The following is a 57,671-nucleotide window of genomic DNA, read 5'->3' as shown; positions in this document are numbered from 1 at the left end:
CATACTTAATCTCGCTTATGAGCAGAAAAGACTGTTTCTCAAGGACGTATTTACTGATGCTGATGATTTCTTCGCCACGCTGAAGCGGTACTACCGCCGCTCATTTCTCTTTGCCCAAGAGTATCCTCTTTACCATAAGATTATCAACCACTATTGGGATTACTGCGCAGAGTTTGAGGAGGAAGTGAGGGCGAGCCGTGAGCTGAGGGCTAACGATTTTCTCAGTATGATGAAGCAGGCAATTGATCAGGGTCAGGTCGACCCGAACATTGATCAGGAAGCCGCGTTTTTTGTTTATCACTCTGTCGGCAAGGAGCTGATCGATAATTTTTTGGCACTGTCCGAAGCGGATAAAACAGAGCATTTAAACTTCATTGATTCAGTCCTGGATGTTTTGGCTTTAGGTTTGCAGAAAAGAAAGGAGCAGCCGCGATGAAATTAGCTAGATTGATTGCAGCAGGATTGCTGCTGTTTGTTGTTATAGGTGTTAGTGTACCGGCGTTTGCTGCCGATGAAGTACTAAATATTGCGGTGCCGACGGATCCGGACAATTTTGATCCGACTCGTTCCGTTGCCGCTGCTACCGCAGAAATTGCTTTTAATATTTACGAGGGACTGGTCAAAAGCACTCCGGACGGGCAGATTACCGGAGCTTTGGCCAGCGAGTGGGAAATTGACTCTACTCAAACGGTCTATACCTTTTATTTAAGAGAGGCTTATTTCCACAATGGCCAGAAAGTGACTGCTGCCGATGTGGTTAACGCCCTTAACCGGGCTCGGGATCCGGAAATCAGTCAGAGAGCCAGTAATTACACGGCTATCAGCGCGGTTTACGCTGATGGCGAGGATCGTGTGATTGTTGAACTGTCAGAGCCATACTCGCCGCTGATCTATGAACTTACCGAGCTCGCTGCCGCTGTTTATCCTAAGGATGCAGAAGGCCTGGATAATAAGCCAATCGGCACTGGCCCGTATCAGTTAGTGGAATGGCGGCCGAATCAGTACATCAAGCTGTCTCGCTTTGATCAGCACTGGTCAGGCCAAACTCCATACTTCAGCGAAGTGTATTTTCGGGTTATTCCCGATTATAACAGCGCTGTAGCGAGCCTGCGAACCGGTAATGTGGATCTGATCCCCCGTCTTGAAGCGGCTTTCCTCCACCTAGTAGATGGCATTCCGGGGATTAAGGTTCACGCTGACCCGATGAATCTGGTACAGCTGCTGGCGGTCAATAATGATCATCCCGTGTTGGGTGATGTGCGGGTGCGACAGGCGATTGCCATGGCCATCAATCGTGACGAAATTGTGATTGGCGCAGCTTGGGGTCAGGCAGAGCCGATTTACACCGGCCTCAGTCCGGCAATGCCCGCATTTTACAACTTTGATTCAAATAAGATTCTGCCCTATGATCCTGATCGGGCGGTGGCCCTGCTTAAGGACGCGGGTTACAGCAAGCTGCAGTTAACGATGACGCTGCCGTCGGCGTATCCGCTCCATGTGCAGACCGGAGAGATTATTGCCGATCAGCTCCGCAGGGTGGGTATCGATGTTAAAATCGAGATTATTGAGTGGGGCACCTGGCTGGAGCAGGTGTACACCCAGCGGGACTATGAGCTCTCGATTGTGGGCTTAACCGGGAAGCTGGATCCCCACAGTATCTTAAATCGCTATGTAAGCGGCAACTCCAGAAACTTCACCAACTTTAACAGCCCTGAGTTTGATCAGCTGATTAACCAGGGCGTCAGCGCAGCGGCAGAAACACGCAGTGAGATTTACCAGCAAGCTCAAGCGATTATGACTGAGCAGGTTGCCGGAGTGTTTATTATGGATCCGCATCAGCTTAATGTCATGGATGCAGATATTAAAGGATGGCACAGCTATCCGGTTTATGTGGTAGATCTGGCAGCGCTGTACAGATAAAGACTACAGGGAGGACTTTAAGTGAAGTATGTGATGCAGAAATTAATCAGTTTAGTAATTACTCTAGTGCTGATCAGTGTGATCACTTTCTTCACCGTCAATGTCCTCCCCAGCGATCCGGCGGTGCTGATTCTCGGCACTGAAGGCGATCCGGCCCGGCTCGAATCTCTAAGAGAGGAGCTGGGCCTTAATCAGCCGGTGGCAGTGCGCTACATAAATTGGTTAAAAGGTGTCTTTACCGGAGATCTGGGCAAGTCGATCCGCTACAGCGTTGATATTGCCGGTTTAATTAGGGATGCGCTCCCAATCTCCATAACTCTGGCACTGCTGGCGGTAAGTATTTCGCTGGTAATCAGCATTCCATTAGGAATTGGCTGTGCGGTGCGGCAGGGAACGGTGTTAGAAATCATCAGCTTGATCTTAACTCAGCTGGGCATGGCTCTGCCCGCTTTCTGGCTGGGAATTATGCTGATCAACATCTTTGCTGTAAGGCTGAACTGGCTGCCGCCGGCTGGCTACACGTCGATCAGCAGTCTTGTTCTGCCGGCGTTGGCCTTGGCAATTCCCCGGGCAGCGATCTTGACGCGGGTGGTGCGAACCAGCATGATTAACGCTATGCGCCAGGACTATATCCGCACTGCCCATGGAAAAGGTCTATCTCAGCGAGTCGTTCTCTACAAACACGCGTTAAAAAACGCGGCTATCAGCATCTTCTCCGTTGCGGGAGTGCATTTGACCCAGCTTCTAGGGGGAACGCTGGTGATTGAGCAGGTTTTCGGCCTTCCCGGACTTGGTCAGCTGCTGCTTAATGCGGCGCTGCAGCGAGACCTGCCCTTAGTTCAGGGTTTGGTTTTAGTCTCCGCGGCTCTGATTCTCATCGTTAACTTCAGTTTTGACCTGCTGCTTTTGGTTTTGGATCCCCGCCTGCGGTTTGACTAGGAGGATATCTATGCGGAAAGTCAATCTACCATTGGTCATCGGTAGTTTTTTTATTGTGATCGTACTTATTCCAACTATTATCAGTTTCTTTTATACTCCCTATGATCCGACTGAAATTAAGATTATCAATCGCTTTCAGCCGCCCTCACGAGCTAACTGGCTGGGAGCTGATCAGTTCGGCAGGGATGTCCTAAGCCGAGTGATGACTGGGGGGCAGACATCCTTGGTTATCGGGTTGCTTTCGGTGGGACTCGGGATGGTGATCGGTGTGATTTTGGGAGCGGCTGCTGGGTTTTATGGCCGCTGGTTTGATGAGCTGATGATGCGGTTAGCGGAAGTGTTTTATGCTTTCCCCAGCATTCTCTTGGCTCTGCTTGCAGTAGCAGTTTTTGGTCCGGGAGAGAATACGGTTTTAGCGGCAATTGCCGTTGCCAATATTCCTGTATTTATGAAAATCACCAGGGCTGCCTTTTTGCAGCAGAGCAAATTCGAGTATGTCCAGGCGGCTCGCGCTGTAGGCGCATCTGATTTTCGGATTATGTTTCGGCACATTCTGCCCAACTGCTCGCGGCTGATTCTAGTGCAGGCTACCGCCAGTTTTGCTGGAGCTCTGCTTTCAGAAGCATCATTAAGTTACTTAGGGGTCGGCGTGCAGCCGCCGCTTCCCAGCTGGGGCCGGATGCTGAAGGAGGCTCAGTCCTTCGGCTCATTAGCGCCGTGGACTGTCGTATTTCCAGGTTTAGCAATCGCTCTGATCGTGCTGGGGTTAAACCTCTTAGCAGATGGCTTAAAAACAAAGGGAAATTGATAATCGAGGTTGAATTGTGTGAACGGGAGGGGATTTGCATGGCTTTTCTGGATCAATATCCGCTGCTTAAGGACCTGCTGCTGATCTGTCTTACGCTGATTGTCAGCACAATCCTGTATCGATTCACCAAACGCTATATGATGCGCTTCGTTAAGTTCCTGTCAAAGCAGACACCTTTTAATTGGGATGATCGCTTGTTTGAGCATGGAGTATTTGATGATCTGCCGCTTTTGGTACCGGCGGTGATTCTGTATCAGGGTATTACCTACATCCCGGCGATTACTGAAGTGGGTCAGCGGTTTATTACGATTTGGGTTATCTTTATTTTAGTCAAGTTTGTTGACAAGCTGTTATCCGGTGCACTTATTATCTATAATTCGTATGAAATATCCCGCCGCCGACCGATTACTACTTATGTTCAGGTTTTCAAGCTCTTTATTTTCCTGGCAGCCGGTGTTTTAGCCATCAGTATTTTAATCGGCCAGTCACCGTGGATTTTTCTATCTGGTCTTGGGGCAATCACTGCAGTATTGATGCTGATTTTCCAGGATACCATCCTTGGTTTTGTTGCCAGTTTAAGGATTAACAGCAATGATCTGCTGAGGATCGGGGATTGGCTTGATGCTCCCGACTTTGACGCCGATGGATTTGTAATCGAAATTGGTCTGCACCATGTTAAAGTCCAGAACTGGGATAAAACCATCACGACAATTCCCACCCATAAGCTTGTTGCCAGCTCGTTCGTTAACTGGCGGGGCATGTATGAATCGGGCGGGCGCCGCATTAAGCGTTCAATCTTAATCGACCAGACCAGCGTCAGGTTTTTAACGGATGAGATGATCGAGAAGTTTAAGAAGATTCAGGTGCTGCGGGATTATATTGAGCAGAAGCAGCAAGAGATCGCTGAGTACAATAAAGAGCACAATATTGATGACAGTGTGGTGGTAAACGGCCGCCGCATGACTAATTTAGGTACATTTCGCGCTTATGTGTCAGCATATCTGCGCAATCATCCCGGAATCCATCAGGAATTGACGTTCTTGGTGCGGCAGCTGCAGCCCACAAGAGACGGCATCCCTCTCGAAATCTACGTGTTTACGAATAACACGGCCTGGGCAGTTTATGAAGGTATTCAGGCTGACGTTTTTGATCATGTGCTGGCAGTGCTTCCGGAGTTTGGCCTAAGAGTAGCTCAAGATCCTACCGGATATGATCTGCAGCAGCTGATGACCAGATTCGATGAGAGTAAAGGAGCTGAAGTCCACCTTGAACAGTGATTTCTCAACTTTAATCGAGCGGCGCGGTACAAACTGCGAAAAATGGGACGGTTTAGCTCAAGTTTACGGCAGGGATGATCTGCTGCCCCTCTGGGTTGCCGACATGGATCTGCCTTCTCCGCCTGAAGTTACGGCAGCAGTGAGGGAGCGAGCTGAACATCCGGTTTACGGCTATACATTTAGGCCAGATCAATACTACCAAGCGTTTATTGATTGGCTCAATAACCGCCACAGCTGGAAGATTGAGCGGGAATGGGTCTGCGACACACCAGGAGTGGTTCCGGCTTTGGCTCTGTGTGTCACCACATTTACAGACCCAGGCGATCAGGTTCTAATTCAAACCCCGGTGTATCGGCCGTTTTTTCAGGTGGTAACCAGAAATGGTCGGAACCTTATTGAAAGCTCGCTGGTTGAAGAAGATGGTTATTACCGTATGGATTATGAGGATTTAGAGGAGAAGTTTGCGCGAGGTGTGAAGCTGATGATCCTGTGCAGTCCCCATAATCCTGTTGGCCGAGTGTGGACTGAGCCTGAATTGACCAGGCTGGGGGATCTCTGTCGGGAATACGGTGTAACCCTTGTCAGCGATGAGATTTGGGGCGATTTGGTGCTGCCTCCTCATCGGTTTGTTTCCATGGCTGCTCTGCCCGCATACGCTGAGCAGACGGTGGCACTTTTGGCACCGAGCAAAACTTTTAACATTGCCGGACTGCACAATGCCGCCGCGGTTATCCCCAATCCTCAGCTGAAGCGAGAATTTGATCAAGCCCTCAAACGGTGTTTTTTAACCTCAGGAAATATCTTTGCTCTGACCGCGTTTACTGCAGCTTATCAGTATGGCGGTCCGTGGCTGGATGAGGTGTTGGAATTGCTGCAGTCTAACTTTGATTTGGCAGTTGCAGCTCTCAACGGATTTCACGGGATCAGGGTCAGGCAGCCGGAAGGCACTTACCTGTTATGGTTGGATTTCCGCAGTTTAAACATAGAACACCACAAGATTTTGCAGACACTGGTTGATCACGGCCGGATTGCTCTTTCAAGCGGACTCAGTTTCGGGAAAGAGGGAAGCGGCTTTTTCCGGATGAACATCGGCTGTCCCCAGTCGGTTGTGTTAAATGCTGTTAAGCGCATTCAAAGTTCGGTAGAAAATCTGGTGACCTATCGCTGAGCGCGGAAAACCCGAACGCTTGGAACAAAAACTGCTCCGAACGAACAAGTTTATGCGAACGATATTTCAAGTGAACAGATAAACGACCGGAAAAATATTGACTGCCCCTTTCAACTCTGCTATACTAAAGCCAGCTGAATATGGACTTTTATTAGCAGAGATAGAAAGAGGATCTAGGGCGCAAGTGATGTCCAAGCGATCCTGATATGCCGGTGCCGGCATATTACACCGAAGGGATAAAAGCCCAGGCGGGTAGGTTTCTCAAAAGCCTACCCCCTGGGCATAATTTTTTAAAGGAGGGTTCAGCTTGAGTGAAGTATTGGTCAGTGTAATTATGGGAAGTACTTCCGATTGGGAAGTTATGCGTTTATGCTGTGAAGTTCTGCAGGCATTGGATATTCCGTTTGAAAAAACGGCTTTGTCAGCGCACCGCACTCCGGACCAGGTGGCAGATTTTGCCAAAACAGCCCAGGAGCGGGGAGTGGAGGTTATTATTGCGGCAGCAGGCGGCGCGGCTCATCTGCCAGGAGTGATCGCTGCCCACACGCTGGTCCCAGTAATTGGAGTGCCGATGCAGACTGCAGCTTTCGGCGGCTTAGATTCGCTCTTGTCAATTGTGCAGATGCCGCGGGAAGTTCCGGTTGCGACTGTGGCTGTAGGTAAAGCAGGGGCTGTCAACGCAGCCATCCTGGCAGCCCAGATACTGGGTTTGAAGTATCCGGAGTTCCGTCAAAAGTTGGCTGCCCGCCGATTGGATGTGAGAACGAAAGTGCTGGAAGCAGCGGATCTTGAAGGACTTAATTGAGGAGGTTATCACCAGTGGAGCGGTATCGTGAACCAACACCGGTTGAGATTAAAGAACAAAGGCTTTATCTAGAACTTGGTTTAACGGAATCGGAATATGAGCGAGCAGTAGAGCTGTTGGGAAGGCTGCCCAACTATACTGAAACAGGGATGTTTGGTGCCCTGTGGTCCGAGCACTGCAGCTACAAGAACTCGAAGCAGGTGCTGAAGCGCTTCCCCACAACCGGGGAGCAGGTGCTGATGGGACCAGGTGAGGGGGCAGGTGTTGTTGATATCGGCGGTGGTTTAGGGATAGCCTTTAAAATGGAATCCCACAACAGCCCGTCCGCTGTAGAACCGTTTATGGGAGCGGCAACCGGTGTTGGCGGCATCCTCCGCGATGTATATTCCATGGGAGCCCGGCCGATTGCGATCCTAAACTCCTTAAGATTTGGGGAGCTTGCTGATCCCAGAGTCAGGCACCTGTTTAAAGAGGCTGTCAGGGGCATGGCCTGGTATGGCAACGAAACCGGAGTTCCCGGTGTAGGCGGTGAAGTATATTTCGATGAGCGCTATCGGACCAATCCGCTGGTCAACGCCATGTGCATTGGGCTGGTGGCTCATGATCGAGTCTGCCGGGGTACAGCTAAAGGGGCAGGCAATCCGGTGCTTTATGTTGGCGCGGACACGGGCCGGGATGGAATTGCCGGAGCAACATTTTCCTCCGCAGAGTTAAGGGAAGATGAAACTCCGGAACACGCTGTAGCTATCGGTGATGCTGCGGCCGGTAAAGCGCTGATGGAAGCCTGCTTAGAAATGATCGAACTTCCGGGTCTAATCGGGATCCAGGATATGGGGGCCGCTGGCTTAACATCTTCGAGCGCTGAGATGGCGGAAAAGGGCGGCAGTGGGATTGAACTGAACTTAGATCTTGTTCCCCAGCGGGAAGCGGGTATGACTCCTTTTGAAATGATGCTGTCTGAGTCCCAGGAGCGGATGCTTTTGGTGGTGGAAAAGGAACAGGAAGATCAGTTTGCGGCGATCTGTGAGAAGTACGGCTTAAAGTGCGCTGTGATCGGCCGAGTAACAGATGATCATATGCTTCGCCTCCTGTTTAATGGCGAAACAGCAGCCGAGGTGCCGGTTGCCGCGCTGACTGGGAAAGCTCCGGTTTACCAGCGGAAAGGCAGAGAACCGGAAACTTACCGCGCCAACCAGACTGTGGAAGTTAAAGATATCCCAGTTACCGATGTCACAGACACCCTCAAACGGTTGTTGGCTTCTCCATCGATTGCCAGCAAAGAGTGGATCTATTCCCAGTTTGATTACAATGCAGGCGGCACTGCTGTAGCAGCGCCGGGTTCCGACGCGGCTGTGGTAGGGATCCCGGGGACGAGCAAAGCTGTTGCGGCAGCCTGCGACTGTAACGCCCGCTATGTTGAGCTGGATCCGCAGGTGGGCGGCGCTATTGCTGTTGCGGAAGCTGCCCGCAACCTGGTCTGTGTTGGGGCTAAACCTTTAGCAGTAACCGATAATCTCAACTTTGGCTCACCGGAAAACCCGGAGGTGTTCTGGCAGTTAGAGCAGGCTGTGGAAGGGATCAGCGCGGCCTGCCGGGAGCTGAACACCCCAGTTGTCTCCGGCAATGTGAGCTTGTACAACGAAACTAACGGCAGACCGATCTATCCGACGCCGGTTATCGGTATGGTTGGATTGCTTGAAGATATTGAACAGATTTTGGCAAATAAATTTCAAAAAGCTGATGATGTGATTGTACTCTTGGGCCGTTCCCAGGCAGAGCTTGGCGGCAGCCAGCTCCAAAAACTCGTGGAGGGTACTTTGGCCGGCCGGCCTCCTGCGCTGGATCTGGACTATGAGAAGCGGCTGCAGCAGGCTGTGCTTATGGCTAATCAGAAAAAACTGCTCAGCTCTGCCCATGATGTCTCTGACGGCGGCTTAGCGGTAGCGGTATTAGAGTCTGCCTTTGGGACAGGCTTGGGCATTGATCTGGACTTCACCCAGGAGCTGTCGGTAAGCGCTGCGCTGTTTGGTGAATCCCAGTCCCGGATTGTGGTCAGCGTTGATCCAGAAAAGCTCAGCGAGCTCGCTGCTTTAGTTTCTGAGTTTAAGCTTGACTATACGGTGCTTGGGAAAGTTACTGGACAGAATCAAGCGCGGATCGTCTATAACCAAGCTGAGCTCGTCAACTGCTCGCTGAAGGAACTCGAAGCAGTATGGAAGGATGGGATTGCATGCTTAATGACCGACTGACAGGAGGTCTGCATGAAGCCTGTGGGGTGTTCGGAATCTACGGGCACCCCAATGCCTGTGAATTAGTGTATTACGGACTGCATGCCCTCCAACACCGCGGCCAGGAGAGCGCCGGCATTGTGGCGGTGGATCGGGGGAAATTTAACGTCCACAAAGGCATGGGCTTGGTTACCCATGTGTTCGAAAACGGTGAAGAGTTTGATCTAACCGGTGAGGTGGCGGCAGGTCACGTGATGTACGGCTTCGGCAATCCAACGATCACCGAAGCCCAGCCCTTGGTTTTTAAGTACCGTGCCGGCACGATTGCGCTTGCCCATAACGGCATGCTGGTTAACGCCGGCCAGGTCCGCGCTTCTTTAGAAGACCAGGGTTCAATCTTCCAAACAAACAGCGACGTGGAAGTAATTGCCCACCTAATTGCCCGTTCGCTGCACAATGATTTAGTCTCTGCGCTGAGAGAAGCGCTGAATGTAGTGCAGGGCGCCTACGCGCTCTTGGTGGTATCTGAGGATCAGCTGATAGCCTGCCTCGATCCCCATGGACTGAGGCCAATGGCCATGGGTAAAGTGGGCGAAAGCATCTGCTTTGCCTCGGAAACCTGCGCTTTCGATCTGGTGGAAGCGGAGTATATCCGCCATGTGGAGCCGGGCGAGATGGTGGTGGTGGATCGAAATGGAGTGCAGTCAATAAGAATTGCGGAGCCGCAGCCATCGTTCTGCGCCTTTGAGTATATCTATTTTGCTAGACCTGATTCCAATCTTACCAGCGGGATCAGTGTGCACCAGGTGCGTACCAAACTCGGCAGAGAGCTGGCGAAAGAGAGTCCGGTTGATGCGGATCTGGTTGTAGCAGTTCCAGATTCCAGTTTTTCTGCAGCCATCGGCTATGCCGATACTCTGCAGCTTCCGTTTGAGATGGGTTTGGTCAAGAACCGCTATGTGGGACGGACATTCATTAAGGGCAGGCAGGAGTCGCGCACCAGGGATGTGAAACTGAAGTTAAGTGTGGTGCGGAAAGTGGTGGAAGGCAAATCTGTGATCATGGTGGACGATTCCCTCATACGCGGAACAACCAGCCGCCGGATTGTGAGACTTTTGCGGGATGCGGGAGCAAAAGAGGTGCATGTGCGGATCAGCTCACCGCCTGTAGCTCACCCCTGCTTTTACGGGATTGATATTTCCACCCATGATGAGCTGATCATAACCCATAAAAGTGTGGAAGAAATCTGCAGCCATATCGGAGCGGACTCCCTTGAGTTTCTCAGCATCGAGGGTTTAACTCGCGCTATCAGCGGGAGCGCCGAAAGCCATGGATTATGTCTGGCGTGTTTTAATGGGAATTATCCCACTCAGGTTTATTTTCACAGTGAGGAGGAGCGGCATGAGTGAGGCTTATAAGCAGGCAGGAGTGGATCTGTCTGCAGGTTATGCAGCTGTAAAGGGCATTAAAAAGCACGCTGCCCGCACTTTTCGACCCGAGGTGTTAAGCACTGTGGGCGGTTTTGGCGGCTTGTTCGCCCTGCCCCTGGATAAATACAAGGATCCGGTGCTGGTCTCAGGAACGGATGGTGTCGGTACGAAGCTGAAGCTGGCCTTTGCCCTCAACAAGCATGATACGGTGGGCATCGATTTAGTAGCGATGTGCGTTAACGATGTGGTGGCTTTGGGTGCAGAACCCCTGTTTTTCCTGGATTACTTCGCTTGTGGCAGGGTAGATCCCCAGCAGGTAGAAGCAGTGGTCAAAGGCATTGCCGATGGCTGCGAGGACGCGGGATGCTCCCTCATCGGAGGGGAGACAGCGGAAATGCCCGGTTTTTACCCGGAGGGGGAGTATGATCTAGCTGGTTTCTGCGTGGGAATTGTGGATCGGAACCAGATCATTACTGGAGAGAAAATCACTCCGGGAGATGTTTTGATTGGTTTGCCATCAAGCGGTGTCCACAGCAACGGCTTTTCGTTAGTGCGGAAAATCCTGGCTGAACATGGGCTGGATGTAACCGAAATCGGTCCGCGTCTGCTTAAGCCTACCCGCATTTATGTGAAACCAATTCTTAATTTGCTGCAACAGTTTGAGCTTAAGGGGATCGCCCACATCACCGGCGGCGGATTTATCGAGAATATCCCCAGGATTCTGCCTGAAGGATGCAGCGCCGAAGTAGAGCTTGGCAGCTGGCCGATCCTGCCCATCTTTACCGAGTTCCAGAGCTATGCTCAGATACCTGATACCGAGATGTTCAATGTCTTTAACATGGGGATCGGCATGGTGATCGCTGTTGACCCTGAGGATGCAGAGCGAGTCATTGATTCTCTCCACAGTGAGGGAGAGCAGGCCTACCGGATCGGCAGAGTAACTGCCGGTGATGGTCAGGTGGTGTTTAGGGAGGGAGTCTAGTGGTTAAGATCGCCGTCTTTGCTTCCGGTTCCGGTTCGAACTATGAGGCAATTATGCGGTTCTTTGCAGAAAACCCTGATACTAGGGTGGAAGTGGCCTTGGTGGTATGCGACCAGCCGGGAGCAGGCGTGATCCAGCGGGCGCAGAGCTGGGGAACGCCGATTGTGATTGTTGAGCGGAGAAAATTTGCAGGCAAAAGGCAGTTTGAAGAATACATACTAGCTCAGCTGCAAGAGCATCGGATTGATTTTATTGCTCTTGCCGGCTATATGCGTCTGTTAGGGCCTACGCTTTTGGATCAGTATCCGGGCAGGATTATTAATCTTCATCCATCGCTGCTGCCGTCCTTTCCCGGAATTGATGCGGTGGGACAGGCGCTGCAGGCGGGTGTGCGGGTTACCGGTGTAACAGTGCACTTTGTGGATCGCGGCATGGATACCGGACCAATTATTGCCCAGGAAGCAGTAAAGGTTGCCCTTGGTGATACCCATGCCAGCTTATCGGCGAGGATTCATGAGGTTGAACATCGGCTTTATCCGCAAATTGTGCATGCCTGCGCTGTGGGCAAGATCTATTTAGATGGCAGGCGGGTGTGCTGGAAGGCTGAGGAAGGGTTTAAGGAGTGATGTGGATGCAAGTACTTGTAGTGGGGAGCGGCGGCAGAGAGCATGCCATCTGCTGGAAGCTAAAACAGGATCGCCCTGATTTAAAGCTGTACTGCGCTCCCGGTAACGGCGGCATTGCTGAGCTGGCGGAGTTGATGCCGATTGAGGTTGCCGAGATTGAGCAACTGCTGGATTTTGCCATCAGCAGGAAGATTGATGTGACGATTGTTGGTCCGGAACTGCCTTTAAGTTTAGGTATTGTGGATAGGTTTCAAGCTGCGGGGCTGAAAATCTTTGGACCGACACGAGCTGCCGCCGAGATTGAAGCGAGCAAAGCTTTTGCTAAGGATTTGATGGAGCGGTACGGGATTCCCACTGCAGCTTACCAAGCGTTCAGCAGTGAAGCAGCCGCTCTTGAATATATCGAAACCCAAGCTCTGCCCTTGGTAGTGAAAGCGGATGGGCTGGCTGCCGGCAAAGGAGTGGTCATCTGCGCCGACAAGGACCAAGCTAAAGCGGCAGTGCGGGAAAGCTTTAAAACCCATCCCCGGGTTGTTATTGAAGAGTTTTTGATTGGCGAAGAGCTGTCGCTGATGGCATTTGTTGATGGCACTACCGTTCTGCCCATGGCAGCTGCCCAGGACCATAAGCAGGTGTTTGAAGGTGATCAGGGACCAAATACCGGAGGGATGGGAGCCTATTCGCCGGTACCCCATCTCGGTGAAAAAGTAACTGCCGAAGCGGTGGAGCGCGTCTTAATTCCCGCTGCGGAAGCGCTGGTTAAGGAAGGGCGAAGTTTTACAGGTGTTTTATATGCGGGGCTGATGCTGACGGAGCAGGGTTTGAAGGTAATTGAGTTTAATGCCCGCTTTGGCGATCCGGAAACCCAGGTGGTTCTCCCCAGGCTAGAGGCAGATCTTCTGGAGATAATCCTGGCCTGCGCTGAGCACCGTTTGGATGGGATTGATGCGATTTCCTGGAGTAATGAAGCAGCAGTTGCTGTAGTAATGGCAAGCAGGGGCTACCCAGGTGTTTATGAGAAGGGTAAGCTGATTAGCGGAATCGATAGGGTGGAAGCCCGCCAGCACACCGCGGTGTTTCACGCGGGAACAAGCCGCGGTCAAGACGGGCTGGTGACCGCGGGAGGACGAGTTGTTGCCGTGGTTGGCCAGGGAGATACATTGGAACTTGCCAAAAAACGGGCTTATGAAGGTGTTTCTGAAATCAGATTTGAGGGAATGCATTACCGGCGGGATATAGCCGATAAAGCGCTGATAAGATCTTAGCCTGCTGTATCTTTAGTGGCAGCAGGTTTTTCTTTGTGGTATAGTAGAGATGTTCGGATCTTTAGCATTATATGGAGGTGTTAGGGTTGACTTTGGACCAGCTGCGGACGCAGTTTTACGAACCAGCTGATGAATTCAGTCCACTACCGTTTTGGTTTTGGAACGATCATCTAACCGAGTCAGAAATAACCAGGCAGATTCATGACTTTAAAGATAAAGGGGTCATGGGCTTTATTATTCATCCCCGAATTGGGATACCACATGAAATTGAATACTTATCGGATCGCTTTATGGAATTAGTGCGCTGCGCTGTGGAGACAGCAGCAGAGCTTGGCATGAAAGTTATTTTATACGATGAAGCAATGTATCCATCCGGATCAGCCCACGGCAAGGTGGTAGCATCTAATCCTCAATTTGCCAGTATTGGACTGCAGATGCGGGAGTATCCGGTATCAGGCCAGCTTGAGCTGACCCCAGAGCTGGAGGAAGATGAGCAGCTGGTTTCAATCCTAGCTGTCAAAAAGCTTGATGAGAAAGCGATTGATGCAAAGAGCATCCGCAGGCTGGAATTGACTGATGATAAAGTCGTTTTTGCCGCACCCGATCAAGATGAGTGGGCAGTGCTGGTGTTTGTCGAAACGTACTCCCGCGGTACCATCCGGGGGATTCACTTCGGTGAGGATGATGGCCAGCCAGGAGCGCCTGCGGCTGCGGATCTGCTTAACCCTGAAGCAGTAAGAGCATTTATTAACTTCACCCACGAGCGCTATTACGAAGTTCTTTCCGAGCACTTCGGCACAACCATCATCGGCATGTTTACCGATGAACCGGCAATCCTTGGGCGGCGAGGCAAAAGAGGGCTGCGCCCCTGGACGAGAGGATTTTTAGCTTGGTATGAAAAATGTGGAGGCAGTGAGCTCGATCTGCCGGCACTCTGGTTCGATACAGGCAGCGCAGCTGCCGATACGCGCCGGCTGTATAAGCAGGCGATCAATAAGCTGATGGAAGAGACCTATTACAAGCAGATTTCCGACTGGTGCGCCAAGCACGGGATTGCTCTGACCGGGCATCCGGAGCGGAGCGCGGATATTGGGCTTTTGAAGTATTTCCATATTCCCGGCCAGGACGTGGTGTGGCGCTGGGTAGCGCCGGAAAATGATCTGGCTCTTTCCGGCGAGCACAGCACCCAGGGCAAATGCTCATCTGACGCTGCCCGCCACGCGGGACTGCGCCGCAATTCTAACGAGTGTTTTGCCTGCTGCGGCCCGAATAAGATCGACTGGGCGTTCAGCGTTTGGGATATGAAATGGTACATGGACTGGTTGTTTGTCCGGGGTGTAAATCTGTTATATCCCCACGCGTTCTTCTACTCGATTGAGGGCGAAGGACGCTACAACGAGCGTCCACCGGATGTGGGCCCGAACAACATTTGGTGGCCCCACTACCGGACGATTTCCGACTATATGAAGCGGAACTCGTGGTTAAATACGGATTCTGTCAACCAAGCTCAGGTAGCGGTACTCTGTGAGCACGATCATCTGCCTTGGGAGATTGTCCGCCCATTATATGAGCAGCAGATTGAGTTTAACTATCTGGAAAACACTCTGTTTGCTGACCGCGTTGCAGTTGAAAACGGCAGGCTGAAGATTACAGCTCAGAGTTATCCGGTTCTGCTGGTGGAGGACAGCATTCACATCACTCCCGAAGTCCAAAATCTGCTTCCGGAATTTATCAAGCAGGGTGGTATCTTAATTGTGTACAACCCAGATCAAGAGACGCTTCCCATTGCAGGTGCGGTAGAACTTAATGATTTCAGTCAGGTGGTAGATGCGGTTGAAAAATCAATCTGCCGCGATCTTGCTGTTGAACCTGGGGCAAAAGATCTCCGCTTTACCCATGTGGTTAAAAATGGAATTCATTTCTATCTGCTGGTCAATGAAGGTGATCAGGCGCTGGCCGGTAAGGTTACCCTTGGCACATATGGCTGTGCTGAGCAGTGGGATGCCTGGAACGGCACAGCAGTGCCGCTTGCGGTTAGTGCTGATGAGGATGCCAAAACTATCGCGTTTGAGCTGAGCTTACCAGGAAGAGGCAGTACCATCATTGCTGTCGACCCTAATGGAAAACCGGTTGAGGGACCAACAGCTTCAGTTTTTGAAACTACTGCCGTGATCGATCTCAGCCGCGGCTGGGAGATTGAGAATCCTCCCGTCGAGATGGGGGTAGCAGACAGCCTCCGCTCCTGGACAGAGTTTGCCGGTATGGAGCGTTTTTCCGGCACACTTACCTATATCCATGAGTTCAGCTTAGAGCAGAGTCAGCTGGATCAAGCCAAGCAAGTTGTCCTTGATTTAGGAGAAGTCTGTGAGCTGGTCACCCTGGAGATAAACGGCCGCGATGCAGGTGTGAGAATGCTGCCGCCGTATCAGTATGATCTAACAGAGTATGCGCAGGCTGGGGTTAATCAGCTGCGGGTTAAGATTACTAACACTCTGGCCAACAAGTTTACGGAAGCGAAGATCAAGTCAGGCTTGCTTGGACCGGTTGTGGTTAAACTGAATAAATAAACACAGGCAGTCCGCTGCAGGACTGCCTGCTCCATCTTACGCAGGAATAATTTAGTCTGGAATTGAATTGATTAGATAAAACTGCGATTGTAGGGGCTTAGACTATGACTGCTTATGAAAACTCCAGGCGCTATCTCAATGCCTTTATTGATATTGAGCACGAGTTGGAGAAAATCGCTCAGACGAAACGCCATATACCTTTTTACCAGCTGGTGGATAAAGCGGCGCTGCTGGATCCCTTTGTGCGGGATATTGCGATTGAGCTGAAAGAATATGGTGATCTTCGCAATGCCATTGTCCATGAACGAATCGATGATCAGCCCATTGCCGAGCCCCATGAGGAAGTGGTGCGGCGATTGGAGGCGATCCGCGATCTGCTCCGCACGCCCCCCACAGTAGGCGAGCTGTTTTTGGGCAGGGTGGTCACCTGCAATCTTGATGATACTCTTAGAGAAGCGGTTACCCGGATGCATACCCATGCTTTTTCCAAACTGCCGGTTTATCAGGGAGACCGCTTTGTGGGGATTTTAACCGCCGAAGCGGTTACTTACTGGCTGGCTGATCATATCGACAACTGCCTTGATTTAGATCAAGAACCTGTGCAGTCAGTCCTTAAGTATCTGCAAAATCCGGATAACTACCAGTTCGTGACTCCTGACTGCCCGCTCTTTGATGTGCTCCGCTACTTTGAAGATTACAGCCACCGCGGCAAGAGACTGCAGGCGGTGCTGATCAGCGACGATGGTACCGAGAAGGGCAGGCTGATGGGGATTATTACGGTGTTTGACCTGCCTAAAATCTACCACACCCTCGATCTAAAGTAAGGTGTGCAAGCTTATCCTGCTGAGCTCTGACGGCGGTATTCACTCGGAGTTAGTCCGGTGATCCGCTTAAAGATGCGTCCAAAATAAGTTTGGTTCTCATAGCCTACCAGACCAGAAATCTCGGTAATAGACAGGTCTGAGCTGGTGAGCAGCTTCTGGGCTTCCTGAACCCGGACTGTGTTTAGGTATTCGATCAGGGTTAATCCGGTTACTTCTTTAAACATGCGGGAAAGATAGTACTGGCTGATGTAAAATTTATCTCCCAGCTGTGCCAGCGTTACCGCAGACTGGTAGTTTTTGCGGAGATAGCGCACAATTTTGTGGATTTTCTCGTGAATCGGACTTAAGGAATCATATAAGTTCGGTTCTGCCGGTTCAATGCGGTTGGCAAGGACTAATAACTCGATCAAAAGCGCTTTCAGGTAGAGCGCAGAGTGGGGAAGGGACTTCCCATATTCTGTGCTCAGCTTGGCCAGGGTATTCTCGATCTGCATCTGCTCGGCCACTTTTGGGCGCACAACCTTGGTTTCCCGGTAAAAACAGTCCATGAGATGGGCCGACTGGGGGACCAGATCAGCTAAGAACCGATCTTTAAAATAGAGGACGGTGCGCTCGTGCTGCTCATTGTTGGCTGCAGTGGTGCGGTGCAGGACATTGCTGGGCACAAAAATTAAGTCGCCTTGGTTAACGTGGTAAATGCGATCATCGATGAAATAATAGCGTTCCCCAGCTCTAAGATAATAGATTTCATAAGGTTCGTGGCGGTGCTTGTCATTCATGTTAAAAGCATCGCGTTTTCTTGTTTCAATGCGAAAATCATAGTTCAGCTCAGCGATTGTTCTCACTCCTTTATAGAGATTATACCACTACAGGAATTAATCGCAAGATTGTACGAGTCGAAGGAGAAATGAGCAAATAAATATTAGTTTTAGAGATTAATTTGCGGTAGAATATACTCGAATCAGACTAATTTACAAGGAGGAAACTGACAGCTGATGAAAAAGCACAGATATGTATTAGTGGGTACAGGCGGAAGAGCCCGTTTCTTTTATGAAGCTTTAGTATCTCAATATCGGGAAACCAGCGAACTCGTGGCTTTTTGCGATATCAACCCAGCCAGACTAGAGTATGCTGTAAATACTCTTAAAGAAAAGTATCCGGACTATCCAGAGATTCGGACATATTTAGCGGACCAGTTCGATGAAATGATCGAAAAGGAAAAGCCGGATACAGTTATCGTTACCACTATTGACCGCACTCACCATCGGTACATCTGCCGGGCAATGGAGCTTGGCTGCGATGCGATTACCGAGAAACCCATGACTGTTGACGCAGAAAAATGCCAGCAGATCATCGATACCATTAAGAAAACCGGCCGCAATCTGCGGGTTACCTTTAACTACCGCTACTCGCCTTACAACACCAAAATTCGCGAGTTGATCATGAACGACGCGATCGGTGAGGTAACTTCAGTCCACTTCGAGTGGCTGCTGAACACCAGACACGGAGCTGACTACTTCAGACGCTGGCACCGCGATAAGCGCAACAGCGGTGGATTGTTGGTCCACAAATCTACTCACCACTTTGACTTAGTTAACTTTTGGCTTGGCAGCGAACCGGACACAGTATTTGCCATGGGCGACCTGCTGTTCTACGGCCGTGAGAACGCTGAAAACCGCGGCGTAACCAAGTTCTATTACCGCGGCACCGGTTCAGAAAATGCGAAAGATGATCCATTCGCCCTCGACTTAGATCGCAATGATCAGCTCAGAAACCTCTATCTCAACGCTGAAAAATACGACGGCTACCTAAGAGACCAGAGCGTATTTGGCGACGGCATCAGCATTGAAGACACCATGGGTGTGATGGTTCGCTATAAGAACAAAGCAATTCTTACCTATTCGCTCAACGCCTATCTGCCATGGGAAGGCTACCGAGTGGCCATTAACGGCACTAAAGGCCGCATCCAAGTTGATGTAGGCGAGAGATCTTACATTAACGCTGGCGGAGATGCAGCCGATGAAGGTTCTGTACGCATGAAGCGGATTGTTGTTTATCCGATGCACGGTGAACGCTACGAAGTACCGGTGGAAGAAGCGCCCGGCGGCCACGGTGGCGGTGATCCCCGTCTTCTCGACGATATCTTCGGTAATCCGGAGCCCGATCCGTTCAACCGCGCCGCATCTCATGTAGATGGTGCTATGTCAATTCTGGTAGGTATTGCCGGCAACAAGTCCATTGCTACCGGAATGCCTGTTAAAATTAAGGATCTAGTTGAGTTTTAAGTAAACATTAAAAAAAGAGCTATCGCAGCGATAGCTCTTTTACATTTATCTTTATTCAAAAACCACTTCAAATTCCTTTACGATCGGGTCGTCCATGCTGCCGGTGATCGTGATAATCAGTTTATAGGTTTTACCTTTCAACTCTTGGTTATATAGGTCTTCACTGGGATAAGTCAGCTCTTCCGGAAGATCGATTTTCTCAGTGTGGGGCACTTTAACTCCGGGAATAACCAAGCTTGACTGATCAATTTCGAACTCGGCGTCCCAAACAGTTTCCCCATCTGGGTCAACAATCAGCAGTACAGCTTTGTCAACCGTCAGCTTGCCAACCCCTTTAGTGGTCAGCGTCAGAGTAACTTCCTTGGACGTTTCACCATACTTAAACTTGAGTGGATTTGGCGAGATTGAGACATCCAGGGAAGGCTGCAGCGCGCCGAAACATCCGGTGAGCAGTACAGCGAGGGCTGCGATGAGCAGAATGCGGGTTTTCATTACGGCTATTCCTCCTTTGCGGGATACAAACAAATTTAATACCCAACCATTCGACAAAATCCTACATGTTCCTGCAGGAAATTTGACATTATCTGTTAATAAGTGTATTTTATTGGTAGTAAGCGGTGGGAACGGCTTGTATTTATAGTTCTGATAGTGATAAAATAAAGGTATTAACCATTCCAAAGCTAACCAGCATAGATAGATGTCAGCAGTGAGAGGATGAGGATAGATGAATCTAAAGCCGAGCAATTTTATTGACAAAATCGTTGCCGATGATGTGGCAAATGGATTGGAGGAGGTTGCAACCCGCTTCCCGCCAGAACCGAACGGTTTTCTGCATATCGGCAGCGCCTATGCGATCAACATCAGCTACTCGATTGCCCAAAAGTATCAAGGCCGCTTTAATCTGCGGATGGATGATACTAACCCGCTGAAAGAAGATGTTTCTTATGTTAATGCAATTATCGATGATTTTAAATGGCTGGGCATCGACTATGGGGACCAAGTTCTATATGGCTCCGATTATTTCGACCAGATGTATGAATACGCTGTTTACTTAATCAAAAAGGGTAAAGCCTTTGTCTGTGATCTGTCCCCAGACGAGATTAGGGAATACCGGGGTACCCTGACTGAGCCGGGGAAAAACAGTCCCTATCGGGATCGTTCAGTTGAAGAGAATCTAGAGCTGTTTGAGCAGATGCGGGCTGGTAAATTCGCAGAAGGCGAAAAAGTTCTGCGGGCAAAAATTGATATGGCCAGCCCAAATATCGTTATGCGGGATCCGGTAATTTACCGCATCATTCATGCCGAGCACTATCGGACCGGAAATAAGTGGTGCATTTATCCGATGTATGACTTTGCCCACCCGATTCAAGACTATATTGAAGGCATTACCCACTCGCTGTGCTCCAATGAGTTTGTTAACAATCGGGAGCTGTACAACTGGGTTCTGGATAATCTAGATCTGCCCAACCGCCTGCCGCAGCAGATTGAGTTTGGCAGATTGAATATCAGCGGTGTGGTAACCAGCAAGCGGTATCTAAAGCAGCTGGTTGACAGCGGCTATCTCGAGGGCTGGGATGATCCGCGGCTGCCCACAATTCAAGGTATGCGCCGCAGGGGCTACACCCAGGACGCGATTTTTACCTTCTTAAATGAGATCGGTGTTCCCAAGACTGAAAGCACCGTTGATGTAGAAATGCTGGAATACTTCGTGCGCCAGGATTTACTAGAAAAAAGTCCATGCTTGATGGCAGTGGTGGATCCGATTAAAGTTGTGATCACCAATATGGATCCGAACAAAGTGGAGTGGTTGGAAGCTGACAATAACTACAAAACCGATATGGGAACCCGGAAAGTGCCCTTCACCCGCGAGCTGTATATCGAGCGGGAAGACTTTATGGAAGATCCTCCGAAGAAGTACAATCGCTTAGCCGTGGGAAGGGAAGTGCGGTTAAAACACGCTTATTACCTGAAGTGCGATGAAGTAATCAAAGATGAAAACGGCGAGATTGTGGAGCTGCACTGCACCTACGATCCAGAAACGCTGAGTGGATCTGGCTTTACAGGCCGCAAAGTTAAGGGGACAATCCATTGGGTTAGCGCTAAGGAAGGGCTCAACTGCACCATTCGCCACTACGAGCCGCTGTTCTTAAATCCGCCGGAAGAGGATCGTCTGCTGGAGTCCATCAATCCTAACTCGCGGCAGGATTTTACCTCGGTAATTGAACCGTCACTTCTTGACTTTATTGATCAGGGCGTTACCCATTATCAGTTCTTGCGGAACGGATTCTATGTGCTCGACAGCAGATTAGGATCGAAAGAAAATCTAGTTTTCAACCGCATTGTGCATCTAAAGAGCTCCTATCGTCCATAAACAATCACCGAGTTTAGAGGTCATGTGTGGATCGACAATCTGCACATGATCTTTTTTTAGTTAATAAACTGTTATTTTCTGCAGGGTTTGATCAGCTGAGCTGGAATAATTAATAAGTTAAAAAACTAAGGAGGGACTCTGCAGTGTTTGAACAACTAAGAAGACAGCACTTAACTGTGCTGGTTGTGGCGCTGTGCATCCTAAGCGCTGCAGCTGTGGTCAGCGGTCAAGACTTAACTGTTGACCAATGGGTGAATTTATTGGGAACAGAGAACGAGCAGGCATTTGAGTACTTTGTTGCAATGGGTCCGGATGCGGTGCCGGTGTTAGCCGATGCAATCGCTAACCGCTGGATGTTTCACGCTTACATACCCCAGCGGTTGAATGTCGTTAAAGTGATGCGGGAGATCAATCATCTTGACACCCTGCCGATTTTAAAGACTTCTCTTACATTCGAGCAGTCAATCCGCATCGAAGCGATCGATGCAATTTTAGAACTGCCTGATCTGTCAATCCCAGAGCTGTTTGTGGAATTGTTAAACGATCAAGTGGACTACCAAGTTGGTCAGCTGGAAATGCTGCGCAAACTTTTTGATCAGGACCATGATCTAATCGCAATTCTTGATGAGACGTTTGCGCTTTTGGCAGCGGACAGCTTCGAACCGGCAGTTGTCGATAAAACAGCCGATTTAATTGCTCACTTTATTATTGAAGATAAAAAAGTAGTAGTACCTGCCCAAAAGGTGACTCGGGAGATGATTCTCCAGGCGCTGTTAGCGCAGCAGCAGGCTAAAGAAGAGCCGCAGGAGGAGAAAGAACCGATCGATATTAACGCTGAAATCTTTAAATTGCTCGAGGCGAAAATTAGCGAATCACAAGGCAGCGTCCAAGCTCTGGCACTGCGGTCGGTCGGCCGCTTAGCGGATTTAGTCAGAGGTCTGGAACTTGGCAGCGAGCATAATCTGGAAGGGTTTGTTCCGGGACTGGTAGCGGTACTGGTTAATGCCGAAACAGAAACTAACAACCGCCTCTTGGCTGCCCGGGCTTTAGAGCAGATTGTACCCCACAGTCCGGAAGCTGTTGCTGCTTTTGCCGAGCTGTTATTTGCCACTGATACTGACGCAGAACTGCGTCTAGTGGCGGTAAGAGTTGTCGAAACAGCGGGAACATCCGCGCTCGCTCATTTGAAAGCTAATTTCGATAGACTGGCGGAATTAGAACCGGCTCTTCGCTGGAGACTCGCGGGAGCGCTGGCCAACGGTGCTAAAGCGGACAGCGAGCTGATCACAATGATCGCAGCGCTGTTGGACAGCAGCGATCCTGAAGTTCAGCTTTACGCTGTGCGCGTACTGCAGGCAGTAGGTTCTGATGCCGAAGCAGCTGTTCCGGCACTGGTGCAGGTATACCAAACTGCCGATTCTGATCTGAAACAGGCAGCAGGCGAGGCCTTGGTCAGGATTGCTCCTAACAGCGAGCAGACTAAAGCTTTAAGTCTAGCGGCTCCGACACCGGTGAAGCCGACCCAGTCTGTACCCGCGTTCCCGGGAGCAGAAGGACGCGGCGCATCGGCCACAGGCGGTCGGGGCGGCGAAGTATATATCGTTACAAATCTCAGGGACAGCGGTCCCGGTTCTCTCAGGGATGCAGTCAGCAAGCCAAACCGCACTGTGGTGTTTGCGGTATCGGGAACGATCAGGCTTAACTCCCAGCTGCGAACCGCAGCGAACATTACGATCGCTGGGCAGACAGCGCCGGGGGATGGAATTACTGTTGCGGATTATCCGTCGTTAATTGGCGGCAGCAACTCAATTGTTCGCTACCTGCGCTTCAGGCTGGGCGACAGGCGCGACTTAACTGGTTCTGATGCCCTTAACGTTGACCGCAATATCTCTAACGTGATCCTTGATCACTTGTCGGTCAGCTGGGGAACAGATGAGGTGTTCTCCAGTTATGATAACACCGACATCACTGTCCAGTACTGCATGTTCGGAGAGGGCTTGAACTGGGTGAACCACTCAGCAGTTGGTTTATGGGGTCCCCGGGCAACTTACCACCACAACCTGATTTACAGCAACAAAACCCGTCATCCGAAACTGGCTTATCTAGGAGACATCGTGGACTTTAACAATAACGTGATTTACAACTGGAGAGAGCGGAGCGTTTACACCGGTTCGCAAGGCCGCATTAACTTTATCGGCAACTATTTTAAACCAGGACCGGAAACCCGTTCCAACGTCAGAGCTCAGCTGCTTGATCCGGATGGAGATGATGTACGTGTTTACATTACTGGTAACGTCATGGAAGGCAGCGAAACAGTAACTCAGGATAACTGGCGCGGTGTAATCAAATCGGCAATGCGAGTGGATGCTCCCTATCCATCTGCTCCCATGACTATCGATACCGCCGAGGAAGCATACGCTAAAGTTTTGGCTCACGCTGGTGCATCGCTCCCACGCCGCGATGCAGTTGATGAGCGGATCATTAATGATGTGATCAACGGAACCGGTAAAGTGATTCTCCGTCAGAGCGAAGTAGGCGGATTCCCCATCATGAATTCGGTGCTTCCCGCGGTCGATACTGACCAAGACGGTATGCCGGATATGTGGGAGATCTACCACGGTTTAGATCCCTTTGATCCAGCCGACCGGAACTACGACCGGACCGGAGATGGCTACACCAATCTGGAAGAATACCTCAACGCTTTTGTAGAAGGGCATCCTCTTTTAGGTCAATAAAAGCAAAAACTTACGGCAGCGGGACTTCTCCCGCTGTCTTTTTTTGCTTCTGGCTTAATTCATAAAAACGGTTTTAATTACCAACACTATACCGGATACTAGGACTAAGAACAGAAAGGTGAGTAAATATGTCTAGTGTGGTAATTAAACCAGATGTTTATTGGGTAGGCGCCGTAGATTGGAACATCCGCACTTTTCACGGACCGGCCTATTCCACTCCCCGCGGTACTACTTACAACGCCTATTTAATTGTGGATGAGCAGATTACCCTGGTTGATACAGTCTACGGACCTTTTGCCCAGGAATTGATCCGCCATATTGCAGAGATTGTCGATCCCGCTAAAATTGATAATATCATTATTAACCACATCGAGTCAGACCACATCGGTGCGTTTCCCGAGATCATGCGGCTTGCCCCTAATGCCAATGTGTATGCGACGGCTAATGCGGTTCGGGGTATTAAAAAGCTGTTTTTCCGGGATTATGATATTACGGTTGTCAAAACTGGAGATACGATCAGCACCGGTAAATACACGTTCAGCTTTATCGAAGCTCCGATGCTTCACTGGCCCGACAGCATGTTTACATACATTCCTGAGCTGAAACTTCTACTGCCAAATGACGCTTTCGGACAGCACTACGCTGCTAATGTCCGCTTTGCTGATCAGGCAGATCTGGGTTTGGTGCTGATGGAAGCGCAGAAATACTACGCCAATATCCTCAACCCTTTTTCTAAGTTGGTACTGAAGAAGCTGGAGGAAATTGGAGAGCTGGGTTTGGAAATCGATATGATTGCCCCCAGCCATGGGTTTATTTGGCGGAATCCGGAAGTAATCATTGAGGCTTATCAAAGATGGGCGCAGGGGACAGCGGAGCGGAGGATCGTGATTGCCTACGATACGATGTGGGAAAGCACCGCTAAGCTTGCCCACGCTCTGCTGGAAGGAGTGACGGACGCAGGTTGGCGGGGCATTATCTTCGAGATCTCCAAATCGGATCATAATGAGATCGTGACCAAGATCCATGATGCAGAAGGAGTATTTATCGGCTCGCCAACCTACTACAACAATACCCTGACAACAGTCTCGCCGCTTCTCGATGAGCTGGTTGGCTTAAAGGTAGGCGGCAAATTTGGCTTTGCGTTCGGCTCCCAGGGATGGTCAGGTGGCGCAGCCAAAACCATTGAGGGTAAGCTGCAGGCTGCTGGCATCGAATTGGCGGCTCCGGCCTATACCGTGCAGTGGGTACCGACTGATGAGGAGCTTGCAGAAGCCCGCAGTTTAGCGAGCTCTCTCCTCACGTAATATCTTTTCTAACCTTAAGAGTGACTGTTTCATCTCAAGTCCGCAGCTGTAGCCGCCTAAACCCCTTGCTGCCAGAACCCGGTGGCAGGGTACGACAATGATCAGAGGATTGGCCCCTACCGCTTGTCCTACAGCGCGGTAGCCCTTGGTTCCGATCTTTTCACCAAGCTGTTTATAAGTAGTAGTTTTTCCATAGGGAATCTGTAAAAGTTCCTGCCAAACCCGTTTTTGAAATGGAGTTCCGACTAATTTCAGAGGCCAGTTAAATTCTACCGTTTCACCTCGAAAATATAAGTCCAGATCAGATGCGTAGGGCTGAGGCAGAAGGGGGCTTCGGCGATGAGCCTGCTCTTCATCAGAATCTGCGAGCCAGATTTTAACAAAACGCTGTTCTTCCTCTGCTAGCAAAATCAGTCCTAATGGTGTATAATGCTTATAAACACGCATAAATATCCCTCCCCGCTAGTCCGATCCCATTGGTGTCGGACTAGTTATTATTTGCGTCAGATTTAGAGGTGAAGCAATGGAAGCGCAGATCAAACCCAGCAGTCACAATAAAGTTGTCTTGGCTCTAGCTCTGCCGGCAATTGTGGAAATGCTCCTACAGCTCACGGTCGGCCTTGCTGATACCGCGATGGTAGGCAGACTGGGAGCTCAAGCCTTAGCGGCAGTCGGGTTAGCTAATCAGCTGTTGATGCTGCTGTCCACAATTCTCAGCGCAATCGGTACCGGAAACACTGCGCTAGTAGCTCGGCATGTAGGAGCTGGTGAGTTTGAAATCGCTGGTAGAATTGCAAAGCAGGCAGTAATCCTAGCTGTGATTATTGCTGTTGTTTCCGGTGCGGTAGTGCTTAGTTTTGGAGATGCTGTGCTCGGCTTTTTGTTCCGCAGCACTGAACCGGAGGTTATTGGTTTAGCCAGCGATTATGTTGCCATTGTCAGCTTAGCCCTCGCTTTTAATTACTGCTTGATCCTAATCAACTCCGCTCTGCGGGGAGCGGGTGATACCAAAACGCCGATGCAGATAACAGCCATTGTGAATATCATTAATATTATCGGGAACTTCTTCCTGATCTACGGCATCGGTCCTTTCCCGGTATTAGGAGTGCAGGGAGCAGCGATCGCAACAGCTGCGGCCCAGACAGTTGGCGGAGTGCTGGCATTGATTAGTTTATACAGGAATCCCAATATCAAGGTCAGCTTCAGCCTGCCCATTAGAATTGACCGAGAAATAGTGAAGCGTATTCTCAAGATCGGTGTGCCGGCAGCAGTTGAGCAGGGCTCAATGCGGATCGGCCAGCTGTTTTATACCATGATTATTGCTTCATTAGGCACCGTGGCTTACGCTGCCCACCAAGTAGCCCTAAACGCAGAGTCGATTTCATTTAATCCCGGTTTCGGCTTCGCTCTGGCGGCGACTACCCTAGTCGGGCAGTATCTCGGCGCAGATAAACCGGAATTAGCGGAACAATTCGGCTATCGAGCGAGTAAAATGGCAGTAGTGTTTATGTCAATTATGGGTGTAGTCTTCTTTCTATTTGCCGAGCAGATTGTCTACTTGTTTACGCCTGACCAGGAGGTAATTGCTCTGGCCAGCGTCTGCTTGCGGATTGTGGCGGTGAGCCAGCCCGCTCTGGCTGCTCAGATGGTCTTTGCGGGAGGACTGAGAGGAGCAGGCGATACCCGCGGCATTCTCTGGATTACCCTTACCGGGTTTATGGTGGTGAGGGTAGGTTTGACACTGATATTATCCCTGTGGCTTGATCTTGGTCTCATCGGAGCTTGGATCGCCATGGGTGTGGATCTTTACTACCGCTCCATTCTGATGTGGAGCCGCTTCCGCCGCGGCAGCTGGAAAACATTAAAAATATGAGCATGCTGATTAAGCATGCTCGATAATCGCTATTACTAGTTCAGTGGCTTTAACCAAGTCCGCAATCGCGATGGACTCATTGGTGCTGTGCACATCCTTGTAGTTGAGTCCCAAGACTACAGAAGGCAGGTCCTTGCCGTTTAAAACACTGGCATCGCTGCCGCCGCCTGTGCCTCTGATCTGCGGTGTTACGCCGATGGCTTCCGCAGCTTTCATCGCCAGTTGGATTACCGGACTGGCCTCGGGAATCTTGAACGCCGGATAAGAGTCTTCCAGGTGGATGTCGACTTTCATGCCGTATTTAGCTGCCGCGTTACGAGCTGCTGCAATCATGGAATCTACCTGGTTTTTCAGTTTCTCTGGATCCAAAGATCTAATTTCGCAGTTGGCGGTGCACAGTTCCGGAACAATATTGGTAGCCGCGCCGCCCTTAATGATGCCCACATTGGCAGTTGTTTCGTGATCGATTCGACCCAGCTTCATGGCAGCGATCGCCTCGGCCGCAATCTTGATGGCGCTGACACCTTTTTCGGGGCTGACGCCGGCATGGGCTGCTTTGCCGTAGAAAGTCAGGTCGAGGTTTTGATGGGAAGGAGCCTGGTTGATAATTGTACCAACTTGATCATTGCTGTCGAGGAAATAGGCAAACTCCGCTTTAAGCTGGGAGCGGTCTAGAGCCTTGGCGCCGAACAATCCGCCTTCTTCCGCAATCGTGAAGACCACTTCCAGGCTGCCGTGATTAATCCCCGCTTCCTTAATAACGCGGACTGCTTCTAAGATTGCTGCAATCCCGGCTGCGTCATCGGCTGCCAGAATGGTGGTGCCATCGCTTCTGATAATCCCGTTATCAATTATTGGTTTTATGCCTTTCCCCGGCGCAACCCGGTCCATGTGAGCGCAGAACATAATCGTTGGCTTTTGCTCATCGCCGGGAAGCCTTGCAATCAGGTTGCCAGCATTGCCGTTGATAGTTTCACCAGCGTTATCTTCAGTTACTTCCAAACCCAGATCTTTCAGCTGCTTGATGAGATAGTCAGCGATTTCCCGCTCCTCACCGGCAAAGCTGTCGATCTGCACTAAGGTAAGAAATTCATTCACGAGTCTTTCTTGATTAATCTGCATGACAATACCTCCTTGGAAATACTATCCTATTCTCTGTTTGCCTTTAATGTCCTGCTGCGGCTGGCTGTAAAGGGTATTATCTCCACAATGGAGAAATAATAGGTAAGAACTGGTATCATTTTTTAAGTGAGGGTGAGGTAAGTGGATAGAACGGTTAGTATCAGACTGCCAAACGGTGAAGTAACTGTGCCACGAGGAACCTCCTTATCGGAACTAGTTAAACTGCAGAATGTTTATGGCAAAGTAACAGCAGCCTATGTGGACAATCAGCTCCGCAGCTTAGACTGGCAGTTGGAACAAAACTGCGATGTGGAGCTGCTTGATTTAACAACCGATGATGGAATGCGTGTTTACCGCAACAGTCTAGTTTTTGTTTTGTGCCAAGCTGCCAAGGAAGTACTGCCCGGCTGTCGCGTCCATATTGAGCACGCATTAAGCAATGGGTTGTACGGTGAGATCACCGCTGAGCAGCCCTTAGTCGAATCTGATGTGATCAAAATCGAGCAGCGGATGATGGAGATCATCATGGCTGACAAGCCTTTTGTTAAGCATGTTCTGCCGCGCCATAAAGCGATCGAGATCTTCAAAAAGCAGGGTCTCAAGGACAAAGTTAAGCTGTTAAGCCAGCTTCCTGATGAAAATGTGGTAGTTCACAGCATCGACGATTACTATGATACGATTGCTGATGTGTTTGTGCCTACCACCGGTCTGCTGCTCTTGTTTAAGCTGAGGTTTTATCTGCCTGGATTTATCCTAGAGTTTCCTAAGCAGTCAAATCCGGTGGTGATTCCAGAGTATGTGGAGCACGGCAAGCTGGCCAATGTTTACTACGAAACCGAAAAGTGGGGCAAAAGCGTCAGCATCAGCAATGTGGCAGAACTAAATGATCTGATTGCCGCCCAAGAGTACGGCGATTTAATTCGCATCTGCGAAGCGTATCATGAGAAGCAGATTGCCGGTATTGCGGATCAGATTGCTGCAGATCGGGACCGCCTGCGGATAGTTCTGATTGCCGGCCCATCATCGTCCGGTAAGACCACCTTTGCCCAAAGATTGCTCATTCAGCTGCGCATCAACCGCCTCCAGCCGGTTGTGATTGGCTTAGACGATTACTTCGTCAATCGCGATCAAACACCGCGGGATGAAAACGGCGATTACGATTTCGAAGCTTTAGAAGCGATTGATATTGAGCTGTTTAATGAGCATCTGTCCAAACTGATTCAAGGTGAGGCGGTTAACATTCCTATTTATAATTTCCACAAAGGTGAGCGGGAGTGGAACAACCGGGTGCTGCAGATTGGACCGGATCAGCCAATTATTATTGAAGGAATTCACGGCTTAAATGATAAATTAACTGAGGCGATTCCCAAAGGGCGCAAATTCAAGATTTATATCAGCGCCATTACCCAGATCAACATCGATGACCACACCCGGATTCCCACCACAGATGCCCGCTTAATCCGCCGCATTATCAGGGATCATCAGTTTCGATCCCAACCCGCGCTGGATACGATTTATCGCTGGCCGTCAGTGAGAAGGGGTGAAGAAAAACACATCTTCCCATTCCAGGAAGATGCGGATGTGATGTTTAATTCAGCCATGGATTATGAGCTGGCGGTTTTGAAAAAGTACGCAGAGCCTCTCCTAACAGCGATCGGCACTGATGAAGCGGCTTGCCCGACTGCGCAGCGCCTGCTCCGATTATTAAGCTATTTTAAACCCATGCCCAGCGAAGATGGCATTCCCTGCAACTCAATTTTAAAGGAGTTTCTGGGAGGCTCGTGCTTCGACGTGTGAGTACAGAAAGTAAAGGAAGTAGTTCAATGAAGGTTTTACTGACAACCTTAAATGCTAAATATACCCATCATAACCTGGCCCTGCGGTATCTTAGGGCCTACTGCGAACAGGACTTTCCCCAGCTGACTGCTGTCGAGTATAATATCAATCAGCAGTTGTCCCTGATTTTTTCAGAATTAGTGGACCAAAACCCCGATGTTTTGGGGTTTTCTTGTTACATCTGGAACATTGAGCAGACACTGGAATTAATTGTTGATATTAAGAAGGTGCTGCCCGATGTAGTGATTCTGTTAGGTGGACCGGAAGTTTCCTTTGATTATGAGCCGCTGATGGAAGCCTATCCCCAAATTGACTATATCGTGGCAGGAGAGGGGGAAGAACCCTTTTGCCAGCTGTTAAAGATCTTGGAGAAAACGAACGAGCCATCGTTAGAGCAGTTAAGCTCTATTCCTGGTTTGGTGTACAGGAGTCAGAATGCGGTCATCAGCAATCCCACCATGGTTATGGACTTGAAGAAAGTACCGGGAGCTTACCAGGATCACCTAAATGAAGTAGAGCATAAAATCGTATACTACGAAGCCAGCCGCGGCTGTCCATTCCGGTGCGAGTTCTGCCTATCATCCCGTACCGGAAAGGTGCGCTATTTTCCCATGGAACAAGTAAAAGAAGAACTGACCCGCTTGTCTCAGCTGGGAATTGAGCAGATCCGCTTTGTGGACCGCACCTTTAACTGCGATCCAAAGCGGGCTTATGAACTGATAAAATTTATGATTGAACTTGATACAACCACCCGCTTTCAGCTGGAGATCGGCGGCGATCTGCTTACTGAAGAAATGATTCAGCTGCTGGAGCGAGCTCCGTACAACCGACTGCAGTTTGAGATCGGTGTCCAGTCAACTAATCCTGCCACCCTACGGGGGATCGGCAGAACCACTGATTTGGACAAGCTGGCAGAAAACTGCCGGAAGCTGAGAAAACGCACTAAAGTCCGTTTCCTGCTAGATTTAATCGCGGGTCTGCCCGAGGAATCATTTGAGCGCTTCGGACATTCTTTTGATTATGTCTTTCAGCTTAAGCCCACGAAAATTCAGCTCGGCTTCTTAAAGCTTTTAAAAGGTTCCCATCTGCGGCAGAGAACCAGGGAGTTTGGCTGCCTTTATACCGAAAAAGCTCCTTATGAAGTGCTTAAGACGGACAGCATCAGCTATCAGGAATTAGCTTTTCTCAAAATCATTGAGAGTTTGGTGGAAACCTTGTATAACTCCGGCCGCTTTTCAAGCAGTCTGGATTACCTGATCGCCAGAAATCAGGTGCGTCCGTTTGAATTCTTTTCTGAACTAGCTGAGAAATGGAAAGCAAAGGGCTACCACCTAGTTTCCCACAGCCTGTTTAATTTGTATCGGCTGCTGTGGGACCTGATGGGCGACAGCGATCCGGTGCTCCGGGATTATCTCCGGTTTGATTTCTGCGCCCATGAGCAGAAGCGAGCAGTGCCTGATTGGCTAAAGGGCGAAAGTACAACCGAAGTCGGTCGCGAGTTAATCAGAAGTGGTGAAATTTACCGCTACCTGCCCCAGCTTGAACCCTTGGGACTCTCCCCAAGGGAGTTAAACAAACGTTTTGCTTTAGAGCGGTTTGCTTACCGGATCTATCCGTGGAACCCAGTTCCGGAAGCAGAGGAGCAGCTTCTGCTCTTTGACTACTCCTGCTACCCGAAGGTTAAAATCCATATTGTTTCTGGCTGACAAGTTCCTTGCTCCAAGCGGTAGGAATGCCTGTAACAGCAGCGGTGGTTTCATCTAGCGAGACCAGATCGGAGCGGTTAACTTCATGAATAGATGTTTTGCCTAATGCCCGCACACCTTCTGCCAGCTCTAATGTGCAGGAAGTGATGTACTTCGCTACTGACTTGGCGCCTTCTTTCCAGTTGAGGCGGTTAGCGTATTTACCTCTCGCCCAGGCGACCTGGGTCGGTGGTTCAAACGGAAGCGCTTTAAATGATTGGGTGTGGGTCATGGCAAACAAGGCCATCGAACCTATGTAGATTGCATCCGCCCCTAAGGCCAGTGCTTTGAGCATGTCACCCGGTGTAAAAAAGCCGCCCGATGCGATGAGACTGACTTGATCTTTCGCTCCGATTTGCTCAAGATGTTCAACTGCTCGGCACAGTCCAATGATTGTCGGCAGGCCGAAATCATCTTCCAGAATTGGTGCGGCTCCCTTGGTAGCGGCCTGCGTGCCTTCCAGCGCCAGCACATCAACTCCGGCATCAACAGCAATGTCGATATCCCGCTCAATACTATTATGGAACGCGAGCTTAACACCAATAGGCACGCCGCCGGTGATCTCACGGAGGCGGTTTACTAGCTTTTTCAGTCCGTCTTTCTCCGCCAGTTCTTGGTGCGAAGGCCCGATGATCAGGTCGTTATGTTTAGGCAATTTCAGCTGTTTTCTGAGGTTCTTCGGCAGACTGCTGGCGGGAGAGTATTGGCTGACTCCGGCGATTGCTCCCTGACCAAGCTGGATCTCAATCATATCACCCTGCTTGAGAATATTAGGATCCTTACTCCAGCTGCCGCGGTTGTACTGGATAATCAGGTTGGCAGCTAAATCCCGCTCTTCCTGCAGCCACAAACCTTCACCGGTGTTAGTGGCGGTTCCGGCAAAGGCAGAACCCTGGGCTAAAGCCATTTTAGCCTCTTTGGAGAGGGCGATTCCATAAGCCATTCCGGAAATTATGATTGGGGTCGCCAGAATCAGCGGCTTGCGGCAGTTTTTGCCGATAATTGTTTTGGTCTCAATTTTAGTGTTTAAAGGTGTCGGCAGTTTGGATAAGAAGACCGGGCTGAACGCGAGCCCGTTGAAGTTGAGGAACTTGCGGGGCGAACCGAGGGGGCGGCTGATGATCGCACCCGATTCTGCCCGCAGATTGGCCTCCCAGATATTCTGCATGCCAACCCGGTACGCAGCGGAAAATGCTTCAGCGATATTCTCATGGTAAGGATCAGTTGTAAAGATCTGTCCCATACTTTTGACCAGCTGGTGGGCGAGCATGCGCGAACCGAAAAACAATCCGGCTGCGCCGGAAACCCCCGCCAAGATCCATTTTAATTTTTTGTCCATTCAGATCCACCTCAAGCATATGATGTCCATTTGCGAATTGTTTAAGCGGGCAGGATTTGAATTCTAGATTGCAGAATGGATCAATATTAGCCAAGTTTTGCCTGTTAGGAGGCTGTACGAGTGGATAAGGCGCGGACAATGCTTTTGGTCTTATTGCTTTTATTATTGACATCTGGCGCGGTTAAAGCCGATGTTAATTTTATCGATCCGCACGGGAGTTTTATGTTTACAATTCCTAATGGATGGATTTTTCAGGCGGGTGAAAGCAGTGAACGCCTGCTGGTATTTTATGGCCCTGAAGATGATCAGCTCCTGTACATAGAATATTTTGCAGATTTAAGTTTAGATGATCCCTGGGAATTCGGCAGGCGAGTGCTGAAGCATTTCAGTGCCGAGTATGGACTGCGGGATTTTGAGCTGATTGCAGATCCTGAACTTTGGAACCTCAACGGAATTGAGGCTGCAGTAATAGAATACAAGTATAGAGGCAGCAAGACCCGCCGCGAACAGCGTTTTTTTGTGGTAATCGAGCAGGTGGGCTTAAACATAAGTTTCAGCGATGCTGAAGCGAGTTTTGATCACAGCCGAGAAGAGTTTGACCTAATTCTCAACAGCTGGCGTTGGGAGGTGGATCAGTGAAAACTGTCGTTTTCTGCGTGATGATGTTTTTGGTGTGTTCAACACTGGCTTGCGCAGCTGAGCCGAGTTTGATGGCCCACATCGAGAGAGCTGTGGGCAGATCGGCAAAGGAGCAGTTAACGGCGGCATATGGCGGTGAGTTTCAAGTTCGCCTCCATGATCATCTGCGGCTGCAGACAATATTTGAGCGTGTCAGCGAAGCAGTGGATGATCTAGACCATGACTATTCACTGACTGTGCTTAATTCCAATGATGCCAATGCCTTTTCACTTCCCGGCGGTTTTATCTTTGTCAGCCGAGGTCTGTTAAAGCTCATAGGCAGTGATGAACAGCGGATTGCCGGAGTGCTGGCCCATGAAATGGCTCATGTGAAGCAGAAACATGGCATTAACGCGTTAATGCGGCAGTTGGGCTTGAGTGTCATTGTGGAGCTGGGCAAAGCTGTGCTGGAAGTGCCCAAAAATGCTGCTGTGTATATTGCCAGCCAGGCCTTAATTGAGGTTGTTCAGTCCGGCTACAGCCGCGAAGCGGAGCTGGAGGCGGATCAGCGGGCTCTGCGCTATCTGGTTGAAGCGGGTTTCGATCCGGCGGGATTGGTTCACGTTCTTTCTGATCTGATAGTCTTCGAGGGGGAGCATCCCAGCGGCGATGTTTATCGATCTCATCCCTATATCAATACAAGAATCGAGCAGATCCTCAGCTCTTTAGGCTCGTTTTGGTCTGAGCCTAAGCTGATCAATGAGTGCGAACTGGTACTGCCTGCGGTTTCCGCAGATCCTTTGGGCAGGTTCCAGATAAATGGTCAATCGTTGTTTGACCGCCAGAACAACAGTTACGTCAGCTGGTTTGAGTCAATCTCGGTATCAGAGTTGGCCTTTGCTCCCGATGGTTCCCTGATCGCTGCTGCCGTTTGTGATCAGGAAATTTGGGATATTTGGTTGTGGAACCGCCACGGTGTGGTGGTCGAGCGGTGGAAGCTCGATTCTCCGGTTCCGATTCAAAACCTTGTGTTTTCGCCGGACAGCCGAAAAATTGCCTACAACCTGGTCCGCCCCGAAGGGATTGAGCTGTGGGTAGGCTATGTAGGAGAAATAACTAGGTATGCATTAGAGAATTCGCTCGGAGGAGAAGTCATATCATGGCAGGCATCCGGAATAATTTTAAAGGCTGAAGCAGATAAGTATTATCAGCTGGTGCCGCCTCACGTGGAAGCTGTGGAGACGGAAGACCCGATTCCGCTTGTAATTGAGCGCAAACCCCGGGTAAATCCGGAAATCGAACAAGGCCAGGATGATTCGATCAGGTTGACCCGGCCAAGTTCAATAGAACTATAAAAAATAAAGGAAGGTGACCTTTATGAAAAAAGTTGCTGTATTGATTTTAGTTTGCAGTCTGGTAGTGGGTATCTGCGCTGTGGCCGGTGCCCAGGAGCTGAGTTTCCAGGAATTAGCTGACAAAGTGGAGGAGAAGCTGAAGAGCATTGAGGATGCACGCCTTGTGCTTGAATTCGATATGGTGCAGATGGGGCAGAAAACCCGGACTGTGATGGGTATCAAAGGCAGTAAAGAGCATAAATTGACCCGCATCGAGATTTTAGCTCCTGATATTGCTGCTGGTCAGATTATGCTTCTCGACATGGAAAACAGCGAGATGAGGATGTACATGCCGGCTCTTAATCAGATTATTGTGCAGTCACTGGCCGCTTCTGCAGCCGGGTATGGTATCAACATTGACCTTGACGACTTAACGCAAAGCCTCAGCCTTGAAGGATTAGCTGGTGAGATTATTGAAGTTGTGGAAACCGAGGCCGGATTAGAGTATGTAGTAGCTGTTGCGGTTACAGATGAGCAGGTGCCGGTGCTTGTGATGCAGGGCATCGAAGTTGATCCTAAAGATTTGGTGCAGCATATCTGGATCGATGCTCAATTCATCCCCTACAAACTGGAAAGCTTCCAGGATGGCACATCCCTAGGCAGCTTAGTCCTGTCCGAATATGAGATTAATGTGGGCATGGAAACTGATGAACTGCGAGAAATGCCCGATGTTCCGCTGTTGCAGTTTTAGGAGGGATACTGGTGAATAAGAAGATCAGTCTGCTGTTAATTCTGATATCGGTTCTGGTTTGGTCCGGTACAGTTGGTGCTCAAGCAGGGTTGGTTGTGGGGTATACCGGTTCCGAGTGGTATACAGGCGTTGAAGCGCAGGCTGAAGCGCGGCGGTTGATTGGTTTTGTCGGTTACGAGCGGGATTATGCGTCCGGTATGATTGCTGTAACTAACGAGACCCCCACTATCTTGGGCTATGCCGAGATTGGCAGGGAAGCTTTTCTCGGCAATCTTAAATACGCTGTGAGCGCTCATGGCGGCAGTCCGGATCTATATACTGATGCTCAGGCTAGTGGTAAGCTCGGTGTTCGGGGTGAATTACTGCGGTTAAGCGGCAGCAGAGCATACGGGGTAGAAGCAGAAGCCAATATTTTGGGCTCACCATCATTAAGCGTTAAACCTTACATAGAGCTGCGGCAGGATGGTATTCTCAAAGCCCAAGTTGGGCTCGGCACCCATCCGGTATTTCTCAATCTTACTTATGGGTTCAGCTCTGATCCGCAGATCAAAACCAGCCTGTTTGGCACCTACCATATTGGCGAACGCTTTGATTACGGGATTAGCTTTACATTTGCTGACACGCTCAGTATCAGGCAGACGCTGAGCACTGAAAACAACCCAAGTCTCAGTTTATCCTGGGATGGTGTCGACTATCCCTTTAAGGTTGGTATTGTCTGGAAAAATAAACAGTTTCAGTGGCATGTCAGCTACGCGGTGAAATTATAACCCGAATTCTATTGCGAAGATGTAAAGCTTGCGTTATAATTAAGCATGGCGATTACATTGATTTAATTTAATATAGCGGATACAAAGGGGATTTAGATTCAGTGGATATTGTTTTATTCGAACCAGAAATTCCGGCAAATACCGGTAACATCGCCCGGCTGTGCGCGGTTGTTAACTGCCGGCTGCACCTGATTAGGCCTTTGGGCTTTTTTCTTGATGATCGGCACTTAAAGCGGGCCGGACTCGATTATTGGGACAAGCTGGATTGGCAGATCCATGACAACTGGGAAGCTTTTTATCAGAATCATTCCCACCAGCGGATTTTTTTTGTGGAAACGGGCGGCAAAAAGCTGTACACAGATGTCAAGTTCCAGCCCGATGACTGCTTGGTTTTCGGAAGTGAATCTAAGGGGATAGACTCTGCGCTCTTTCGAGATTGTCCTGACTATCACATATCCCTGCCGATGATTAATCCCCGCTCGCTCAATCTCGCCAATACTGTCGCAATTGTTGTTTATGAAGCGTGGCGGCAGTTGGGTTTTCAAGACGTCTTAAGTGAATAAAGTAACTCGTTTGAGGTGAGTAATGGTGAAAATTTTCAATTTTAGAGGTGGGGTACACCCTGATTACAATAAAGATATCACCAGCGATAAACCGATCAAGGTTTTGCCGGCCCCACAGCAGGTAGTGATTCCTCTCACGCAGCACACCGGCGCACCCGCCGAGCCAACTGTGAAAAAAGGCGATGAAGTGCTGCTGGGCCAGGAAATTGGCAGAGCCAGCCATGCTGTATCTGCATCTGTGCACGCATCAGTTTCCGGAACAGTAGTAGCGGTAGAACCAAGGCCAACAATCAATGGGCGCTCTGTTCTCTCGGTAGTGATTGATAACAACGGCCGCGATGCCAGAGCTCCCATGAGCGGGCACGATGATCCGATTCAGCTTTCAGCTGAAGAAATCCGAAAAAGAGTAGAAAGTGCCGGTATCGTCGGTTTGGGCGGTGCAGCTTTTCCAACCAGTGTTAAGTTGAACACGCCGGCTGACTGCAAAATTGATTATCTCCTGATCAACGGCAGTGAGTGCGAGCCTTACCTAACCGCTGACCAGCGGGTAATGGAAGAATATACCGAAGATGTGATTTTAGGCGCAAAACTGATAGCGAAAGCCAGCGGCGCTGAGAAAATTATCATCGCGATTGAAGCTAATAAACCGGAAGCGATCCGAAAAATGCAGGCGCTTGCCGGGTCAAATCAGATCGAGGTAGTCGCCCTTGCGGTGAAATATCCTGCAGGTGGGGAGAAACAGCTGATTAAAGCAGTGCTCGGTAGAGAAGTGCCGGAGCACGGTCTGCCTTCAATGTGCGGGGTTTTAGTGCAGAATGTAGAAACCGCCTGGGCAACAGCTAAAGCCTGCAAAACCGGACAGCCCCTCATTGAGCGGGTGGTAACAGTTTCGGGGGATGGAATCAAAGAACCGAACAACTTCTTGGTGAGAATCGGAACCCCGTTTAGAGAGATTATCGAGGCTGCCGGAGGTTTTACAGGCGAACCGGGTAAAGTAATCGCCGGTGGACCCATGATGGGGTTAGCCCAATTTGACCTGGATGTGCCGATGGTAAAAGGCGTTTCCGGTATTCTTGTGTTTTCCCAAAAAATGGTCAAGCAGTATGAGCCGATACCATGCATCAAGTGTGCTCGCTGCGTAGATGTTTGTCCTGTTTACCTCATGCCGGTTCGGATTGAGCTGTTTGCAATGAACGGTATGTGGGATGAGGCTGAGGATTATGGTGCGATGGACTGCATCGAGTGCGGATGCTGCACCTATATCTGTCCTTCGAAGCGGGAGCTTTTGGATTGGATTAGGGTAGCAAAAACGGAAATCGTTGAAGCAAAGCGGCGCCAAACTAGCTAATAGATTAGGAGGATATGCGGTGGAAGGAACACGTTTAGTGCTGTCTCCATCACCTCATGTGCGTGATGAGGATACGACACAGAAAATAATGCTGACAGTTGCAGCTGCTCTAATTCCGGTGTGGGCTGCAGCAACATATTTTTATGGATTCAACAGTATTCGCCTGGTGCTGGCCAGTGTAATCGCTGCGATTGGGTCTGAGGCATTGTTCTTGGCTTTAAGGCGCAAACCCATTACTGTTTCTGATGGCAGCGCATTGGTAACTGGACTGCTGTTGGGCTTGAGTCTGCCGCCGACACTGCCTACCTGGATGGCTGTGTTTGGTAGTTTTATCGCGATTGTAGTCGGCAAACAAGTTTTTGGCGGTTTAGGCTACAATCCTTTTAACCCGGCTCTGGTTGGTCGGGCTGTATTGGTAGCATCTTTTGCAACCCAGATGACAACCTGGACCGCGCCATTTACCGATGCTGTGACAAATGCGACACCCCTGGTGAGTAACGCCGCTTCATATTCTGAGCTGTTTTTTGGAGCCGTACCCGGATCACTGGGTGAGACTTCAGCTTTAGCAATTCTGTTAGGCGGAATTATTCTCTTTTACCGTGGTGTGCTGGATTACCGCATTCCGGTTGGGTTTATTGGTACAGTTGCAGTGTTCTCGCTGCTGTTTGGTCAGGATGTGATTTATCAGCTCTTAAGCGGCAGCCTGCTGTACGGTGCTATTTTTATGGCAACAGATATGGTCACATCGCCAATCACACCAGTTGGACGCTGGCTGTTTGGGATTGGATGCGGATTGGTTCTAGTTATCATCAGGTTCTGGGGTAATTTACCCGAAGGATTAACTTACAGCATTCTGCTGATGAATGCACTGACACCATTATTAAATCGGTGGACACGTCCGCGGATTTATGGCCGAGGGGTGAAAAACGCATGAAGGCATCAATGAGGCAGGTAATCGTACTGACAATTATTGCAGTGGCATCTGCGCTGGTGCTGTCGATGGTTTATAACTTTACCTATGATCCGATTCAGCGCAATAGGGCCGCTGCCCTTGAGGGCAGTATTCTGGCAGTGCTGCCGGGGGCAGTTGATTTTAATGTGATTGAAGCAGAGCTCACGGAAAGGATCGATGATGACCGTTCAACTGTAAGAAGCACGCCAAGCAGTGACAGCGGACCGCTCATGCTCTACCAGGGATTGGATGAGAGCGGTAAGGCTGTGGGCTTTGCTTTTGTGGGTGAAGGAGCCGGATACGGCGGCATCGTAAAGATTATGGTTGGGGTTGATCACAACACCGAGCTGATTTCCGGGCTTGAGGTTTTAGAGCACGCTGAAACACCTAATCTTGGCAGTAAAATCGAAGATGCCAGTTTCCGCAATCAGTTTATCGGCAAAGGGCTTAATGATCCGCTAACCGTTGGACAAGATATAGATAAGGTTTCCGGTGCGACCGTATCTTCCAATGCTGTCACTGCAGCAATTAAGGGGCAATACGCTCTTGCTCTTGAAGCCTATAAGGAGGCGGTTAAGAATGAATAAAATGGTTAAAGATTTTCTCCGCGGACTGTGGGATGAACATCCAACCTTTCGGTTAACCATCGGTCTGTGTCCCACCTTAGCCGTTACTACAAGTGCAGTGAATGGCTTAGGCATGGCCCTAGCAACCACATTCGTTTTGGTATGCTCCAGTCTGCTGGTAAGTATGCTCAAGCGGTTCATCCCCGGAGAGGTGCGGATTCCGGCATACATTATTATCATTGCTACATTTTCAACTACAATTGAGTATTTAATGGAGGCTTTTACTCCCGATCTCCACGCCTCTTTAGGCGTATTTATTCCCTTGATTGTAGTTAACTGCATTATTCTCGGCCGCGCTGAAGCTTACGCTTCCAAGATGCCGGTGCTTTGGTCCGGATTTGACGCGTTGGGAATGGGCTTGGGTTTTACCTGGGGCTTAACCTTAATCGGCTCCATTAGAGAGCTTTTGGGTTCCGGCACAGTTTTCGGCATGAATGTGCTTCCTGATGGCTTTACACCGATTGCCCTGTTAACATCACCGCCGGGAGCGTTTATTACTGTTGGCAGTCTGCTGGCTCTGATGAACTTTATCGGTGCAAAGATTTCAGAGCGAACCAAATCCCGCAGCGCAGAGACTGCTAATTAGGAGGGGAGAACGTGGAATATTTACTGCTGTTTATCGGTACGGTAGTTGTTAATAACTTTGTTCTGGTGCAGTTTTTAGGACTCTGTCCGTTTATCGGTGTTTCCAGGCAGGTTTCAACCTCAGTTGGAATGGGAGCAGCAACTACATTTGTTATGGTCATGGCTGCTCTTGCCTCCTGGTTGATTCAGCATTTTATCTTGATTCCTTACGGATTAGAATATCTCCAGACTGTGTCCTTTATTTTGGTTATTGCATCGATGGTGCAGCTGGTAGAAATGTTCCTGCACAAATCCAGCCCGGGTCTCTATCAAGCGATGGGGATTTTCCTGCCGTTAATTACTACTAACTGCGCGGTTCTTGGTTTAGCAATTAACGCTGTGCTCCGCAGCTATAGCTTAGGAGAATCTTTAGTCTACGGTCTTGGTGCCGGGGTAGGCTTTACCCTTGCTCTGGTGCTCATGGCAGGAATTCGCGAGGAGTTGGAATTTGCCGACATTCCTAAACCGCTTAAGGGTGCTGCTATTGCGTTTATTACTGCTGGCCTGCTCTCCCTTGCCTTCAGCGGCTTTGCCGGAATGATTTAGGTATAACGAAGGAGTGAATCAATTTGAGTAACAGCCTGATGGCTTTGTTGAGTATGGGTGGATTAGGGGTGCTCTTATCCATCGGCCTTGCGGTTGCTTCCAAGAAGTTTGCGGTAGAAGTGGATCCGAAGGTTGAAGAGCTTGAGATCGCCCTGCCTGGAATTAACTGCGGCGCTTGCGGCTATGCTGGCTGCCGGAGCCTGGCGGAAGCAATTGCCGATGGCAAAGCTCCTGTTAACGGATGTCCGGTCGGCGGTATCGATGTTGCCGAAAAAGTTGCTGAGATTATGGGGGCTGAAGCAGGCCTTGCTCCGCAGCGGAAAGTAGCTCAGGTACTCTGCAAAGGCGGCCATGCAGAAGCAGTGCAGAGAGCTGAATACAGCGGTCCTATGGACTGCCGCGTTATGAATCTGATCCAAGGCGGCGATAAGGGCTGCACCTATGGGTGTCTCGGTGGAGGAACCTGTGTTAAAGCTTGTCCTTTTGATGCGATGTATATGAATGAAAACGGCCTTCCGGTTGTCATCGAAGATAAATGCACCGGCTGCGGCGAGTGCGTTAAAGCTTGTCCCCGGGATATCATTGTATTAGCCGGTGAAGAAATGGGTGTTCACATCCGCTGCCGTTCTCTAGCCTTAGGCAAGGAAGTTCGCAAAGTGTGTCAGGTTGGCTGCATTGCCTGCCGCCGCTGCGAAAAAGAATGTCCGGTGGATGCGATCACTGTTACCGACAATTTAGCTGAAATCGATTATGAAATCTGCATTAACTGCCGCAAATGCGTAGCGGTCTGTCCGGTGAACACGATCGAGTATCAGGAGGGCAAACCGATTATTAAGCGGAAGAAGGCCAGTTAAGCAGAAGGATGATTATATGAAGAATAAAAAGATAGTTATTGCGGTGCTGGTGCTGGCAGTAGTCGGTGGAATGATCGGTGCATTTTGGCTTAAGAACCGCCAGCTGCAGGCACAGCCAATTACTTCAGCTCAACAAACTCGTTTTTTAATGGATACCTCGGTGGAGATTCGAGCTTCCGGTCCCGATGCGGAAGCGGCTGTTTCGGCAGCTTTTGCTGAAATGGCGCGCGTGGAGCAGCTTTTCTCGCGGCATATTGAAACCAGTGATATTGCCCGGATCAATAATGCTGATGGTATTTGGGTTGAGGTTGCACCTGAAGTAATCTCTCTTTTGGAGAAAGCCATCCACTACAGCAACCTCAGCGGCGGCACTTTTGATATTACCATTGGCGCCCTGCTGGATTTATGGAACTTCGGCGGCGGTAATAATAGAGTGCCGGCACCAGCTGAAATTAATCAGGCATTAGCCTTAATTGATTACACCGTCCTAGAGATTGATTCCAACACAAGCCAAGTGCGAATTCCCAAAGGAATGGTATTGGATCTGGGTGGTATCGCCAAAGGATATGCGGTTGATCGGGCTTCTGCTGTCCTGAAGCAGACAGGCGTTATCTCCGGCATGATTTACGCTGGAGGAGATATCACTACCATCGGAGCCAAGAGTGATGGCAGCCCATGGCGGGTGGGAGTGCAGCATCCCCGGATATCGACTCAGCTGATTGGCATTTTAGAGATGGCAGACAGCTCAATTGTAACATCCGGTGATTATGAGCGCTATTTTACAGCAGATGGTGTGCGCTATCATCATATTCTTAATCCCCACACCGGATATCCCGCACAGGGTCTGATCAGTGTCACTATCTACGGTTCGAATGCTGCCGATGCTGACGCTCTGTCGACTGCCATTTTTGTTTTAGGCTGGGAGCGGGGTCAGGATTTGATTGAGAATCTACCCGGTTACGAGGCTGTGATGATGGATTCATCAGGAAATGTTTGGGTATCTTCAGGTTTGAAGGACAAAATCCAGCTTCTATAGACCTGGTTGCAGAGAAACAGACTAACTGTTATAATACAGTTAGTCTGTTTTTGGTAATGATTACTATCAAGCTGAATACTTATCAGTCTTCTCAGCAGATACTAGTTGAATAGGAGTGATTTGGATGTATGATTTAGCAATACTGGGAGGCGGACCGGGTGGTTTGACCGCGGGCATGTACGCCGGGAGGGCAAATCTGAAGACGATCGTGATTGACAAAGGTTTACCCGGCGGACAGATGCAGAACACTCTCGAGATTGAAAACTACCCGGGTTTTAAGAACATCACTGGGGCCCAGCTCTCGGAGCTTTTGTATGAGCACATGCTGGAATTTGGTGCTGAGTGGAAGCAAGCAGAAATTGTTGATGTTAATTTTGAGGGCAGTGAGAAGCAAATAGTCCTAGCGGGTGGAGAGACAATCTCGGCAAAAGCAGTTATTATTGCCACTGGAACTCAACCTCGCAGGCTCAATGTCCCCGGTGAGACACTGTTAGCTGGTCGAGGTGTCAGCTACTGCGCTACCTGCGATGGCGCGTTTTTCCGCAATAAGCAGGTTGTGGTAGTCGGCGGAGGCGATTCGGCTGTGGAAGAAGGTATTTTTTTAACTCGCTTTGCAGCCCAGGTAACCATCATTCACCGCCGCGACCAGCTGCGGGCAGCCCCCATTCTCCAAAAAAGAGCTTTTGCCAATGATAAAATTAATTTCATTTGGGATACCGTGGTTGAGGAGATTGTCGGTGAAAACCGCGTAACTCAAGTGAAGCTGAAGAATGTCAAAACCGGTGAGGCATCGGAATTAGACGCCGATGGAGTCTTTATTTATATCGGCTATCTGCCTAACACTGGCTATTTAAAGAACTCTGGAGTTCTCAATGACAATGGCTTTATTGACACCGATGAGAAAATGGCCACCAAAATACCTGGGGTCTTCGCAATTGGCGATGTTAGAGAAACATATCTGCGGCAGATTGTGACAGCCGCTGGTGATGGAGCGCTGGCTGCGATGAGCGCCTACCATTACCTAGAAACACTCTAGGCAGAGATGCATAAAATAAGACGATTAAACCAATACTTTCATATATAGGAAAATAATGCGCAGGTTCTAACGGGAGGGAAATATGAAAGTCAGGTTTGTCGTCTTATTTATTTTGCTATTACTGCTGACTCTGATTTCGCCGCTCAGCATCGCTGATGGTTTGGGCTCGCGCTATTTAAAAAAGGGAACGCGGGGTCCCGATGTTGAGCAGCTCCAGGAATATCTTTATCATCTAGGCTATCAGCTGGCGGTGGACGGCATCTTCGGAGCAGAAACAGATGCCGTGGTGCGGCAGTTTCAGCGGGACCGCGGCCTAGCGGTAGATGGCATCGTCGGACCCCAGACGCTGGCAGCACTGCAAGCGGACGCTCTAGCGAATCAGGTTTATATCGTGAAGAAAGGGGATACCCTGTCCCATATTGCCAAAGCTTACAGCGTTTCTTTAGATGAGCTGATCCAAGCGAACGACTTAGCCTCAACCGTCATTTACCCCGGCCAGACTTTGGTGATTCCAGCCGCAGCTGCCGCCATGGAAACGCAGGAATATGTGGTTCGCTCCGGAGAGAATTTATCAGTGATAGCTCAAAAATTCGGTCTTTCAGCCGCAGACTTGGCAGATTTCAATGAAATCAACGATCCCAACCGCATCCAAGCAGGGCAGCTTTTAACTATTCCTGCCGGAGCAGTGAAACCAGCTGCTGCGGTAACCAGCAATCGGCCGCCTCAATTCAACTGGCCTGTTTCCGGAAAGATATCATCACCATATGGCTGGCGCAATCATCCGATTACCAATGTGCGCCATTTTCACGGTGGCATTGATATCGCAGCTGCTCAGGGAACTGTGGTGCGGGCAGCCGCTGCCGGTCGGGTAATCAGGGCGGAATGGATGGGTGATTACGGATACGGGATAGTAATCGACCACGGCGGGGGATACACGACCTGGTACGGGCATAATTCCCAGCTCTTGGTGAAAAAGGGAGATGTGGTTGCCGCCAATCAAGCTATTGCTCGAGTCGGCTCCACCGGTGTTTCAACCGGACCCCATCTTGATTTCCGCATTAAGTACAATAACCAAACTGTGGACCCACTCAAACTGCTGCCATAGAAAAACCGAGCAGTCATCGCCACTGCTCGGTCTTTTAGTTCAACAATCGTTTTAATGCGCCCATCAGTTCATCGATGGCATCAACCTGTCCGTCTTCAATTGCCCGCAGCAGACAGCTGTGGCTGTGCTCTTCGAAGATAATCATACCTACTCGATCAAGCGCAGCGCGGGCTGCCGAAACTTGGGTGAGCACATCGATGCAGTACTTTTCATCCTCAATCATTTTTTGAATGCCCCGGATCTGTCCTTCGATGCGTTTTAAGCGCTGGATAATCTTCTTTTTTGATTCGTTATCATCCATGCACAATCACCTCGATATTAATATGATACCGGGTAGGGGCATATTTGTCAAATCCACTGATAGCGGAGGTTGGTGCCAGCTTTGGGAATAATACCATCGATAATGCTCAGCAATCTCCCCAACAGCCCGGGTTTCTCATAGTAGGTTTGAATGTAATATGTACCGGTGATACCCGCCAATTCCAGCGCTTTCTGCTCCGCATCCTTAAGTGTGCCGAGTTCATCGACTAATCCAGCTTCCAAGGCCTGCCTGCCTGTCATGATCCGGCCATCGGCTACCTGTTCAACCTGGTCTCGCGGAAGATTGCGAGCAGTGGACACATCTTCCACAAATTGATCCCACGCATCCATGATCAGCTCGGTCAGCAGCTCTCGTTCTGCGTCGCTTAAGGGTCGCGAAGCAGAGCCCATGTCCTTAAACTCTCCCGATTTAACTACTTCAACATCAATGCCTAACATCTCATAAAGCTCAGCTAAGTTAGCAGACTGCATGATCACACCGATTGATCCGGTGATAGTGGAGCCATTGGCATAAATGTAATCAGCAGCAGCCGCGGTATAGTACCCACCCGATGCGGCAGTATCTCCCAGGGAGGCGACCACCGGTTTGCCCTGCTGCCTTAAATCTAGGACAGCCCGATACAGCTCCTGCGACGCAGCTGCTGAACCGCCGGGACTGTTAATTCTTAAAATGACTGCCTTAATCCTTGCATCCTCAGCGGCAGCGTGCAGCTGGTCGAGATAAGAACCGCCGGTCTTCACCAGCGAAGCACCGCTGCTTTCACCAATCACACCATCGATGTAGATCAAGGCAACCCCGTCGCCAAACTGCATGCGGTTAAAGCGGATCAGCCCGATTCTGATGATCACAGCAGCGATTATCAGCACTAAGAATATTTTAAAAAACTTTCTGCCATTAAGAACCATACCGATTCCTCCCTTTCAGGATTTCATGAGCAGCCTTGACACTGATTTCCTTAACATAGACTGTTCCGTCTTTGGACAGCGGCTGCCAAAAGCGTTCGTGCCAGTGGATTAAAACCATTTTTCCGTTGAGAAAGTAAGTTTTGGGTATGCGCCGATTGATTGCGGTGCGGCGGGCTCTGATGCTGACAACTGCACCGTAAAGATCCAGGGCGTGGGGGTGATCAGTTAAGTCAACGCAGCTCATGCCCATGGCGATTTTACCTACAATCGGACAGCTGACGCCATCAATCGAGACCTGCATCGGCTTGTTAATCAGTTGGACGATGGTGCTGTGGAGATGGCGGCGCAGGCCGCCGTTATTTGGTACCAAACCCAGACCATCGCTGTATCCGATGGGAATCACACCGATGATCGAATCCCGCTTGGTGATATAGGTGCGATTGTAACCGATTGGCTCTCCTTTAGCAGCGCGGTGCACCTGGATGATTCGCGTGTACAGCTGCCAGGTATTGCTCAGCTTAATATCGGGGGGCAGCTTTACTCGCGACTGGCCGAACAGGGCTGTGCCGATCCGCACTAAATCCAAGTGGCTTTCCGGCAGGGTGAAGAGAGCAGAGCTGTTGGCGGCGTGCCAAATCAGCTCCGGTAGACCTGCATCAAAAAACGCCTGCTTCACTTCTAACAGCCGCTTAAGCTGGAGTTTGGTGTATGCATAATTACTATCAGCTTCGGCAAAATGAGTATAAACACCTGCGAGCTGGAGAAATTTTTGCTCCAAAATCTGGCGGGCGCAGTCAACAGCGAGTTCTGGTGCAGCGCCAATCCGGTTCAGGCCTGTATTGATCTTTAAATGAACCTGAAGCTGTTTCTGCCGCGTTAAAGCCTGCTCAGCAAGGGGAATGATGATGCGGGGATCGCTTACGGTTACTGTGAGATTGTGCTCAATTGCGGTGGAAGCTTGTTCCGGCAGCACGGGTGTTAACACTAATATCGGAGTTTGAACCCCGGCTTCGCGAATTTCAACTGCCTCCTGAACATCACTGACTGCCAAACCCGTAACGCCCTTAAGCTCTAGAAACATGGACACAGCCTTGATCCCATGTCCATACGCATCTGCTTTAATGACTGGACATACTTGCGCACTGGTGAAATGCTGAACTGTCTGCAGGTTAGCCCCAATTGCGCTTAAATCAACAGCGAGCCAGGTCGGCCCTAACCATTTCATCAACTACTCATTCCTAACTATTATTTTTACCTGTCAGCTGATTGTAAATGCGAACAGCAGGATTCCACAAAGTGTAGAGAGGAGAAAGAGGCAGGTCAAACTCGCCAACATACTCAACGAGTTGAGCCCCGAAACCTTCTTTAAACCGGTATAGGCCGTAGAGGGGATTGTCGGGATTGAGGTCGCCCGAGACACCGCGGAAATCATAGGTGGTGCACCCTAAACCTTTAGCCCAGCGGATCATCGCCCACTGCAGGGCATAGCTGGCCTGCAGATTGCGTTTGGTATTGCTGGAAGCGCCGTATACATACCAGGCCCGTCTTCCTAAGCAAAAGGCAATCGCTCCTCCCAGCGGTTGGTTGTCATGGAAAGCAAGGAACAGCTGAGCAGTCCTGGGAACAACCAGGGCATCCCAGAGATTTTCAAAATACTCGAACGAGCGGATTTTAAAGTTATCCCTGACAGCAGTCTCCTGAAGCAGAGGATAGAATAGCTCCAAATCAGATTTAACTCGGCTCAAGTGGACAGTAACCCCGCGGCGCTCGGCGTAGCCGATATTGTAGCGGGTTTTACTTTTCATGTTTTTCAGGATTGTATCAAGAGAAGGGCGGATATCAAGCTCCATAATGAATTTTGGCTGCACGTTGTTAAAATCAAGACCGGTATCAATTTGCTTAAGTCTTCTAGCAGTGTCAGCCCACACTGGGTCGTCCTTTTTGAGCGCCGGATCCATTTTCCACAGCAGGGCGCCGTGAGCTTTACCCAGTTCGCGTCCAGCTTCCAGCAGGAAATCCAATGCTTCCGGACTGGAGAACAGGGGTCCCCTGGGAGAGTAAAAAATGCATTTGCCGGGTAAGGGCAGTCTGCGTTTGAGAATCAGTGCACTCGCCTGGATCTGGCCGTTAGCGGATACTGCCAGCGGGAGAGCTTCCCAGCCTGTATGGGCTTTGAGTTCTCCCCAGTAGGTAGTCTGCAGTAGATCGCCGGCGGGATGGGAGGCGATGTAGTGATTAAACAATTCAGGATGGCTGTCAAACAGCTTGGCTTCCATGGCTGGGTCACTCCTCCGGAAAAAGAAAACTATTACCATTATATGCCGCCTAAGCTAAATATGTGATTTAGAGACTACAAGAATATTGCAGCTTGGTACGAGATTCTCGTACTAAGATACAATCTGCATGCGTATGATTATGTAAGCGTCTAAGGGGGTTGAGGGTTGAGATGAGAAAATGGATCAGTGTTCTGCTGCTGGTAGTTTTCCTGGGAAATCTTGCATTTGCCCAACCACAGGATTTTCCCGAAATTAACGCCGTCGCAGTCGTCATTTACGACGCAGATTTCGATCAAATGATTTACGGCAAAAACCCGCATGATCAGCGATCCATTGCCAGCCTTACTAAGATCATGACCATGCTCTATGTTTGCGAGCTGGTGGAACAGGGCAAAATTGCCCTCGATGATGTGGTAACAGCGAGTTCTAATGCGGCCAGTCGGGACGGAACCGAGATCAAACTTAAGGCAGGGGACAAATTCACCGTAGAGGAGCTTTTGTACGCATCTGCGTTGGCCTCGGCTAACGATGCGGCGGTAGCGCTGGCAGAGTATACCGCCGGGTCAGAAGCAGAGTTTGCTAAGTTGATGACCAAGCGGGCCAGAGAAATGGGATTAACCGATACTAATTTTGTGGACTGCACGGGGCTTTTATCAATTTACAGCGGAAATTATTCAACCGCCTACGAGATGGCAGTGCTGTCCCGGATTGCTATGGAAAACGAGCTGTTTAAACGCCTGGTTTCCACCAAAGAGTATGAACTGAAGCCTCAGAACCGCACGATCCGCAACTCCAATGTGCTCCTTCATGAAGTAGAAGGGGTAAATGGAATTAAAACCGGAGCAACCACACCCGCGGGACACACTTTGATAACTAGCGTGGAGCGGAATGGGCGTAGTTTAATTATTGTTGTGCTGGGGGCACCCAGCCGCGAGTCCCGCAATGAGCAGTCAGAAGCGCTCGTTGAGTATGCCTATTCCAAACTCAAAACTATCATACCTGCGGGGCAGGCTGTCACCCAGGTAAAAGTGACCGATGGTGTTACCCATCTCGTCGATGCTGTTTTGGAGCGGGATCTGTCCATGTTTGCCTTCGAGCCTAAAGATGCTGAGATTGATACCAAGATCGAGCTAAAGGACAACCGGGCTCCGGTTGATAAAGGCGATAAAGTTGGTGAGCTGGTGATTATCCGCAATGGGGAGGAATATGGGCGAATAGATTTGGTATCCAACCAGAACACTGGTTTGGCATCGGTGCTGCGGCGGCTGTGGAATCGCATTGTGGAGTTTTTCAGCCGACTGTTTTAAGGGGGAGGGTGGCTTGTGCGAGTTTCCAGTTCGATGGTGGCTAGGCGCATCTTGATCATGTTTGCAGTCCTCATCGCAGTAGTCTCATTTTTAGGAGGACGTTTAGTATATATCCAGTTTTTCCAGAATCCATTCTATGTCAGCAAGGCAATGGAGCAGCGGCTGCAGAAGATTCCCGTTGATCCGAAACGGGGGGCGATTTATGACCGCAACGGTATTCCCCTTGCAGTGACAGTGAGCGCCAGCGCGGTTTACGCTATACCGATGGAGATCAAAGACAAAGAAGCCACTGCCCGCACGCTCGCTGATATTCTTGACCTTGATTATGAATTTGTACTTAACAGGCTCAAAAAATCCACGGCGAGCGAATGGATCAAGAAACGAGTGACAACTGATGAAGTGCTTGAGATTCACCGGGCTGATCTGCCCGGTGTGGGTGTAGTTGATAACCCAACTCGGTTTTATCCCTATGGTTCGATTGCACCTCAGGTTTTGGGAATTGTCGGCATTGATAATCAGGGGTTGGAAGGAATTGAGCTTTATTACGATCAGTATCTGAGGGGCATCAAAGGTGAGGCAGTCTTTGAAAGAGACGCGGTGGGGCGCATTATTGATGACGGAATCAAGGGATATACCGCAGGGATAGACGGAGCTGATATCATCCTTACCATAGATTTCTACATTCAGCAGATTGCGGAAAGGGAAGTCAGGCGAGCTGCATTAGAAACTGGATCACGGCTGGCTTTAATCGTGATTGCGGATCCGAAAACCGGTGAGATTTTGGCCAATGCAATCTATCCCAGCTATGATCTTCTCAATTACAATGATTATCCAATTGAAAACCGCAGAAACATCGTGGTTACAGACACATATGAGCCGGGTTCAACTTTTAAAGCGGTTACTGCGGCGGCCGCCCTGGATTCCGGTATTGCTAGTCTGCACACCCACTTCTTTGATCCAGGGTATATCATGGTTTCGGGTTGGAGAATCCGCTGCTGGAATCGGGGCGGTCATGGACCTCAGTCCTTTACTCAAACTCTCGAGAACTCCTGCAATCCCTTTTACGCTAAGCTGGGAATTGATCTGGGCGGCGAACGGTTTTATGATTATCTGAAAGCGTTTAAACTTGGTGATCGATTAGGGGTGGATTTTCCGGGAGAAGCCCCTGGGACAGTGCGGCCGCCATCAGAAAAAGTTCCCCTGGTAACTTGGGCCAATATTGGTTTCGGCCAGGGCTTGACAACCACACCAATTCAGCTTTTAGCTGCCTTTGCTGCGATTGCCAATGACGGCATCTTTAATGTTCCCCACTATGTAAAGGCAATTGTTACTCCCGAGGGTGAGCAGCCGCCGAATATTCCGCCGCCGGAGCGAGTTATCGATCAGGAAACTGCTGCCACTGTCAGCAGTGTGCTCCGGTCAGTGATTGCCAACGGTTCAGGGAAAAGAGCGGATGTAAAAGGATATAATGTGGCAGGGAAAACCGGCACTGCACAGCTGGTAGAAAACGGACGCTACTCCCATTCTAAAACCGTTACTTCGTTTGCGGGCTATGCTCCTGAGGATGATCCCCAAATGGTGGGTTTAATCGTGCTGTGGGAACCCCAAGGCGCGTTTTACGGCGGCATTATTGCCAGCCCCGTGTTTGCGCGATTGGTAGAGCAGATCATGCCTTATTTAGGTGTTAAGACCAGAGCAGTTGAAGAGATTGATGGGCGCAGCGCGGTAAAAGTACCTGATGTGCTCGGCAAAGCTGTTCATGAAGCGCAAAAAACCCTGACTGAGCAGGGTTTTAGAGTTGAAGTGGCTGGCGGAGGCACTCGCATCATCGACCAGATTCCAGCGCCGAACGCGCAAGTTCCACCTCAGACGACGGTTATTATCTACACTGATTTGGATTATCAGCCCACATACAGCGATCTTCCCGACCCTATTGGTGTGTGAAAGCAGTTTGGCAGAGGTGGGCGAGAGGGCACTCTTCGCAGTTAGGCTTACGGGCGCTGCACACCCTTCTACCGTGGAGGATCAGCCAGTGATGGGCGTCCTTCCAGTATTCTTCCGGGATCAGAGCAGTCAGCTGCTCTTCAGTTTGGTTTGGATTGGAACTTGCTGCCAGACCGAGCCGATTGGCCACCCGGTGAACATGAGTATCGACGGGAAAAGCTGGTACATTAAAGGCATTAGCCAGCACCACATTGGCAGTTTTCCGGCCCACACCGGGAAGTTTCATCAGCTCTTCCCGGGTTCGGGGCACTTCGCCGTTGTAGTTATCAATCAGAATCTCGCAGGTTCTTTTGATATTTTTGGCCTTGGTCTGCCACAACCCTGCGGTGCGAATATAGGATTCAATTTCTTGAATCGACAGCTGCTCCAGAGATTCCACCGTGGGATGATCCGCAAAAAGCTTCCGGGTGATGATATTAACCCGCTGATCAGTGCACTGGGCTGAAAGAATCGTGGCAATCAAGAGCTGAAAGGGAGTTTCGTGCTCCAGTTCAGTTGTAGGATTCGGATAGAGTTGAGCTAAAATCTCTAAAATTTCATCTACTGCAGCTTGTTCCAGCATAGTTTACGCTCCTTTTGGTACCAAAAGAGCGCTTTGATTTACGGAAGCGCTCTTTCACACGTTATGCACACCTTGAACATCATCTTCACTGAGAATCTTCGGCTCAGGTTGGTGAGCCGCTGCACTATGGTCGCATTTGGTGCAGCCTTCACAGTTTTTAGTGACCTTTACCAATCCATCTTCATCTATAATCAGTCCATGAGGACAGTCATGGACGTTTTCATTCAACTTCAATAAACTGTTGATCACATCAAAAATCTTATCCTTAAGCGTCTTCTTCTCGGTTGGACGCAGGTCTGCCAGCGCTTCTCGGTAAGTAACCTGCTCCTGAGTCAGCCTGGATTTAGCAATGCGGTGGTAAGTAGCGTAGAGAAACAGATCTGCTTCGGTCCGGTTGGGAAATTCATCCAGAAGTCTTTCCCGGCGGATTTCTTCAACTACCGGTTTGTAAATATCTTCATACCACTGCTTGGCGACGTGGAGAAAACTGTCGTTGATATAATATCTTTTGTATTCTTCGTGTTCGAAGCGCTCAATCTGCTTCAGCAGCTCCTGATACATACCCAGCTCAGTAAACTGGATATCCGATAATCCGGTGCGGTACTCAAAGTTGGCCCGCTCCCGCCACAACAGATGCTGCGGTGTATCACCGGTGGGCAGAAACTCAGTAACATAGGCATCGATATAGATCTGTCCGATTTCTTTGGCAGCAGCTACCCGGTGGTTTCCATCTACAACATAGTATTTGTCTTTGATTTTGTATAAATCTACAGGGGGCAGGATCACGCCTTCCTCTAATGCCTTTTTAATTCCGGCATAGCGCTCCATGGCATTGCGGGAGGTTAAGCGAAAGCGAAACTGAGAATCAAAATCCTGCCAGCGGTTGACTGAACCGACAATTCGTTTTACCTCGACAGTGCGCAGTCCCAGCTCAATTGATTCAGTAAGGTTCTGCTCCGACATTTGGCGATCGAACGATTCGACCGTTCCTCGCAGGAACATCTGGCCACCTCCTTTAGGCGCGGACTAATCTTCGTCAGTGTCTAATATATAATAGCCGTATCCGTTAATCACCTTAGTGTTGTTGACAACATCGATTCGTTTTTGTTTGAGACCGTAATTTAAGTGGGTGTGACCATGAATAAAGTATTTCGGCTGGTATTTGTGGATCATTTTGGAAAAAGTAAGGAAGCCCTTGTGACATTGATCTTCCGCATCATGAATGCCAAATGGGGGAGCATGGGTGAGTATGATATCGATTTTCTGATTAAGCATGATTTTAAACCGCATTTTCTGCCACAGCCACCACATTTCCCGCTCGGTTCGCTGCACCGCTCGGGGAGAGTGGTAAAACATGGAGCCTTCAAAACCCATGATCGTGATATCTTTCACTTTTATTATTCTGCCATCAATATCCTCTCCGCCTTCCGGCGGTTCTCGGTCGTAATCATAGTCATGATTGCCGCGAACATAGTAAAGTGGAGCGTTAAAGACAGACATTAAATATGATAGATACCACGCTGGCAAGTCGCCGGCGGAAAGAATCAATTCGATATTATCGGGGAATCGCTCCCGTCGAAAATGATCATAGAGCAGTGGATCGACGGTATCGGCTACAACAAGTATTTTCATATCCTCGCCTCCCATTTAGTATAGGGATAGATGAGCTGGATTAGCAAGACTCTCCCTGTAAAGCTTTAGTGAAATTGCGGTCATTCTTCCATGTTATCTGTAAAATAAGTCGGAGCACCATTTTCTTCGGCAACTACTTTTCTTTTATTCTCAACTTCTGCTAATACTTTATCTTCGAAGGAAATTCCCCTCAGTTTCTCGAAGATAGTAGGAGGAGAGACGATGGTGCTGTAGCGTTTGGGGGCATTGTACCAAACCGCTTTTTCACCTTGGCAGGCTTCCACTTTAGCGTGTTTTTCATAGAGGGTGACGCGGAGTCCCCATCGTTTACCGGACTCAAACTCGTAATAAACTGCTGATTTGTCAGTAGGCCGGGTCCATCTGCCCTTATTTAATCCTTTGATCAAGGCTTTCTTCCTTTCATGCTTTTCTGATTAATAACGCTGTTGTTGATTGTATTCGACATTGAGTTCGAAAATCCTAGGAGGAATGGCGGACATGATTTTAATCCTGATTGGAATGCTGTTAAGTTCGCTGATATTTGCACCGGTATCGGCTGCAGCGGTCGAACTGGCGGAAACAGCTTTAGAGGAAATTGAAACCGGCCTGCGGTTTTCCGATATGGGCTGGTCCAGCGATGAAGATGACTTTTTTGAATATGTGCCCAATGAGGGAGTATTTGAACGGGGCACAAGGGTTTGGGCTTTTTTAGAAGTAACCGGATTTGAAAGCTATTTCGAGGATGGATATTATTACAATGACCTTGCCGTAGATGTCTATTTAAAGACAGGGTTCGGGCTGCGGCTGTTTAGACAGCTTGACGTGATTGAGTTTAATGATCCCTCCGATCAACCGGAGGAGTATATTTGGTTTTACTTATGGGTGGATATACCCTGGTGGGCACCGCCCGGAACTTATATCGCAGAGGTAGTGGTGAGAGATCGGGTGAGCAGTCAGGAGGTTATCCACGCTGAAAAACTGAGAGTGCGTTAAAATTTAATACTTTGGGAGGAGATTGGATGAGCATTCGCAACCAGAGAAGAAAGGAAGGCATCCCTCGAGGTGTAATCAGCAGACTGCCAAACTATCACCGCTATTTATCGGAGTTGTCCCAGGAAGTGGAGAAAATCTCATCCGCTGAGCTTGGGAAAGCTCTAAATATGACAGCAGCGCAGATCCGCTCCGATTTAAGTTATTTTGGTTCATTCGGCCTGCACGGCTATGGCTATCGAGTGGATGAGCTGAAGGAACATATTGAGAGCATTTTGGGATTAGATCGGGAATACCATCTGGTGTTGATCGGCGCGGGGAACCTAGGCCGGGCGCTGGTAAGCTATGCCAATTTTCGCCGGAGAGGGTTTTTCATTAAAGCTATCTTTGATGCGGATCCTGAGGTGATCGGTGGGGAAGCTGCGGGCATGCAAATTCAATCCATCGATACACTTGAAGATTATATCAGCAAAAACCAGTGCGACATCGCTGTCATGACTACCCCTAAAGATGTCAGCCAGGCCATCTGCGATCGGCTGGTAAAGCTCGGTGTGAAAGCAATCTGGAACTTCTCTCCAATTCACCTGCGCGTTCCCGATGATGTAATTGTGGAGCACATCCACCTAACCGACAGCCTGCTGCAGCTTTCGTTTCAATTAAGCCAAGAGAGGGATTGACATTTTCTCCATTCCCGATATGATAGTAATAATATCTTGTTTAGAGACAGCAGGGGGATTGGTTCGGGATGTTTTGGGGAACGATTATCAATGCGCTGGCGATTGCGCTCGGATCTGTAATTGGAATGGTGCTTCATCTCCGGGAAGCTACTCAGCGCACGATTATGCATGGTTTAGGACTAGTTGTTATGATTATAGGTATAAAAATGGGGCTGGATCATGACAATATCCTCATCCCCTTGGCCAGTATTGTGGCGGGTGGATTTATCGGTGAAATCCTCAAGATCGAAGCCAGACTGGAGAAGATTGGGGACCGGTTGGGGAAGGGTAAGTCAGTCGGTGAAGCCAGCCGGATTACTCAAGGCTTTGTGACTGCATCGCTCGTATACTGCGTGGGAGCGATGGCGGTAATCGGAGCACTCGAAAGCGGGCTGCACAAAACTCATGAAACACTTCTGGCTAAAGCGATGCTTGACGGTGTGAGCGCGGTCTTTTTCGCATCCTCATTCGGCATCGGGGTCTTGTTTTCTGCCGTTCCGGTGTTTATTTACCAGAGTCTAATCACCGTATTTGCCGGACTTTTAGAACCCCTGTTTCACGCAGCTGCCCTGCAGGCGATGGGGGCAACTGGGGGATTGCTGATTGTCGGTATTGGTCTTAATATCCTCGGTGTCAGTAGAATCGCGGTGGGCAATCTGCTGCCGTCTCTAGCAGTCGCCGTCATTTTATCAATCTTTTTTTAGGAATATAAAAATGCTGCGCAGAGTATCATCGAGGCGCAGCATTTCTGCATTAATCATCATTCATCGTATCATCAAAGTCGTCTATTTCCAACTCGATTTTGTTGGAAAATCCTGCAGTCATGCGATATTTCAGCTCAAATTCCTCGAGATCGTCCTGGGCGATTTGCAGCTGGTCCAACACACCCTGAACCAAAGTTAGGGGCTCACGGGAGGTGAGGGGAGGTAGGGAGCTGATTAAAGTTTCAATTTCGGCTGCAGCTTCATCACCACTTAATTTCTCGCCATTCCGCCGTACAATTTCAGCTCGGGGTCTGCCGTCTCGGTCTTTGGAATAGTCCATTTCAATTTCATCGCCATCCATCAGCTCTATGTCCAGCTCGAATTTGACCACATCTGCAGGAGAGCTGCCGGCGCCGCCTGCCTGAGACTGGAAGAACCTAGGTGCATCGCTGTCCGGGGGTTTGGCAAAGAAGCTGTTCGCCCCAACTAGCAGAGCGAGAACTGCCAGAACAATAATGGGAATATACTGCCTTGATTTCATGATATCTTAAGCCTCCTTCTGCTCCTGTTAACATTTTGCCCAGGAATGCAGGTTCGGAGGCTTGTAGTTTTTTCCGCGTAAAAAAACTAAGGGAGCGCCGCAC

General features: G+C 49.7%; 54 protein-coding genes (1 of these 54 running past the window's edge). 40 read left to right on the top strand and 14 right to left on the bottom strand.

Features of this window, described 5'->3' with window-relative positions; all coding sequences use genetic code 11:
- The 14 genes from GX019_07490 to GX019_07425 form a co-directional block, all read left to right on the top strand.
- On the top strand, positions 1-436 hold the 3' portion of the coding sequence (locus GX019_07490) for a TetR/AcrR family transcriptional regulator (protein ID HHT37007.1). The gene continues 191 nt to the left of window position 1, outside the view; only the last 436 of its 627 coding nucleotides appear in the window; the start codon falls outside the window, past its left edge; it ends in the stop codon at positions 434-436.
- Positions 433-1,920, top strand: a complete 1,488-nt coding sequence (locus tag GX019_07485) for a hypothetical protein (GenBank protein HHT37006.1) — start codon at positions 433-435, stop codon at positions 1,918-1,920. The genes GX019_07490 and GX019_07485 overlap by 4 nt, the downstream gene beginning before the upstream one ends.
- Positions 1,921-1,941: 21 nt before the next feature.
- Positions 1,942-2,859, top strand: coding sequence for an ABC transporter permease (locus GX019_07480; protein HHT37005.1), 918 nt, complete (start codon positions 1,942-1,944; stop codon positions 2,857-2,859).
- Positions 2,860-2,869: 10 nt separating this feature from the next.
- Positions 2,870-3,667: an ABC transporter permease gene (locus tag GX019_07475; GenBank protein HHT37004.1), complete on the top strand. Its 798-nt coding sequence runs from the start codon at positions 2,870-2,872 to the stop codon at positions 3,665-3,667.
- 38 nt (positions 3,668-3,705) lie between these two features.
- Positions 3,706-4,944, top strand: a complete 1,239-nt coding sequence (locus GX019_07470) for a mechanosensitive ion channel family protein (protein HHT37003.1) — start codon at positions 3,706-3,708, stop codon at positions 4,942-4,944.
- Positions 4,907-6,112, top strand: a complete 1,206-nt coding sequence (locus GX019_07465; protein ID HHT37002.1) for a pyridoxal phosphate-dependent aminotransferase — start codon at positions 4,907-4,909, stop codon at positions 6,110-6,112. The genes GX019_07470 and GX019_07465 overlap by 38 nt, the downstream gene beginning before the upstream one ends.
- 307 nt (positions 6,113-6,419) lie before the next feature.
- The gene (gene purE, locus GX019_07460; protein HHT37001.1) at positions 6,420-6,917 is read left to right on the top strand and encodes a 5-(carboxyamino)imidazole ribonucleotide mutase; all 498 of its coding nucleotides are present in this window, start codon (positions 6,420-6,422) and stop codon (positions 6,915-6,917) included.
- Between the two features lie 14 nt (positions 6,918-6,931).
- Positions 6,932-9,166, top strand: a complete 2,235-nt coding sequence (gene purL, locus GX019_07455; protein ID HHT37000.1) for a phosphoribosylformylglycinamidine synthase subunit PurL — start codon at positions 6,932-6,934, stop codon at positions 9,164-9,166.
- Positions 9,148-10,554: an amidophosphoribosyltransferase gene (locus GX019_07450; GenBank protein ID HHT36999.1), complete on the top strand. Its 1,407-nt coding sequence runs from the start codon at positions 9,148-9,150 to the stop codon at positions 10,552-10,554. Before purL ends, GX019_07450 begins: the two co-directional genes overlap by 19 nt.
- Positions 10,547-11,557, top strand: a complete 1,011-nt coding sequence (locus tag GX019_07445) for a phosphoribosylformylglycinamidine cyclo-ligase (protein ID HHT36998.1) — start codon at positions 10,547-10,549, stop codon at positions 11,555-11,557. The genes GX019_07450 and GX019_07445 overlap by 8 nt, the downstream gene beginning before the upstream one ends.
- The gene (gene purN, locus GX019_07440) at positions 11,557-12,183 is read left to right on the top strand and encodes a phosphoribosylglycinamide formyltransferase (GenBank protein HHT36997.1); all 627 of its coding nucleotides are present in this window, start codon (positions 11,557-11,559) and stop codon (positions 12,181-12,183) included. The genes GX019_07445 and purN overlap by 1 nt, the downstream gene beginning before the upstream one ends.
- Before the next feature lie 5 nt (positions 12,184-12,188).
- Positions 12,189-13,448: a phosphoribosylamine--glycine ligase gene (purD, locus tag GX019_07435; protein ID HHT36996.1), complete on the top strand. Its 1,260-nt coding sequence runs from the start codon at positions 12,189-12,191 to the stop codon at positions 13,446-13,448.
- A 71-nt stretch (positions 13,449-13,519) separates the two neighbouring features.
- On the top strand, positions 13,520-16,015 hold the full coding sequence (locus GX019_07430) for a hypothetical protein (GenBank protein ID HHT36995.1): 2,496 nt from the start codon (positions 13,520-13,522) through the stop codon (positions 16,013-16,015).
- A gap of 104 nt (positions 16,016-16,119) precedes the next feature.
- A complete protein-coding gene (locus GX019_07425) occupies positions 16,120-16,839 on the top strand; it encodes a CBS domain-containing protein (protein ID HHT36994.1) in 720 nt (239 codons plus the stop codon).
- 11 nt (positions 16,840-16,850) lie between these two features.
- Here GX019_07425 and GX019_07420 read toward each other — a convergent pair whose 3' ends face one another.
- Complete coding sequence (locus GX019_07420) at positions 16,851-17,684, bottom strand: AraC family transcriptional regulator (protein HHT36993.1); 834 nt, start codon at positions 17,682-17,684, stop codon at positions 16,851-16,853.
- Between the two features lie 147 nt (positions 17,685-17,831).
- Here GX019_07420 and GX019_07415 point away from each other — a divergent pair, with 147 nt between their 5' ends.
- Complete coding sequence (locus GX019_07415; protein HHT36992.1) at positions 17,832-19,124, top strand: Gfo/Idh/MocA family oxidoreductase; 1,293 nt, start codon at positions 17,832-17,834, stop codon at positions 19,122-19,124.
- Positions 19,125-19,175: 51 nt separating this feature from the next.
- On the opposite strand, the gene GX019_07410 is transcribed toward GX019_07415, so the two are convergent.
- On the bottom strand, positions 19,176-19,616 hold the full coding sequence (locus GX019_07410; GenBank protein ID HHT36991.1) for a hypothetical protein: 441 nt from the start codon (positions 19,614-19,616) through the stop codon (positions 19,176-19,178).
- 232 nt (positions 19,617-19,848) lie between these two features.
- Between GX019_07410 and GX019_07405 the strand changes: the two genes are divergently transcribed.
- The 3 genes from GX019_07405 (at position 19,849) to GX019_07395 (ending at position 25,534) form a co-directional block, all read left to right on the top strand.
- On the top strand, positions 19,849-21,495 hold the full coding sequence (locus GX019_07405; protein HHT36990.1) for a glutamine--tRNA ligase/YqeY domain fusion protein: 1,647 nt from the start codon (positions 19,849-19,851) through the stop codon (positions 21,493-21,495).
- A 143-nt stretch (positions 21,496-21,638) separates the two neighbouring features.
- The gene (locus GX019_07400; protein ID HHT36989.1) at positions 21,639-24,230 is read left to right on the top strand and encodes a hypothetical protein; all 2,592 of its coding nucleotides are present in this window, start codon (positions 21,639-21,641) and stop codon (positions 24,228-24,230) included.
- A 128-nt stretch (positions 24,231-24,358) separates the two neighbouring features.
- Positions 24,359-25,534: an MBL fold metallo-hydrolase gene (locus GX019_07395; protein HHT36988.1), complete on the top strand. Its 1,176-nt coding sequence runs from the start codon at positions 24,359-24,361 to the stop codon at positions 25,532-25,534.
- Here the strand turns inward: GX019_07395 and GX019_07390 are convergent.
- On the bottom strand, positions 25,511-25,981 hold the full coding sequence (locus GX019_07390) for a methylated-DNA--[protein]-cysteine S-methyltransferase (GenBank protein ID HHT36987.1): 471 nt from the start codon (positions 25,979-25,981) through the stop codon (positions 25,511-25,513). The two genes, GX019_07395 and GX019_07390, sit on opposite strands and share 24 nt — an antisense overlap.
- A gap of 76 nt (positions 25,982-26,057) precedes the next feature.
- Between GX019_07390 and GX019_07385 the strand changes: the two genes are divergently transcribed.
- Positions 26,058-27,407 carry an MATE family efflux transporter gene (locus tag GX019_07385; GenBank protein HHT36986.1) on the top strand — a complete coding sequence of 450 codons (1,350 nt, stop codon included), beginning with the start codon at positions 26,058-26,060 and terminating at the stop codon, positions 27,405-27,407.
- Between the two features lie 9 nt (positions 27,408-27,416).
- Here the strand turns inward: GX019_07385 and GX019_07380 are convergent, their stop codons facing one another.
- A complete protein-coding gene (locus tag GX019_07380) occupies positions 27,417-28,529 on the bottom strand; it encodes a M20/M25/M40 family metallo-hydrolase (GenBank protein HHT36985.1) in 1,113 nt (370 codons plus the stop codon).
- Between the two features lie 141 nt (positions 28,530-28,670).
- On the opposite strand from GX019_07380, the gene GX019_07375 reads away from it, so the two are divergent.
- Both GX019_07375 and GX019_07370 read left to right on the top strand, forming a co-directional pair.
- Positions 28,671-30,326, top strand: a complete 1,656-nt coding sequence (locus GX019_07375; protein ID HHT36984.1) for a nucleoside kinase — start codon at positions 28,671-28,673, stop codon at positions 30,324-30,326.
- 26 nt (positions 30,327-30,352) lie between these two features.
- Complete coding sequence (locus tag GX019_07370; GenBank protein ID HHT36983.1) at positions 30,353-32,071, top strand: B12-binding domain-containing radical SAM protein; 1,719 nt, start codon at positions 30,353-30,355, stop codon at positions 32,069-32,071.
- Here GX019_07370 and GX019_07365 read toward each other — a convergent pair.
- Positions 32,046-33,449, bottom strand: coding sequence for an FMN-binding glutamate synthase family protein (locus GX019_07365; GenBank protein ID HHT36982.1), 1,404 nt, complete (start codon positions 33,447-33,449; stop codon positions 32,046-32,048). The genes GX019_07370 and GX019_07365 overlap by 26 nt on opposite strands.
- Positions 33,450-33,569: 120 nt before the next feature.
- Here GX019_07365 and GX019_07360 point away from each other — a divergent pair, with 120 nt between their 5' ends.
- From GX019_07360 to GX019_07295, 14 genes are all read left to right on the top strand, one after another.
- On the top strand, positions 33,570-34,088 hold the full coding sequence (locus tag GX019_07360) for a hypothetical protein (GenBank protein ID HHT36981.1): 519 nt from the start codon (positions 33,570-33,572) through the stop codon (positions 34,086-34,088).
- Entirely contained in the window at positions 34,085-35,422 is a 1,338-nt protein-coding gene (locus tag GX019_07355; GenBank protein HHT36980.1) for a M48 family metallopeptidase, read from the top strand. The genes GX019_07360 and GX019_07355 overlap by 4 nt, the downstream gene beginning before the upstream one ends.
- 22 nt (positions 35,423-35,444) lie before the next feature.
- Complete coding sequence (locus GX019_07350; GenBank protein ID HHT36979.1) at positions 35,445-36,152, top strand: hypothetical protein; 708 nt, start codon at positions 35,445-35,447, stop codon at positions 36,150-36,152.
- 11 nt (positions 36,153-36,163) lie between these two features.
- Positions 36,164-36,919 (top strand): hypothetical protein, encoded by a 756-nt coding sequence (locus tag GX019_07345; GenBank protein ID HHT36978.1) that lies wholly within the window; start codon positions 36,164-36,166, stop codon positions 36,917-36,919.
- Positions 36,920-37,020: 101 nt separating this feature from the next.
- The gene (locus GX019_07340; protein HHT36977.1) at positions 37,021-37,482 is read left to right on the top strand and encodes a tRNA (cytidine(34)-2'-O)-methyltransferase; all 462 of its coding nucleotides are present in this window, start codon (positions 37,021-37,023) and stop codon (positions 37,480-37,482) included.
- Between the two features lie 22 nt (positions 37,483-37,504).
- Positions 37,505-38,830, top strand: coding sequence for an electron transport complex subunit RsxC (gene rsxC, locus GX019_07335; GenBank protein ID HHT36976.1), 1,326 nt, complete (start codon positions 37,505-37,507; stop codon positions 38,828-38,830).
- Between the two features lie 19 nt (positions 38,831-38,849).
- A complete protein-coding gene (locus GX019_07330) occupies positions 38,850-39,764 on the top strand; it encodes an RnfABCDGE type electron transport complex subunit D (protein ID HHT36975.1) in 915 nt (304 codons plus the stop codon).
- Positions 39,761-40,369, top strand: coding sequence for an RnfABCDGE type electron transport complex subunit G (locus GX019_07325; GenBank protein ID HHT36974.1), 609 nt, complete (start codon positions 39,761-39,763; stop codon positions 40,367-40,369). The genes GX019_07330 and GX019_07325 overlap by 4 nt, the downstream gene beginning before the upstream one ends.
- Positions 40,362-40,994 (top strand): electron transport complex subunit E, encoded by a 633-nt coding sequence (locus GX019_07320; GenBank protein HHT36973.1) that lies wholly within the window; start codon positions 40,362-40,364, stop codon positions 40,992-40,994. Before GX019_07325 ends, GX019_07320 begins: the two co-directional genes overlap by 8 nt.
- A gap of 11 nt (positions 40,995-41,005) precedes the next feature.
- Positions 41,006-41,578: an electron transport complex subunit RsxA gene (gene rsxA / locus GX019_07315; GenBank protein HHT36972.1), complete on the top strand. Its 573-nt coding sequence runs from the start codon at positions 41,006-41,008 to the stop codon at positions 41,576-41,578.
- 38 nt (positions 41,579-41,616) lie between these two features.
- Positions 41,617-42,432, top strand: a complete 816-nt coding sequence (locus tag GX019_07310; protein ID HHT36971.1) for an RnfABCDGE type electron transport complex subunit B — start codon at positions 41,617-41,619, stop codon at positions 42,430-42,432.
- A 16-nt stretch (positions 42,433-42,448) separates the two neighbouring features.
- Positions 42,449-43,468 (top strand): FAD:protein FMN transferase, encoded by a 1,020-nt coding sequence (locus GX019_07305; GenBank protein HHT36970.1) that lies wholly within the window; start codon positions 42,449-42,451, stop codon positions 43,466-43,468.
- A gap of 124 nt (positions 43,469-43,592) precedes the next feature.
- Complete coding sequence (trxB, locus tag GX019_07300) at positions 43,593-44,504, top strand: thioredoxin-disulfide reductase (GenBank protein HHT36969.1); 912 nt, start codon at positions 43,593-43,595, stop codon at positions 44,502-44,504.
- A gap of 82 nt (positions 44,505-44,586) precedes the next feature.
- Positions 44,587-45,609 (top strand): peptidoglycan DD-metalloendopeptidase family protein, encoded by a 1,023-nt coding sequence (locus GX019_07295; protein HHT36968.1) that lies wholly within the window; start codon positions 44,587-44,589, stop codon positions 45,607-45,609.
- Positions 45,610-45,643: 34 nt separating this feature from the next.
- Here the strand turns inward: GX019_07295 and GX019_07290 are convergent, their stop codons facing one another.
- The 4 genes from GX019_07290 to GX019_07275 are packed head-to-tail and all read right to left on the bottom strand — an operon-like array spanning position 45,644 to position 49,112.
- Positions 45,644-45,910 (bottom strand): metal-sensitive transcriptional regulator, encoded by a 267-nt coding sequence (locus tag GX019_07290; GenBank protein HHT36967.1) that lies wholly within the window; start codon positions 45,908-45,910, stop codon positions 45,644-45,646.
- Positions 45,911-45,957: 47 nt separating this feature from the next.
- A complete protein-coding gene (sppA, locus tag GX019_07285) occupies positions 45,958-46,836 on the bottom strand; it encodes a signal peptide peptidase SppA (protein HHT36966.1) in 879 nt (292 codons plus the stop codon).
- Positions 46,826-48,061, bottom strand: a complete 1,236-nt coding sequence (gene alr / locus GX019_07280; protein ID HHT36965.1) for an alanine racemase — start codon at positions 48,059-48,061, stop codon at positions 46,826-46,828. The genes sppA and alr overlap by 11 nt, the downstream gene beginning before the upstream one ends.
- A 13-nt stretch (positions 48,062-48,074) precedes the next feature.
- Positions 48,075-49,112: a peptidoglycan bridge formation glycyltransferase FemA/FemB family protein gene (locus tag GX019_07275; GenBank protein ID HHT36964.1), complete on the bottom strand. Its 1,038-nt coding sequence runs from the start codon at positions 49,110-49,112 to the stop codon at positions 48,075-48,077.
- Between the two features lie 170 nt (positions 49,113-49,282).
- Here GX019_07275 and GX019_07270 point away from each other — a divergent pair, with 170 nt between their 5' ends.
- Positions 49,283-50,419, top strand: a complete 1,137-nt coding sequence (locus GX019_07270) for a D-alanyl-D-alanine carboxypeptidase (protein ID HHT36963.1) — start codon at positions 49,283-49,285, stop codon at positions 50,417-50,419.
- 15 nt (positions 50,420-50,434) lie between these two features.
- On the top strand, positions 50,435-52,363 hold the full coding sequence (locus GX019_07265) for a PASTA domain-containing protein (protein ID HHT36962.1): 1,929 nt from the start codon (positions 50,435-50,437) through the stop codon (positions 52,361-52,363).
- Here GX019_07265 and nth read toward each other — a convergent pair.
- The 4 genes from nth to GX019_07245 all read right to left on the bottom strand — a co-directional run bounded on the left by nth (position 52,350) and on the right by GX019_07245 (position 55,024).
- On the bottom strand, positions 52,350-52,985 hold the full coding sequence (gene nth, locus GX019_07260; GenBank protein HHT36961.1) for an endonuclease III: 636 nt from the start codon (positions 52,983-52,985) through the stop codon (positions 52,350-52,352). The genes GX019_07265 and nth overlap by 14 nt on opposite strands.
- 54 nt (positions 52,986-53,039) lie before the next feature.
- A complete protein-coding gene (locus GX019_07255; protein ID HHT36960.1) occupies positions 53,040-53,987 on the bottom strand; it encodes a ParB N-terminal domain-containing protein in 948 nt (315 codons plus the stop codon).
- Between the two features lie 24 nt (positions 53,988-54,011).
- Entirely contained in the window at positions 54,012-54,617 is a 606-nt protein-coding gene (locus GX019_07250; protein HHT36959.1) for a metallophosphoesterase, read from the bottom strand.
- Between the two features lie 80 nt (positions 54,618-54,697).
- Positions 54,698-55,024: a hypothetical protein gene (locus GX019_07245; protein HHT36958.1), complete on the bottom strand. Its 327-nt coding sequence runs from the start codon at positions 55,022-55,024 to the stop codon at positions 54,698-54,700.
- 91 nt (positions 55,025-55,115) lie between these two features.
- On the opposite strand from GX019_07245, the gene GX019_07240 reads away from it, so the two are divergent.
- The 3 genes from GX019_07240 to GX019_07230 all read left to right on the top strand — a co-directional run bounded on the left by GX019_07240 (position 55,116) and on the right by GX019_07230 (position 57,027).
- Entirely contained in the window at positions 55,116-55,610 is a 495-nt protein-coding gene (locus tag GX019_07240) for a hypothetical protein (GenBank protein HHT36957.1), read from the top strand.
- A 26-nt stretch (positions 55,611-55,636) separates the two neighbouring features.
- Positions 55,637-56,284 carry a redox-sensing transcriptional repressor Rex gene (locus tag GX019_07235; protein HHT36956.1) on the top strand — a complete coding sequence of 216 codons (648 nt, stop codon included), beginning with the start codon at positions 55,637-55,639 and terminating at the stop codon, positions 56,282-56,284.
- Between the two features lie 68 nt (positions 56,285-56,352).
- The gene (locus tag GX019_07230; protein ID HHT36955.1) at positions 56,353-57,027 is read left to right on the top strand and encodes a DUF554 domain-containing protein; all 675 of its coding nucleotides are present in this window, start codon (positions 56,353-56,355) and stop codon (positions 57,025-57,027) included.
- A 49-nt stretch (positions 57,028-57,076) separates the two neighbouring features.
- Here GX019_07230 and GX019_07225 read toward each other — a convergent pair whose 3' ends face one another.
- Positions 57,077-57,568, bottom strand: coding sequence for a hypothetical protein (locus tag GX019_07225; protein ID HHT36954.1), 492 nt, complete (start codon positions 57,566-57,568; stop codon positions 57,077-57,079).
- Between the last annotated feature and the right edge of the window lie 103 nt (positions 57,569-57,671).

It is taken from the genome of Bacillota bacterium, from assembly GCA_012837335.1.
Classification (GTDB): domain Bacteria; phylum Bacillota; class Limnochordia; order Darwinibacteriales; family DTU012; genus DTU012.
Note: the sequence above shows the minus strand (reverse complement) of the source record. Positions and strands in the feature narration are given on the sequence as shown.

Bases quoted from the DNA above. Each gene is read 5' to 3' on its own strand.
- GX019_07485 (HHT37006.1), top strand. From the start codon at position 433: ATGAAATTAGCTAGATTGATTGCAGCAGGATTGCTGCTGTTTGTTGTT.
- GX019_07475 (HHT37004.1), top strand. From the start codon at position 2,870: ATGCGGAAAGTCAATCTACCATTGGTCATCGGTAGTTTTTTTATTGTG.
- GX019_07470 (HHT37003.1), top strand. From the start codon at position 3,706: ATGGCTTTTCTGGATCAATATCCGCTGCTTAAGGACCTGCTGCTGATC.
- GX019_07465 (HHT37002.1), top strand. From the start codon at position 4,907: ATGAGAGTAAAGGAGCTGAAGTCCACCTTGAACAGTGATTTCTCAACT.
- GX019_07450 (HHT36999.1), top strand. From the start codon at position 9,148: ATGCTTAATGACCGACTGACAGGAGGTCTGCATGAAGCCTGTGGGGTG.
- GX019_07445 (HHT36998.1), top strand. From the start codon at position 10,547: ATGAGTGAGGCTTATAAGCAGGCAGGAGTGGATCTGTCTGCAGGTTAT.
- purD (HHT36996.1), top strand. From the start codon at position 12,189: ATGCAAGTACTTGTAGTGGGGAGCGGCGGCAGAGAGCATGCCATCTGC.
- GX019_07430 (HHT36995.1), top strand. From the start codon at position 13,520: ATGGAGGTGTTAGGGTTGACTTTGGACCAGCTGCGGACGCAGTTTTAC.
- GX019_07425 (HHT36994.1), top strand. From the start codon at position 16,120: ATGACTGCTTATGAAAACTCCAGGCGCTATCTCAATGCCTTTATTGAT.
- GX019_07410 (HHT36991.1), bottom strand. From the start codon at position 19,616: ATGAAAACCCGCATTCTGCTCATCGCAGCCCTCGCTGTACTGCTCACC.
- GX019_07405 (HHT36990.1), top strand. From the start codon at position 19,849: ATGAATCTAAAGCCGAGCAATTTTATTGACAAAATCGTTGCCGATGAT.
- GX019_07395 (HHT36988.1), top strand. From the start codon at position 24,359: ATGTCTAGTGTGGTAATTAAACCAGATGTTTATTGGGTAGGCGCCGTA.
- GX019_07390 (HHT36987.1), bottom strand. From the start codon at position 25,981: ATGCGTGTTTATAAGCATTATACACCATTAGGACTGATTTTGCTAGCA.
- GX019_07385 (HHT36986.1), top strand. From the start codon at position 26,058: ATGGAAGCGCAGATCAAACCCAGCAGTCACAATAAAGTTGTCTTGGCT.
- GX019_07380 (HHT36985.1), bottom strand. From the start codon at position 28,529: ATGCAGATTAATCAAGAAAGACTCGTGAATGAATTTCTTACCTTAGTG.
- GX019_07370 (HHT36983.1), top strand. From the start codon at position 30,353: ATGAAGGTTTTACTGACAACCTTAAATGCTAAATATACCCATCATAAC.
- GX019_07365 (HHT36982.1), bottom strand. From the start codon at position 33,449: ATGGACAAAAAATTAAAATGGATCTTGGCGGGGGTTTCCGGCGCAGCC.
- GX019_07350 (HHT36979.1), top strand. From the start codon at position 35,445: ATGAAAAAAGTTGCTGTATTGATTTTAGTTTGCAGTCTGGTAGTGGGT.
- rsxC (HHT36976.1), top strand. From the start codon at position 37,505: ATGGTGAAAATTTTCAATTTTAGAGGTGGGGTACACCCTGATTACAAT.
- GX019_07325 (HHT36974.1), top strand. From the start codon at position 39,761: ATGAAGGCATCAATGAGGCAGGTAATCGTACTGACAATTATTGCAGTG.
- GX019_07320 (HHT36973.1), top strand. From the start codon at position 40,362: ATGAATAAAATGGTTAAAGATTTTCTCCGCGGACTGTGGGATGAACAT.
- GX019_07310 (HHT36971.1), top strand. From the start codon at position 41,617: ATGGCTTTGTTGAGTATGGGTGGATTAGGGGTGCTCTTATCCATCGGC.
- GX019_07305 (HHT36970.1), top strand. From the start codon at position 42,449: ATGAAGAATAAAAAGATAGTTATTGCGGTGCTGGTGCTGGCAGTAGTC.
- trxB (HHT36969.1), top strand. From the start codon at position 43,593: ATGTATGATTTAGCAATACTGGGAGGCGGACCGGGTGGTTTGACCGCG.
- GX019_07295 (HHT36968.1), top strand. From the start codon at position 44,587: ATGAAAGTCAGGTTTGTCGTCTTATTTATTTTGCTATTACTGCTGACT.
- GX019_07290 (HHT36967.1), bottom strand. From the start codon at position 45,910: ATGGATGATAACGAATCAAAAAAGAAGATTATCCAGCGCTTAAAACGC.
- sppA (HHT36966.1), bottom strand. From the start codon at position 46,836: ATGGTTCTTAATGGCAGAAAGTTTTTTAAAATATTCTTAGTGCTGATA.
- alr (HHT36965.1), bottom strand. From the start codon at position 48,061: ATGAAATGGTTAGGGCCGACCTGGCTCGCTGTTGATTTAAGCGCAATT.
- GX019_07275 (HHT36964.1), bottom strand. From the start codon at position 49,112: ATGGAAGCCAAGCTGTTTGACAGCCATCCTGAATTGTTTAATCACTAC.
- GX019_07270 (HHT36963.1), top strand. From the start codon at position 49,283: ATGAGAAAATGGATCAGTGTTCTGCTGCTGGTAGTTTTCCTGGGAAAT.
- nth (HHT36961.1), bottom strand. From the start codon at position 52,985: ATGCTGGAACAAGCTGCAGTAGATGAAATTTTAGAGATTTTAGCTCAA.
- GX019_07255 (HHT36960.1), bottom strand. From the start codon at position 53,987: ATGTTCCTGCGAGGAACGGTCGAATCGTTCGATCGCCAAATGTCGGAG.
- GX019_07250 (HHT36959.1), bottom strand. From the start codon at position 54,617: ATGAAAATACTTGTTGTAGCCGATACCGTCGATCCACTGCTCTATGAT.
- GX019_07240 (HHT36957.1), top strand. From the start codon at position 55,116: ATGATTTTAATCCTGATTGGAATGCTGTTAAGTTCGCTGATATTTGCA.
- GX019_07235 (HHT36956.1), top strand. From the start codon at position 55,637: ATGAGCATTCGCAACCAGAGAAGAAAGGAAGGCATCCCTCGAGGTGTA.
- GX019_07230 (HHT36955.1), top strand. From the start codon at position 56,353: ATGTTTTGGGGAACGATTATCAATGCGCTGGCGATTGCGCTCGGATCT.
- GX019_07225 (HHT36954.1), bottom strand. From the start codon at position 57,568: ATGAAATCAAGGCAGTATATTCCCATTATTGTTCTGGCAGTTCTCGCT.